This is a genomic window from Aquimarina litoralis, assembly GCF_019295435.1.
Classification (GTDB): Bacteria; Bacteroidota; Bacteroidia; order Flavobacteriales; family Flavobacteriaceae; genus Aquimarina; species Aquimarina litoralis_A.
The window spans coordinates 1-57,671 of sequence record NZ_WEKL01000021.1; the positions used below are offsets into that span (position 1 = coordinate 1).

The 57,671-nt window shown below is 29.8% G+C and carries 71 protein-coding genes (1 of these 71 running past the window's edge); 1 reads left to right on the plus strand and 70 read right to left on the minus strand.

Annotated features, from left to right (window positions below; genetic code table 11):
• The 31 genes from GBO31_RS12290 to GBO31_RS12440 all read right to left on the minus strand — a co-directional run.
• Window positions 1–216: GNAT family N-acetyltransferase (locus GBO31_RS12290; RefSeq protein WP_219008648.1), on the minus strand; the 216-nt coding region annotated here is incomplete at its 3' end.
• A gap of 1 nt (window position 217) precedes the next feature.
• Window positions 218–910: a DUF6624 domain-containing protein gene (locus GBO31_RS12295; protein ID WP_219008649.1), complete on the minus strand. Its 693-nt coding sequence runs from the start codon at window positions 908–910 to the stop codon at window positions 218–220.
• 135 nt (window positions 911–1,045) lie between these two features.
• A complete protein-coding gene (locus GBO31_RS12300) occupies window positions 1,046–1,627 on the minus strand; it encodes a GrpB family protein (protein ID WP_219008650.1) in 582 nt (193 codons plus the stop codon).
• 97 nt (window positions 1,628–1,724) lie between these two features.
• Window positions 1,725–2,123 carry a hypothetical protein gene (locus GBO31_RS12305; RefSeq protein WP_219008651.1) on the minus strand — a complete coding sequence of 133 codons (399 nt, stop codon included), beginning with the start codon at window positions 2,121–2,123 and terminating at the stop codon, window positions 1,725–1,727.
• Between the two features lie 82 nt (window positions 2,124–2,205).
• Window positions 2,206–2,682: a DUF1905 domain-containing protein gene (locus tag GBO31_RS12310; protein ID WP_219008652.1), complete on the minus strand. Its 477-nt coding sequence runs from the start codon at window positions 2,680–2,682 to the stop codon at window positions 2,206–2,208.
• A gap of 446 nt (window positions 2,683–3,128) precedes the next feature.
• On the minus strand, window positions 3,129–4,028 hold the full coding sequence (locus GBO31_RS12315; RefSeq protein WP_219008653.1) for an SDR family oxidoreductase: 900 nt from the start codon (window positions 4,026–4,028) through the stop codon (window positions 3,129–3,131).
• 59 nt (window positions 4,029–4,087) lie between these two features.
• The gene (locus GBO31_RS12320; RefSeq protein ID WP_219008654.1) at window positions 4,088–4,663 is read right to left on the minus strand and encodes a TetR/AcrR family transcriptional regulator; all 576 of its coding nucleotides are present in this window, start codon (window positions 4,661–4,663) and stop codon (window positions 4,088–4,090) included.
• A gap of 104 nt (window positions 4,664–4,767) precedes the next feature.
• The gene (locus GBO31_RS12325; RefSeq protein ID WP_219008655.1) at window positions 4,768–5,241 is read right to left on the minus strand and encodes a hypothetical protein; all 474 of its coding nucleotides are present in this window, start codon (window positions 5,239–5,241) and stop codon (window positions 4,768–4,770) included.
• Window positions 5,242–5,269: 28 nt separating this feature from the next.
• Entirely contained in the window at window positions 5,270–5,962 is a 693-nt protein-coding gene (locus GBO31_RS12330; protein ID WP_219008656.1) for a VOC family protein, read from the minus strand.
• A gap of 39 nt (window positions 5,963–6,001) precedes the next feature.
• Window positions 6,002–7,408, minus strand: a complete 1,407-nt coding sequence (locus GBO31_RS12335) for a S41 family peptidase (RefSeq protein WP_219008657.1) — start codon at window positions 7,406–7,408, stop codon at window positions 6,002–6,004.
• A gap of 60 nt (window positions 7,409–7,468) precedes the next feature.
• Entirely contained in the window at window positions 7,469–8,548 is a 1,080-nt protein-coding gene (locus GBO31_RS12340) for a helix-turn-helix domain-containing protein (protein WP_219008658.1), read from the minus strand.
• A gap of 239 nt (window positions 8,549–8,787) precedes the next feature.
• Window positions 8,788–9,471, minus strand: coding sequence for a HEAT repeat domain-containing protein (locus GBO31_RS12345; protein ID WP_219008659.1), 684 nt, complete (start codon window positions 9,469–9,471; stop codon window positions 8,788–8,790).
• A 12-nt stretch (window positions 9,472–9,483) separates the two neighbouring features.
• Window positions 9,484–9,828: a 5-carboxymethyl-2-hydroxymuconate Delta-isomerase gene (locus GBO31_RS12350; RefSeq protein ID WP_219008660.1), complete on the minus strand. Its 345-nt coding sequence runs from the start codon at window positions 9,826–9,828 to the stop codon at window positions 9,484–9,486.
• 58 nt (window positions 9,829–9,886) lie between these two features.
• On the minus strand, window positions 9,887–10,261 hold the full coding sequence (locus GBO31_RS12355) for a hypothetical protein (protein ID WP_219008661.1): 375 nt from the start codon (window positions 10,259–10,261) through the stop codon (window positions 9,887–9,889).
• 54 nt (window positions 10,262–10,315) lie between these two features.
• The gene (locus GBO31_RS12360) at window positions 10,316–11,404 is read right to left on the minus strand and encodes a DUF695 domain-containing protein (protein ID WP_219008662.1); all 1,089 of its coding nucleotides are present in this window, start codon (window positions 11,402–11,404) and stop codon (window positions 10,316–10,318) included.
• 46 nt (window positions 11,405–11,450) lie between these two features.
• Window positions 11,451–11,891, minus strand: coding sequence for an RDD family protein (locus GBO31_RS12365; RefSeq protein WP_246615858.1), 441 nt, complete (start codon window positions 11,889–11,891; stop codon window positions 11,451–11,453).
• Window positions 11,892–12,081: 190 nt separating this feature from the next.
• Window positions 12,082–12,525 carry a hypothetical protein gene (locus GBO31_RS12370; RefSeq protein WP_219008663.1) on the minus strand — a complete coding sequence of 148 codons (444 nt, stop codon included), beginning with the start codon at window positions 12,523–12,525 and terminating at the stop codon, window positions 12,082–12,084.
• A gap of 89 nt (window positions 12,526–12,614) precedes the next feature.
• Window positions 12,615–13,190 carry a DoxX family membrane protein gene (locus tag GBO31_RS12375; protein WP_219008664.1) on the minus strand — a complete coding sequence of 192 codons (576 nt, stop codon included), beginning with the start codon at window positions 13,188–13,190 and terminating at the stop codon, window positions 12,615–12,617.
• 12 nt (window positions 13,191–13,202) lie between these two features.
• Window positions 13,203–13,709 (minus strand): hypothetical protein, encoded by a 507-nt coding sequence (locus GBO31_RS12380; protein ID WP_219008665.1) that lies wholly within the window; start codon window positions 13,707–13,709, stop codon window positions 13,203–13,205.
• 159 nt (window positions 13,710–13,868) lie between these two features.
• Entirely contained in the window at window positions 13,869–14,639 is a 771-nt protein-coding gene (locus GBO31_RS12385; RefSeq protein ID WP_219008666.1) for a LytR/AlgR family response regulator transcription factor, read from the minus strand.
• A complete protein-coding gene (locus tag GBO31_RS12390; RefSeq protein WP_246615859.1) occupies window positions 14,632–15,687 on the minus strand; it encodes a sensor histidine kinase in 1,056 nt (351 codons plus the stop codon). The genes GBO31_RS12385 and GBO31_RS12390 overlap by 8 nt, the downstream gene beginning before the upstream one ends.
• 70 nt (window positions 15,688–15,757) lie before the next feature.
• Window positions 15,758–16,507, minus strand: coding sequence for a hypothetical protein (locus GBO31_RS12395; protein WP_219008667.1), 750 nt, complete (start codon window positions 16,505–16,507; stop codon window positions 15,758–15,760).
• A gap of 132 nt (window positions 16,508–16,639) precedes the next feature.
• Window positions 16,640–17,194 (minus strand): hypothetical protein, encoded by a 555-nt coding sequence (locus GBO31_RS12400; RefSeq protein WP_219008668.1) that lies wholly within the window; start codon window positions 17,192–17,194, stop codon window positions 16,640–16,642.
• Between the two features lie 43 nt (window positions 17,195–17,237).
• Window positions 17,238–18,182, minus strand: a complete 945-nt coding sequence (locus GBO31_RS12405) for a hypothetical protein (RefSeq protein WP_219008669.1) — start codon at window positions 18,180–18,182, stop codon at window positions 17,238–17,240.
• Window positions 18,183–18,416: 234 nt separating this feature from the next.
• Window positions 18,417–19,301 (minus strand): PhzF family phenazine biosynthesis protein, encoded by an 885-nt coding sequence (locus tag GBO31_RS12410; RefSeq protein ID WP_219008670.1) that lies wholly within the window; start codon window positions 19,299–19,301, stop codon window positions 18,417–18,419.
• A 59-nt stretch (window positions 19,302–19,360) separates the two neighbouring features.
• The gene (gene sigZ / locus GBO31_RS12415) at window positions 19,361–19,897 is read right to left on the minus strand and encodes an RNA polymerase sigma factor SigZ (RefSeq protein ID WP_219008671.1); all 537 of its coding nucleotides are present in this window, start codon (window positions 19,895–19,897) and stop codon (window positions 19,361–19,363) included.
• Window positions 19,898–19,979: 82 nt separating this feature from the next.
• Complete coding sequence (locus GBO31_RS12420; protein ID WP_219008672.1) at window positions 19,980–20,516, minus strand: HD domain-containing protein; 537 nt, start codon at window positions 20,514–20,516, stop codon at window positions 19,980–19,982.
• Between the two features lie 56 nt (window positions 20,517–20,572).
• The gene (locus tag GBO31_RS12425) at window positions 20,573–21,175 is read right to left on the minus strand and encodes a hypothetical protein (protein WP_219008673.1); all 603 of its coding nucleotides are present in this window, start codon (window positions 21,173–21,175) and stop codon (window positions 20,573–20,575) included.
• Between the two features lie 81 nt (window positions 21,176–21,256).
• Window positions 21,257–21,712: a hypothetical protein gene (locus tag GBO31_RS12430; RefSeq protein WP_219008674.1), complete on the minus strand. Its 456-nt coding sequence runs from the start codon at window positions 21,710–21,712 to the stop codon at window positions 21,257–21,259.
• A gap of 57 nt (window positions 21,713–21,769) precedes the next feature.
• A complete protein-coding gene (locus GBO31_RS12435) occupies window positions 21,770–22,231 on the minus strand; it encodes an HAD family hydrolase (protein ID WP_219008675.1) in 462 nt (153 codons plus the stop codon).
• Window positions 22,232–22,321: 90 nt separating this feature from the next.
• Window positions 22,322–22,603, minus strand: coding sequence for a hypothetical protein (locus tag GBO31_RS12440; protein WP_219008676.1), 282 nt, complete (start codon window positions 22,601–22,603; stop codon window positions 22,322–22,324).
• A gap of 157 nt (window positions 22,604–22,760) precedes the next feature.
• On the opposite strand from GBO31_RS12440, the gene GBO31_RS12445 reads away from it, so the two are divergent.
• Entirely contained in the window at window positions 22,761–23,672 is a 912-nt protein-coding gene (locus GBO31_RS12445) for a hypothetical protein (RefSeq protein WP_219008677.1), read from the plus strand.
• Between the two features lie 15 nt (window positions 23,673–23,687).
• On the opposite strand, the gene GBO31_RS12450 is transcribed toward GBO31_RS12445, so the two are convergent.
• The 39 genes from GBO31_RS12450 to GBO31_RS12640 all read right to left on the minus strand — a co-directional run.
• Complete coding sequence (locus GBO31_RS12450; protein ID WP_219008678.1) at window positions 23,688–24,038, minus strand: hypothetical protein; 351 nt, start codon at window positions 24,036–24,038, stop codon at window positions 23,688–23,690.
• A 165-nt stretch (window positions 24,039–24,203) separates the two neighbouring features.
• Window positions 24,204–25,250 carry an alpha/beta hydrolase gene (locus GBO31_RS12455; RefSeq protein WP_219008679.1) on the minus strand — a complete coding sequence of 349 codons (1,047 nt, stop codon included), beginning with the start codon at window positions 25,248–25,250 and terminating at the stop codon, window positions 24,204–24,206.
• 145 nt (window positions 25,251–25,395) lie between these two features.
• Complete coding sequence (locus tag GBO31_RS12460; protein WP_219008680.1) at window positions 25,396–25,947, minus strand: NIF family HAD-type phosphatase; 552 nt, start codon at window positions 25,945–25,947, stop codon at window positions 25,396–25,398.
• Window positions 25,948–26,021: 74 nt separating this feature from the next.
• Window positions 26,022–26,753 carry a YwqG family protein gene (locus tag GBO31_RS12465; protein WP_219008681.1) on the minus strand — a complete coding sequence of 244 codons (732 nt, stop codon included), beginning with the start codon at window positions 26,751–26,753 and terminating at the stop codon, window positions 26,022–26,024.
• Between the two features lie 193 nt (window positions 26,754–26,946).
• On the minus strand, window positions 26,947–28,365 hold the full coding sequence (locus GBO31_RS12470; RefSeq protein ID WP_219008682.1) for a glycoside hydrolase family 30 protein: 1,419 nt from the start codon (window positions 28,363–28,365) through the stop codon (window positions 26,947–26,949).
• A gap of 128 nt (window positions 28,366–28,493) precedes the next feature.
• Window positions 28,494–29,729: an alpha/beta hydrolase-fold protein gene (locus GBO31_RS12475; protein ID WP_219008683.1), complete on the minus strand. Its 1,236-nt coding sequence runs from the start codon at window positions 29,727–29,729 to the stop codon at window positions 28,494–28,496.
• A gap of 128 nt (window positions 29,730–29,857) precedes the next feature.
• Window positions 29,858–30,301 carry a GNAT family N-acetyltransferase gene (locus tag GBO31_RS12480; protein ID WP_219008684.1) on the minus strand — a complete coding sequence of 148 codons (444 nt, stop codon included), beginning with the start codon at window positions 30,299–30,301 and terminating at the stop codon, window positions 29,858–29,860.
• Between the two features lie 153 nt (window positions 30,302–30,454).
• Window positions 30,455–30,745 carry a hypothetical protein gene (locus GBO31_RS12485; RefSeq protein WP_219008685.1) on the minus strand — a complete coding sequence of 97 codons (291 nt, stop codon included), beginning with the start codon at window positions 30,743–30,745 and terminating at the stop codon, window positions 30,455–30,457.
• 4 nt (window positions 30,746–30,749) lie between these two features.
• Window positions 30,750–31,241 carry an RNA polymerase sigma factor gene (locus GBO31_RS12490; RefSeq protein ID WP_219008686.1) on the minus strand — a complete coding sequence of 164 codons (492 nt, stop codon included), beginning with the start codon at window positions 31,239–31,241 and terminating at the stop codon, window positions 30,750–30,752.
• Window positions 31,242–31,395: 154 nt separating this feature from the next.
• Window positions 31,396–31,872, minus strand: coding sequence for an MlaD family protein (locus GBO31_RS12495; protein WP_219008687.1), 477 nt, complete (start codon window positions 31,870–31,872; stop codon window positions 31,396–31,398).
• A 99-nt stretch (window positions 31,873–31,971) separates the two neighbouring features.
• Entirely contained in the window at window positions 31,972–32,652 is a 681-nt protein-coding gene (locus GBO31_RS12500) for an alpha/beta fold hydrolase (RefSeq protein ID WP_219008688.1), read from the minus strand.
• Window positions 32,653–33,030: 378 nt separating this feature from the next.
• A complete protein-coding gene (locus GBO31_RS12505; RefSeq protein WP_246615860.1) occupies window positions 33,031–33,618 on the minus strand; it encodes a hypothetical protein in 588 nt (195 codons plus the stop codon).
• Window positions 33,619–33,900: 282 nt separating this feature from the next.
• Window positions 33,901–34,980 (minus strand): adenylate/guanylate cyclase domain-containing protein, encoded by a 1,080-nt coding sequence (locus tag GBO31_RS12510; RefSeq protein WP_219008689.1) that lies wholly within the window; start codon window positions 34,978–34,980, stop codon window positions 33,901–33,903.
• A gap of 213 nt (window positions 34,981–35,193) precedes the next feature.
• Window positions 35,194–35,697, minus strand: a complete 504-nt coding sequence (locus GBO31_RS12515) for a GNAT family N-acetyltransferase (RefSeq protein WP_219008690.1) — start codon at window positions 35,695–35,697, stop codon at window positions 35,194–35,196.
• Window positions 35,698–35,792: 95 nt separating this feature from the next.
• Window positions 35,793–36,515: an ankyrin repeat domain-containing protein gene (locus tag GBO31_RS12520; RefSeq protein WP_219008691.1), complete on the minus strand. Its 723-nt coding sequence runs from the start codon at window positions 36,513–36,515 to the stop codon at window positions 35,793–35,795.
• Between the two features lie 47 nt (window positions 36,516–36,562).
• A complete protein-coding gene (locus GBO31_RS27315) occupies window positions 36,563–37,396 on the minus strand; it encodes a helix-turn-helix domain-containing protein (RefSeq protein WP_219008692.1) in 834 nt (277 codons plus the stop codon).
• Between the two features lie 85 nt (window positions 37,397–37,481).
• Window positions 37,482–38,204 carry a hypothetical protein gene (locus GBO31_RS12530; protein ID WP_219008693.1) on the minus strand — a complete coding sequence of 241 codons (723 nt, stop codon included), beginning with the start codon at window positions 38,202–38,204 and terminating at the stop codon, window positions 37,482–37,484.
• A 237-nt stretch (window positions 38,205–38,441) separates the two neighbouring features.
• Window positions 38,442–38,966: a DinB family protein gene (locus tag GBO31_RS12535; RefSeq protein ID WP_219008694.1), complete on the minus strand. Its 525-nt coding sequence runs from the start codon at window positions 38,964–38,966 to the stop codon at window positions 38,442–38,444.
• Between the two features lie 156 nt (window positions 38,967–39,122).
• Window positions 39,123–40,289 carry a hypothetical protein gene (locus GBO31_RS12540; RefSeq protein WP_219008695.1) on the minus strand — a complete coding sequence of 389 codons (1,167 nt, stop codon included), beginning with the start codon at window positions 40,287–40,289 and terminating at the stop codon, window positions 39,123–39,125.
• A 661-nt stretch (window positions 40,290–40,950) separates the two neighbouring features.
• Window positions 40,951–41,445, minus strand: a complete 495-nt coding sequence (locus tag GBO31_RS12545) for a MepB family protein (protein ID WP_219008696.1) — start codon at window positions 41,443–41,445, stop codon at window positions 40,951–40,953.
• A gap of 187 nt (window positions 41,446–41,632) precedes the next feature.
• On the minus strand, window positions 41,633–42,715 hold the full coding sequence (locus GBO31_RS12550; protein WP_219008697.1) for a S41 family peptidase: 1,083 nt from the start codon (window positions 42,713–42,715) through the stop codon (window positions 41,633–41,635).
• Window positions 42,716–42,812: 97 nt separating this feature from the next.
• Window positions 42,813–43,922: a helix-turn-helix domain-containing protein gene (locus GBO31_RS12555; protein WP_219008698.1), complete on the minus strand. Its 1,110-nt coding sequence runs from the start codon at window positions 43,920–43,922 to the stop codon at window positions 42,813–42,815.
• A 286-nt stretch (window positions 43,923–44,208) separates the two neighbouring features.
• Entirely contained in the window at window positions 44,209–45,483 is a 1,275-nt protein-coding gene (locus tag GBO31_RS12560) for a type 1 glutamine amidotransferase domain-containing protein (protein ID WP_246615861.1), read from the minus strand.
• A 311-nt stretch (window positions 45,484–45,794) separates the two neighbouring features.
• Entirely contained in the window at window positions 45,795–46,685 is an 891-nt protein-coding gene (locus tag GBO31_RS12565) for a tetratricopeptide repeat protein (RefSeq protein ID WP_219008699.1), read from the minus strand.
• 118 nt (window positions 46,686–46,803) lie between these two features.
• On the minus strand, window positions 46,804–47,703 hold the full coding sequence (locus GBO31_RS12570; protein WP_219008700.1) for a GNAT family N-acetyltransferase: 900 nt from the start codon (window positions 47,701–47,703) through the stop codon (window positions 46,804–46,806).
• 185 nt (window positions 47,704–47,888) lie between these two features.
• Window positions 47,889–48,302: a hypothetical protein gene (locus GBO31_RS12575; RefSeq protein WP_219008701.1), complete on the minus strand. Its 414-nt coding sequence runs from the start codon at window positions 48,300–48,302 to the stop codon at window positions 47,889–47,891.
• 4 nt (window positions 48,303–48,306) lie between these two features.
• Window positions 48,307–48,648, minus strand: a complete 342-nt coding sequence (locus GBO31_RS12580; protein ID WP_219008702.1) for a hypothetical protein — start codon at window positions 48,646–48,648, stop codon at window positions 48,307–48,309.
• Window positions 48,649–48,787: 139 nt separating this feature from the next.
• Window positions 48,788–49,000 (minus strand): hypothetical protein, encoded by a 213-nt coding sequence (locus GBO31_RS12585; RefSeq protein ID WP_219008703.1) that lies wholly within the window; start codon window positions 48,998–49,000, stop codon window positions 48,788–48,790.
• A gap of 7 nt (window positions 49,001–49,007) precedes the next feature.
• Window positions 49,008–49,829 carry a class I SAM-dependent methyltransferase gene (locus tag GBO31_RS12590; protein ID WP_219008704.1) on the minus strand — a complete coding sequence of 274 codons (822 nt, stop codon included), beginning with the start codon at window positions 49,827–49,829 and terminating at the stop codon, window positions 49,008–49,010.
• Between the two features lie 410 nt (window positions 49,830–50,239).
• Window positions 50,240–51,097: a glyoxalase III HchA gene (gene hchA, locus GBO31_RS12595; RefSeq protein WP_219008705.1), complete on the minus strand. Its 858-nt coding sequence runs from the start codon at window positions 51,095–51,097 to the stop codon at window positions 50,240–50,242.
• Between the two features lie 190 nt (window positions 51,098–51,287).
• Window positions 51,288–51,884 carry a Crp/Fnr family transcriptional regulator gene (locus GBO31_RS12600; RefSeq protein ID WP_246615862.1) on the minus strand — a complete coding sequence of 199 codons (597 nt, stop codon included), beginning with the start codon at window positions 51,882–51,884 and terminating at the stop codon, window positions 51,288–51,290.
• Between the two features lie 193 nt (window positions 51,885–52,077).
• Window positions 52,078–52,515, minus strand: coding sequence for a c-type cytochrome (locus GBO31_RS12605; RefSeq protein ID WP_219008706.1), 438 nt, complete (start codon window positions 52,513–52,515; stop codon window positions 52,078–52,080).
• A gap of 227 nt (window positions 52,516–52,742) precedes the next feature.
• A complete protein-coding gene (locus tag GBO31_RS12610; protein WP_219008707.1) occupies window positions 52,743–53,192 on the minus strand; it encodes a hypothetical protein in 450 nt (149 codons plus the stop codon).
• A 58-nt stretch (window positions 53,193–53,250) separates the two neighbouring features.
• Window positions 53,251–54,402: a tetratricopeptide repeat protein gene (locus GBO31_RS12615; RefSeq protein ID WP_219008708.1), complete on the minus strand. Its 1,152-nt coding sequence runs from the start codon at window positions 54,400–54,402 to the stop codon at window positions 53,251–53,253.
• 198 nt (window positions 54,403–54,600) lie between these two features.
• Window positions 54,601–55,260 (minus strand): hypothetical protein, encoded by a 660-nt coding sequence (locus GBO31_RS12620; protein ID WP_219008709.1) that lies wholly within the window; start codon window positions 55,258–55,260, stop codon window positions 54,601–54,603.
• Window positions 55,261–55,341: 81 nt separating this feature from the next.
• Window positions 55,342–56,055: a hypothetical protein gene (locus GBO31_RS12625; protein ID WP_219008710.1), complete on the minus strand. Its 714-nt coding sequence runs from the start codon at window positions 56,053–56,055 to the stop codon at window positions 55,342–55,344.
• A 75-nt stretch (window positions 56,056–56,130) separates the two neighbouring features.
• Complete coding sequence (locus GBO31_RS12630; protein WP_219008711.1) at window positions 56,131–56,796, minus strand: hypothetical protein; 666 nt, start codon at window positions 56,794–56,796, stop codon at window positions 56,131–56,133.
• Window positions 56,797–56,953: 157 nt separating this feature from the next.
• Window positions 56,954–57,406 (minus strand): SRPBCC family protein, encoded by a 453-nt coding sequence (locus GBO31_RS12635; RefSeq protein ID WP_219008712.1) that lies wholly within the window; start codon window positions 57,404–57,406, stop codon window positions 56,954–56,956.
• Window positions 57,407–57,518: 112 nt separating this feature from the next.
• Window positions 57,519–57,671, minus strand: the final stretch of a protein-coding gene (locus GBO31_RS12640) for an SRPBCC family protein (protein ID WP_219008713.1). Its footprint extends 351 nt past the window's final position; only the last 153 of its 504 coding nucleotides appear in the window; its start codon lies beyond the right edge, outside the window — the gene reads right to left on this strand; the stop codon is at window positions 57,519–57,521.

Below are 57,671 nucleotides of genomic sequence, written 5' to 3' on the forward strand. Positions count from 1 at the left end.
AGCACCAAAAAATGTTTGGTTATCTATAGAACATATAGCAAACCATTGTTGTTTAGGTTCAAAAAACCATTCCATTTGCTCTTTTGTTTCTTCCAAACTTTTATAATTCACTCCATAATGTTTTATAACGTCTGGATGTGAAAGTCCTCTGAAAACATCATCAATATCCGAACTTATAATTTTACGAAGTAAAATTCTATCCGTTTTCAAATTCATACTATTCTTCAAAGCCTTTATTTGATTTATTTCGATTTTGTAAGAATTCCTCGGTTCGCTTTATTTGCTCTTCTAAATTCCATTCAAAATCAAATCTATTCTTAAGAAATACTGCGATGGGTTGGAGTCCAATTTTAGCTCTTCTTTTATCTACATTTTTAGGATCAAGAACAGGCCAGACGTTAAAACTTTTAGTCTCAGGATAATATTTCATTTGGCCACCATAAACTTGTAATTCTCCCTTTTTAGTTGCGATTCTGTCCTCGGCTCTAACTAAAAAGCGAGCTTCCAGTTTTTTCTCTTTTACGGCTTGCCGCATTAATGGAAGGTATTTTATTCCAATTGCATTGTCAGAATGTTGAATGACATTGCTTATAATCAAATTGCCTCGTTCTCCAATCATTTGTTTAGTTGGCCATCCATAGGTGTCTAAAATTTTCCTGACCTTTCTTTCATTCACTATGTGATTTCGTTCATAGAGATTTTGTTGTTCTTTCACTAATTCAGATTCGACTCCATATAATTTCATTAGAGAATCTCTTCTTCTTATAGGTTGTTGCTCTGTAGTCCAAATAGTATCTAGAGTGGCAATTAGATTTTTGCTATTTTCGGTAGAAGCTTGTAGTGTACTAGGTTTAGTCTTTTTAGAACAACTTATAGTGATCAGAAAGATATATAGTATGATATATTTCATGCTTTCATTAAGTTTGGTCGTTGCTCTTTTAATGATTTAAGATCTCGTTTGCAAGCAGTTGTAGAATTTTCTTAAGAAGTCTTCTATTTCTTACTAAGGTAGCAAATTTGTGAAATATACATTTGTTTAATTTTATTACTGAGATTTAGTTTGAATGATTTGCAATGTTTCATTGACAAAATCTGTTTTACCAAGCACATATGCACCTCTGTCATTTTTATATTTGGATGCTAATTCAATTTTTAAGTTTTCATATGCTTTAGCTCTGTCTGGATTAGAAATTAAATAATCTCGAAATGCTATTTGTTTCCACATTACGTTGTTTTCAGGGCACATGTGGATATGAAATATTTGTTCTTTTACTCCATTCAGATTGTATCCTTTTCCAAATGAGGAGTATGCTTCAATATTTTCTCGAGCAGGAACTTCAAAATGTGAATACCCTAATTCTGTGAATTGTTCAATCAGGTCCTTATTGAATAAAAGACTTTTTGGAATTTCCATCATCAAATCAATATAGGGTTTGGACTTAATAGTAGGTATTGATGAACTTCCAAAATGTTCTATACGCAAAATTTTTTCACTTCCCACTTTAGTAAGAATTCTATTCTTTTCCTTATTATATATCAGTTTCCATTCGGGATTATGATCAACTAATTGTATTGGGAACAGTGTATTCCATTCTTCTTTGGTCAAGTCATATAAAGTTTTGTTCATTGTACAGTTATTTTAAGAAAAGGACGCAAAACTAATGATATAAATTAAAGGAAAATAAAAACATTATAATTTGTGATGCTTTGGTAAGAGCATTGTTTTATTGGGTGTTTTTAAATGTATCCTCAAAATATTTGATCCATTTTCCATCTACCAACCGTTCTCCATATTCTCGAAAACCACCGTCTGAAGTTTTACTAAAAATAAATCGATTTGTTTGGTTACTATTCACTATGAATTGGCCATTTGTAAATATTGCAGGATATCTGGAAACTCCTCTTTTAGAAAATGGGTAGTAATAATATGTATTATCTTTATCGTCATAATAAATAATGGTGTGCAACTGTAAAAATTCTGTATTCAACTCAATCACCAAAATGTTCTTATCTAAATCATAGGTTATTTTTTCATATGCGGAACCTTGTTTAGATAGTTTACCATTTTCATACACTTTGCTGGTACCAATCCATTCGCCAACCATAAAGTTTAGTAGTTCCATTTTTTCTTGTTTTACATTTTGACTAAAAACAATATTGATTAGTAAGAGTAGGGGTATGATATGAAAGTATTTGGTAGTCATTTTATGATTTGTTTAGTTTTAGTTTCTCTTTGGTTAAGAATTCTGTTATTATTTTAATCTGTTTGTCGATATTTTTTATTTTAATAACACTATAAATTAAACTTCTTTTTTTTCCATCTGTTATCGTATTGAATATATCTTTAGCTTCCAGATCTTGTTCGAGAAAAACGGAGAGGACTTCTGGCATGTCAACACCCAGTTGATCAGGATCTTCTTCGATAGTATAGTGTACTTCATCTCCAAGTTCTTTTTGTAATTTTTCCAAATATTTTCCTGCTACGATAACATAAAAATTTCCATCTCCTAAATGATTTAAACCACAACGATATGAAACTATATTATCTATTGAACAGATCATTCTTGTTGCTCTCTTCTTGCTAAATTTATTGATAACGTCCGCATCGAATTTTAAATAGAAATAACCTCCTTTACGTTTTTCGAGTTGCTTAATCGTTTGTTTGCCTGAGTGGGATTTCATTTAGTTTTACCTTTACTACACGTGGTTTTCGAACAAGAATGATTCTTTGATGTTTTTATTTTCTTAAACTACAATATATTTATACTTTAATGAATACGAAAGCGATTCGAAGATGAACTCGAATCGCTTTTGCTTTTTTAACAAAATTTGGCATTCATTTTTATCGATAACCAGTTGTTGATTTTAAGAAATTGCTTCACCAATTATAAAGATTAGATTTTCAATACTTTCGTCTCTTTTTGGAAACAAAGCCTGCATTCTACTATCACTATTTATTTGTTGTAAACTACTATCAGGAATATCAAAATACACTCTATGAATTTCGTCTGGTTGCTTAAAATCATTATTAGCAGTTGCAACAGGTACTAAAAATCATTCGAAATGAATTCCAAATTCTGCGAGTATTGTAGATGCCTCTTATATAAACTTTTATAAGATGTATTTAACTAATTTTTAGCTACAGTTAGAAGATGTTCCATTTGTAAAGCTTCTTTAATTAATGATTCTTGAATTGGTGCAACTTTGGTATTATAATCAATTACACCATAATCAATTCCCGAAACTATACGTTCTGGACGATTTCCCTTTGTAGTTTCAACCAGATCAGTAATATTGTCTGCTACTAATTGTGGACTAGGAGCCTCATCTGTTTGATAAAAACCTTCAAAATTTTTCAGCATAGCATGAGGAACCTCTTTATGCTCACCATAAGCATTAAATACTTGTTGATCCTCTTCTTTAGGACCTGTGAATAATAGATTTGTTCCAAAAGGTCCTGGTTCTACGATACTAACTTCTATACCAAAAGGTGCTAGTTCATATCGCATTGCCTGAGAATAAGCTTCAACAGCATGTTTACTTGCACAGTAAATCCCAAAATACGGAAAAGAAAGCCTTCCAGCTAATGAGGTTACATTTACGATCAACCCTTCACCTTGTTTTCTCATATATGGTAAAACCGCTTTTGTAGTTCTTAGGATACCAAAGAAGTTGGTTTCAAATTGATCTTTGGCTTGTTGTATGCTATAAGCTTCAGTAATTCCAACAAACATATAACCTGCATTATTAATAAGATGATCTATTTTTCCATCGGTTTTGACTATGGTATCGATTGCTTTTGTAACAGAATCATCGCTATTTACATCCATGTCAATAACAGAAATTTTTAGGTTTTCTTTTTTGGCGATATCTAATAGCTCATCTTTCTTTGAGGCATTTTTTGTATTAGTGTTTCTCATGGTAGCCCATACATGATATCCTTTTCGCGCTAATGTTAGGGTGGTTAAATAACCAAACCCACTACTACTACCCGTAATTACAACGGTTTTGTTTTTTGATTCTTTCATTTTTGTTATTTTAAAAAATTATTAAATTAGACCAGTCTACTACTAGTAGTTAAAAAAAATTATAGGATGTGCTTTTCTGTATAAGATATAAATGTTTCTAGCGACTTTGCGTTCTTTGCTGATTTCATTCTCAATAAAGCACCTTCCCACATTGTAAGAAGTAAATTACTTAAAACCTCAGCTGATTCATTTGTTTTAATACTTCCTTCAAGTTGTCCTTCGCGAATACAGTTTTCAAAAAACTTTTCCCACTCATTTAATTTATCAGAAATCAAATTACTAAATGATTCCGAAAGGTCAGATAATTCAAGGCTACAGTTTCCAAGTAAGCAACCTTCTGTATAATCTTTACTTACGTAAACATCTTTCATGTCTTTAAAGAATGTGAGTATCCTTTGTTTATGGTCTTTAGTATCGTCTTCTAAATAACCTTTAAGTAAAATTATCGATTTCTCAGAATAAGATTCAATAACTTTTAAACCAAAATCTTCTTTACTTTTGAAATAATAGTAGAATGAACCTTTCGGAATTTTGGCTTCAGTAAGAATTTTATTTAAGCCAACACTGTGATATCCATTCTTAATGATCAAATCAGTTCCAATTTCTAAGATGTTATGTACAGTATCTTCTTTCATAATTCAATGTATTAGACCAGTCGTCTACAAAAGTATTAATTAGTTTTGATTCTCAAAATTTTTCTTTTAATTTTTGTAATTATTAACATTTGGTTTAAATACTTTTAATACTCACCCAAAATTTCAAAGTCACTGAGGTCAGTATGTACCTTTTTAAGTACTTTGATAGTACCTTCTTCATACTCTTCAAGTTTAAGAGTATCATTTTTTACCGATTTTATTCGATAAAAAGGTTTGCCAAACTTATAAATAATGTCATTTACTATTTTCGATTTGAATTTTCCACCATATTCAAATCTGTATTCTAAAAAGTACTTTTCTTGAAAAACGTAATGCCATTTGGTAATTCTTGGATCTTCCTTTTTACGTTTTTCTATTAATTTTTGAATAGAATCGTAATCTGCATTTTCTTTTTCATCGTGAATTATTAATTCTCCAATGTCGATATTATTGTTGGTTGGATTAACGTCAATAGTTTCAATCAATTCCCAAGTTCCGATAACTTCTTTTTTTTCGATGTTTTGTCCAAATACAGGATGAATCAACAGAATTAGTATTAATGATATTTTCTTTTTCATTTAGAATCTAAATTACTACTGATACTGATTATAAAGTTTTGAAGGTACTAGTTTTCAATATTTCGTTTTTATATTCAATTTTAAATTGTTGATTATCATGTATAGCAATCGCTTCAAAGGGTTGCGGTTTTATTTTTAAGGTAGTTGGAAACCAAATTTCCTTACATTCGTAATTGGGTAATAGTAAAAGACCTTCTTGATCCCCATTTGTTCCAAATCGTTCGATATCACCTTTCCAAAATTTGGTTTTTAATTCGCTTTCGAGTTGTTTATTAATTTTTCTAACATTGTTGGTAGGCATTCCTATTTCATTAACGCCTAAAACTTTTGATATATCAAATTCAGTATTCTTTAAATCTTCGTTTTGTAGATCGTAACGAACAATGAACTCTGCAATGTTTCCGCTTGCATCATAGAAATAAAAGGAATCAGCATTCCAAGATTCAAACCTTTGAATTTTTCTATTGTGCTCTATAGATATTATAGTAGTTCTTTTTTCCATCCATTTTAGTGCTTCATGCAAATAATTAGATGGAATTAAAAAACAATAATGATAGATATATGCCTCTTCGCTTTTTTCAAAAGTTAATTCGCTCCAACCAATTTTAATGGTAAACGAATTATCTTCTTGTTTCAAGAGTTTAAACCCTAATGTTTCTGAGTAAAACTGTAATTCTGCTTCTAGTTTATTGGTGAAAAGTTTTAGTGTTTTAAATTTCATTTTTGTCTTATCTCAGATATTATTTTAATCAATAATACACTATTTCAAATTTATCTTCTTTACTAATTCTTGTAAAATTTCATCCGTTTCATCCAAAAGATAATCTTTGATATAAATATCAGGAATTACACCTTTGTTATTTTCAATACCATTTACACGATGAATTTTTCCTTTAGCAATATCTACTTTTATATTGGTTTTAGGTAAATTATAAGCAAAGATAGAAGCTAAAAGATTAGGATATTCCGCAGTTTCTTCACCGACGATTTGTCCAAAACCATAATCTTGTATTTGAGCAGCGGTTACGGTAGATTGTGAATAGGATTGACGATTGACTAGTACATAAACATTGCCTTGATATCTTTTTGCTAGTGGTTGTTGTTTGTAAAGATCGAAATTGTATTCATAAATTTCCCCATTTTTATGCGCTAAGGTGGATTTCCAATAGGTTTCTGTAGTGTCTTTTGTCTGTCTAACGTTTTCTTTTAATAATGCACTACTTTTTAACTCAAATTTTGATGCCCATTTAAAAGGTTTATCGGCAATATAAGATACCAAGTAATCACTAAATGTATCCTCACCACCAGGATTATTCCTTAGATCAAGAATTAAATTTTTAGAACTTTTTGTATTGATTTCTACAAAAGAAGAATCTATGAATTGTTTGTATGTATTTAAATCACCTCCAAAAGCGCCTGGTCGAAGATATGCAGTTGAATTTGATAAGAATTTTAGTTTCCAATTGTGTTTCAAAATATCATCTCTTTTCCTCTCATAATCTTCCAATGCCTGTATGGCGTCTAGTGTATACGTAACAGCTTTTCCATTTTGAATGATTTCTACTTCAAAGCTTTTTTGTTCTCCGAATACCTGCCAATAATATCTTGGGAGTGTAAATGATTCTAATTGAGCATTTTTAAAATAAGTACGTTCCGCAGCGATATATGGATATATCTCTTGTAGTATTTCTGAAATTGTCTTTCCATTAATCTTTTTTAATTCTGAGCCCGTTTGGATGGTAGTGTTATTGGACCAATTTTTTCTTATTAATACCTTTTTATTCTCAATAGCAACTTCCAAAGGAAAAAGGACACCACCGGATTGTACAAATGCTCGATAAGGCTGAATTGGAAATGCTATCCTTGTGTGTGCGTTATTGATTTTTGATATCACTTTTTGAAATAAACTGGTAACTTCTAATAGATTGAGGCTGTCTTTTTGGATCTCTTTTTTTACGGCTTGATAGTTTTGTTCAAATTCCTTTTTTGAAGTATAGGTAAAAGGATTGAAATGAGTTTCCTCCAAAGAATGTTTCAAATATGCCAGATCAGATAAGACATCTTTTTTGGAAAATTGCTGTGCAGAAACTTGTACATTCCATAATATGGAAATGATTAGTATTGAATATTTAAAATTGAATTGTTGAAATATTTTTCGTGTAAACATGAATTTGTTTTTTTGGCAAACATAGTTCATAAAACAGGTGCAATCGACCGAACGCTTCCGTTAGGACTCTTTTTTTGTTTTTTTAAAGTACTCGCTTGGTGTGAGTTGCGTATTTTTTTTAAATACATGGTTAAAAGTTGATTTCGAATAGAACCCACATTCATAAGCATGACCGAGTAAGGTAAGTTTACCCGCTTCTTCGGATTGTAGTCTCTTTTTGAATGCTTCTACTCGATATGAATTTACCAAATCATAAAAGTTTTGATGACAATTCTGATTTATTTTTGAAGATAAAGGTTTGGTGTTCATTTCCATTAAATCAGCCAACATTGATAAATTTAAATTAGGGTTTAGATATGGCTTTTGGGTATCCATAAGTTCTTTTAGTTTTGTTATAAAAGCTTCATCTTTTTCTGAAATTTCCTTTTTAGAAGGTTTAGAAATCGGTTTTATATGGATCACTTCTCGTTCTTTTTGAATATATCCTTTAAATCCAATCCAACACGTAATAATGGCTAGGATCGTAAAATTCGGTAAAAAGTAATATTCGCGGAGACTTTTGTCAAAAGCAAAACGATCTATTTCTGTTATAACTCTCCATAGAAAATGATAACTTACATATATAATAATAGGTGTTTGCACCCAACGTAACGAAAGATTTTCAATTTTAGAATAGTAGTTTTTTAGTTGGTCTTGGTATTTTGCTAAAATTAACAAAGCGTATATACTATATATCCAGATAGAAAGTACTCCCAACCACTGTTGTGTTAGATACACATAAGAAAAGGTAGGTAATTCATCCAAATACAATCCATCAGAACCTATTCTATAAATCGCAGTTCTATAAAAAATAAATTCAAAAAGTAAGGGCACAAAATGAAGGTAATGTACTTTTCGGAATTTAAATTTGGGTTCAGTAATGCACTTTGTGTAGAAATAAATAGCGGGTCCTATACCATAGAGCAGTTCCATTTGGATATACCGAAATACATAAAGTAGTCCGTAGTCTTTCAAAACATTAACAAGCACAATATTTACTACCATTAATGCATAGAAAAACACCAATAAGGCCAAGAAAAAATTAGCTAATTTTCTTGGACGCTTAAAAGCGATTAATCCACTAAAAATTATGGCTTGCAATGCAAAAACACAAATAATTGTGAATAAAATAGGGTTTGATGAGACCAATTAATATTCTTAATTTTATTGCTATTGACTAGCGTTAAATGTTAGGACTAATTTAGAACAAAACTGCTATAAAATTTAAAATCAACTTAGGTAATTTATATAATATCTATATTTCCCTTAAAAGGTTTTGCGAACTATATTTTTCTGAATTTTAAAAAGTCTCTATTAAGTTTTCTTTTTGATAATAAAGTCTAATTAGATCCTTTATTTATTGCTTTCAAAGCCTTTCTAGCGGCTGACTTTCCATTAGGCATTGCAGTTTTGGTAAGTTTAATCAATTTTTCTCTTGCAGCTTTATATTTATGGTATCCGATCATTTGGATTGCTCTTTCTTGAATATACATATCCTCATCATCTAAAAATGGGTAAATAGTTGTTTCTATTTCATCATAAGAAGTCAGAGCCATTATCGAATATGCTAATTGTTGTCTAATATCTTCTTGTTCTGTATTTGCTAATTTGACTTTTAGTTCATTGATAATGGATGCTCTATTATTGAGTTTGGTAGTAGTAGCATTCAATGGAAAATCAAAAACCTTAGTATCCAATTCGTCAAAGTCATAAGCATCGGGGTTATTATTGATCATCATAATCAATGCTGATATACTTGCAAATTTGGGTTCCAGATTTAATTCAGCATGTGATACATAACATACCAATCCTTTTAAAATTCCATTAGTATAAAAACACCAATAGTTAGAATTGTTATCAGTCAGTATAGGGATTAGTTGATCATAAACCTCATACTGCTCAAAATATTCGATCATGCCATTAAAGTCAGATTCTTCAACGAGTGCAAAACCATCTCTTGATTGGTACTCTTCGAGTTTTTTTAAATCTTCTTTGTTGATGTTAAATTTTGAAAAATAATTCATAAGGTATTTTCCTTAAACCATAGATTTATTACAATAGGTTGCTTTTTCAAAATCTCTGATATTTATTGAAATAATAGGTACATCTGGAAACATTGATTTCAACTCACTGATAATTTTTTCTGATAAATTTCTTTTTTGAGTAGCGGTTCGACCTTCCATGATATTCGCAAAAATGTGTATAAAATCATCTTTTGTATTTCCTATAGTATAATATTCAAAAGGGTTGATTCTTACTTTAATATCTCCTTTGTCAAAAAGTTCAGTTGATTCTGCGGTATCATAAACTTTTTGGATGATTTCTTCTGGAGATTTAATTTTGATAATGTTTTTAGAACAATCAATTACAAAGTGTGGCATAAATTATTTATTAGTTCAATATTAAGTGATCTTCTATATGTCAATTAGGAATGTTATTTTATTCAGAGCGAACTAGTAATATCAATAAAATTACTCCGGCAAAATATAAGGCAAGTCCAATATATAATCGGGACATATGTTTTTCTGCTTCTTTTTTTCTTCCCAGTGCTTTTAATAATGCTATATGGCGAAAATGTCTGTTTAAAGCAAAAGCTGTATACAATGGATCCCACTGATTCATATTTAATTCAGTGTCTCGTTTGGAGAAATTCAAGTCATATTTTTGCTGAAGTCGTAATTTTTCATTTTCATTAATATTACGAGAATTGTACTCTTTTTTTAGTTTGTCTACAGTAGTTTTATCAATGGAATTACTCTGAATCAACTGAAATAATTGATAATTGTCTAGGAGTCTGATTTTATTAGGTTCCATTAGATTTTATTTTACTTACTTTATAAGTCATACTATATGTTCTAGACTTATTTGTTATGTAAATCTATTAAATGATTGCCAATATTTGTCTTTATAAATGTCAAATTCTATCTCAATATTATTTTGATACTCTTTTTTGATATTGTGAAGTACTTTAGATGGTTTTCTAAATTCAATACATGCGAAATATATTTCTCTTAGGGAATCAGCTGTTTGTCTTCCAATGTTCAGATAACCGTCAGAATCCTTTAATTCTAACATTATTTTTTCTTCTATCTCATTTAGCAGTTGATATGTGGATTCATTAGGCATTCCGTTGTTATCTTTTCCATCATATTTAATTTCTACCACAGTTATCCAAGGATGGGATGCTTTACAATCCCAGTGCAATATATCTGTATTTATTACTGCAAGTAGGGGAAGACCATTTTTTAATTGTGCCTCAAATCCAGCATAACTGTCATTTTCAGTATGATGTCTAAAACCTTTATATTTCTCGATGAATTCTTTTTCTCTCCAAGTCAAAAAATCTTGTAGCTTTTCCAATGGAATTAGTTCTTTGGTAGCATCTTTTGGATTGATGATATTGATATTATCAATTGTAGTAACTGAATTTAATTCACCCAAAGAGTTATCTAAGGCAAGGTAAACGCCATTTGTCATTACAGATTTGTTTTCTTCATTGAAATCTTTGTGGGTAATCGTGATATCAATTTCATCTGGCATTTGCTCATGTTCTGTTGCATAAAAACTCATGGCACTTTCATCAAATTTATAGCCATCCATTTGAATCCCAAATTTCTTTAAATCAGATGGTTGCTTAAGTGCTGTGATTTTCCAATTGTCCATACTTGGCGCTGCACTTACTAATTCTTCTACGAATACGATATTTTTGATAACCCCATCTGCTGTTAAAATTAGTTCAGCAGTATCTTCATCGGACATTCCTACTAAAAACCAAAAACCATCTTTTAATTCATTTAGCTTAGGCGTTAACCTATCAAAAAATACAGCATTGATATTGCCTTGATTTTTGATAACTTGATGGAATTTTTTTTCGTTTTGTTCAAACCATTTCCAGAAATCAGCATAGGAATTTATGGGTTGTTCTTTTGGACTAAATATTGATTTTATAAAATTCATGTATTCGTTGTTCTATTTTTTTTAAATCTTGATATGATACTTTTTATTAAGATTTTTCAAGGTGCTTCATTTTGACAACAATGGTTTTTCCCCACATATCTCCAACTCTTTGGTTCTTATCAGAGCTATTTATAGTGACGATTCCAATTAATCCAAAGAAAAACATATCAATCGGATCCAATAAATGCCTTTTTAGAGATTCTCCAAATGTTAACTTTCGATTTCGTCCATTGATTGGTATCGCTTTTAATCCAACTATAGAATTGCCAATAGTACCTCCTAATCCACTTTCCAAGATTACAGTCATAATAAGCCAAAAAAGTACAGGTATTAGTGCAGGAGCTCCTTCTAGATAATAACCTCCTTCATCATTAGGTTTACCAAGAATAAAGATAATTGCAAATGTAAATCCATAAATAATTCCATAATCAATTAACCCGGCTATTATACGAAGCCCTATATTAGGTTCAGTTTTAATTTCAGTCAAAATGTTTGTTTTTGTTAATAAATAATAGTGTTTATAGTATGTATCATATAAGAGTGAAATGTTACCCTAACTCCATCATTTTTAAACAAACTATTTGCTAAGTTTTTATTGCTATTTGTAATTATTATGATTTATCAAGAAGATCTATTGTGCTATTTCTATGCTGCGGACAGCTGAATATTTTACCCGACTATTTTTTCTTTTTCCATTGATTTAAAGCTTTCTTAAAAAAATGATTGGTATTTTTTTCATTATCATCAACATACACTTTAAATTCAGATTTGTCCTTTTTTATCACTTTTATAAATGAAGCATAAGTCATTGATTTGGTCAAATCTTTTGTAAGTAATGTGTCTATTTCATTATAAAATGCAGAGTGTATTTCTCGAGTATTCTTTTTTTTATCAATCCAATAACTTGCAAGTCTCTTATCTGTAATTAAATTTCCACTTGTTTGAATGTTCATTTGAGAAGTAAAAAGAATAATTTTTTCCTTTTCCTCGATTAGCCCTATATCCTCGAGATATTTTATATTAGTTTGGCTTAATTTTTTACCATTTTTGATGCTATTGTTACACGAAATCATGAGTACTGTAATCAATATTAAATAAGCCGTTGATTTAAGTGTTTTCATAGCTTAATGTAGTTTTTGAAAGAAAGCAATCGATTCTAAGTTTTCTATAAATCAGTTTTTTGTTCGCAAATATTTACTGATGAAGGCTATTATTTTCCAAGCCAATCAAATAGCATTTTGATAGGCATTGTTAAAATAGCGATTAAGAAATCCATCAAAAATCCAATTATTGGTAATATTAGGTATATAAACCATTTGTATTTGAATTTGGTTGTAATTCCGTTCGTTAGGCTTTTCCATGCGACTAGTATCTTTTCTTTATAATAATACAGAATTAAAACATCTGTTAATATCATACCTGATATCCTAATCGGAAGTCTAACACCATGAATTCCTGTAGTAAAAGCAATATCAATTACTAAAATTTGTGCTAATATGGATAAGACTAATAAAGCTCCAATCAGGATAGTTCTATTGAATATCAGTAATATTCCACCAACAATTTCTAAAATTCCTGTCGAAATATTAAAAAATGTACTTCGTCCATATAAATGCCAAGCCACATAAAAACTGTCAATATCTTTAATAGGTTGCTCTAAAATTGAAGGATCGTGAACTCCAAATTGACTTAATGTCAATTTACTCCATCCATAACTAATCATATAAAAAATCAAATACCATCGTAATGTTAAAACCCCAAAATCAATTAGTTTCTCTTTTTTCAACTTGCTATGTTTTTAATTTGAATTTTGTTGTGGACAACCGTTTGTTCTTTCTTCTTTTGTTAAAGTCCAGACATTTATTGCTTTACGTTTTAATTTGTTTTCAGAAGAAGGTCCAATTAATTCAATTTCTAAGATACTCTTGGTAGCAATTTTGTAATCCGAACTTTCGATAAGATATCCATTAACATATATACCATTATTCTTCGCAATACCGAACAAATCATTGAGTTGAGATTGTTTCTTGTAAGGAATTCTTTTCTTTAGGCTAATAAACAGAATTCCATGTTCAGTCAGATTATAGAATTTATGTTCTTTGGGATTTGGTTTATCTTTTAGAATACTTATTTCTTCTATTGATTCTTTTGATGCTCCTACCGTACTTTCATTAGCTATAATATCTTTATTCACAATAATCATAGGACAATTACTTTTTACAAAAGGTAATTTTTTATAATTGTCTTGCGAATGACAATTAGCATAAATTATGAGGAATACTAATGTGATTAATGTTCTGTCCATATGAGTGGAGTTAATCTAGTACAATTTTGTGAGTAAAAGTTGTTAATTTAAATTTTTAACATGTACTAAGTTTTCAAAAATTAATACTGTATATGATTTATTAATCAGTAGTTTAGGTGATAGCTTGTTATTTTTTATTTGAGTTATTTTATGGTTGAACTATAATCCTACCCAAGAATTAAATGAAGCCGTATTGTTTTGACTGGTTTTAAGATGATGAGATTTTATCTGTATTGCAACGGTATTTTTAGTATACCTGCTAATTTTTTCAATATAATTCCTGTTCACTATTTCACTACGGTTGATTTTAAAAAACACCTCTGGATTTAGTATTTCTTGTATTTCTTTTAACGAGGTTTGATTGAGTAGATGTTTTTTATTAACGGTATCATAGGCGAAAATGACACCATAATCAGATTGAAAAAAGGTAATATCATTTACTTTTAGAAAGTAAATTTCATTGCTAGACTTGATGGGGATATAATCTTTGTAAACTGTTTCTGACGCTAACTTACGTTGATAATAGTTGTCGAGTACACCCAAAAGTTCATTAGTATTGGTACTCATTTTATTCTTGAGGGTTTTGTATTTATTCCAAGCTTTTTCAAAACGAGCATATGAAAACGGTTTTAGTAAATATTCAATGCCGTTGGTTTCAAAAGCATTCATCCAAAAATCATTGTATGCAGTAGCAAAAATGATTGGGTAATTCATGGTGATTTTATCGTAAGCTTCAAAAACGTTACCATCTCGTAATTCTATATCCGAAAAAATGATATCAACCTCAGGTAATGTTTTAAAAAAAGACAAGGTTTCGGTTACGGTTTCAATCTCTTTTATTACCACATAAGGTTCACCAAGTTTGTCTAAATAGTTTTTCAACTTTTTTCTTGCAGGTGATTCATCTTCTATGAGTACTATTTTAATCATTCTTGTTCATTTTAATAAAGGGCAAAATCACTGTAAAATTATCTTGTGTATCCTGAATACTAATAGAAGAATTGGTTAACAATTGAAACTGCTCAGATAAATTTTTTAGGGCTACACCATTTCCTTTTTTATGCTGATTTTTCTCTATTTTATTATTAGATACTTTTAAACCGTTTTCTGTGGAAATAGATATGTTTACTGGATTTGAACTAGTACCTAGATTGTGTACAATTGCGTTTTCTATCAATACTTGTATGCAAAATGGAGGTACTATGATAGTAGATTCTTTAAGATCTTCTTGAACTGTTAAGTGATAATACCCTTGATATCTTTTTTCCATTAACTCAAAATAATTTTGCGTAAAAGCTAGTTCTTCCTGAAGTGTAGTAAGCTCTTTATCCGCTTTTTTTATCACATAACGATATAGCTCTGAAAACTGACTTAAAAAGTTCGAAGCTTGTTCTTGGTCTTCTTCGATTAGCTGATCTAACACATTTAAATTATTAAACAGAAAATGTGGATTTAATTGTGCTTTTAATTGTTGGATTTTACTTTTTGAATTACTGATTTCGAATTCACTGATCCTTCTTTTGTAACTTGTATTGTCTTTAGAATATAAGTAAGCCAGAGAGAGTCCTCCAAAAATTAAAAAATCTACTATTTGACTAAATACTTTATAAGTAATTTGATGGGAAGTACCATAATTTCTTGAAATAGTATCAAAACTTAGCGAAATTATGATACCAAATACATTTTCTACGATTAAGTAGGCGATAAAGCTTATTCCAAAAAACTTTACGTATGTCCATAAGGAAGGTGAGGTCTCGCTTATTCTTTTTTCAGTTTTTCTTTTTATAAAATCTATAAAAACGAAAATTAGAGTTGCTTTTATAAATATCCAAAATGGAGTATCAGGGTGAAAAACATAATCATCCCAAGAGTTTGCTATTCCAATTTTATTTTTGAGGGTTAATACCCAACTGAATATAAATAGAAAAAGAATATAGGACTGATTGCTTTCAAGATATCGAACTGCTTTTTTCATCATAAATAGCTGTAAATATATATAAATTGTTAAGACGATTTTTTTTGAAAACCGCCTTAACACTATTTAGATCTTATTTTTTTACTGGCCAAGAACTTACCTTATTTCCATTTTGATCAAATGTTTCTAAACGCACATTGTTTTTAGAATCTATACAAAACATTGCTCTCATATTTCCTTGATCATCATACAGAAATAAACCATTTGGACCTCCTTTACCTCGATTAGCCAATTCTAGTCTTTTGGTAATACCTATTAAACCTTTGGTTTTGTATTCGTTATATTTCTCTCTTCGTATTTTCCTATCTTTGATTGTATCCAGTTCTGCCCAAATTTTTGAGGTAGTAGATTGGGTAGAATTTTCACCGAGATCATTAAAAACTAAAGAGCTTCGAACACTTCTTTGTCCATCTCTTTTCAGATCAGTATTTAAAAGTTGCATAGCTTGATCTCCATCATATTTATCATAGGTTAATGATAAACCAGCACTATGTCCATTCTTTGTTTTAGCTCCATCATAAATAAAACCACCACATTCAATACCTTCTTCGTTAAAGAACAGCATTCCGGAGCGTTTTTTTCGCTGTACATTTACAGGTCTATTGTTGATAGTATCTTTTCCGTTCGGAAATTCTTCTACATTGGTGATAATCATTTTTACAGTACCGTCTTTTTCTACAATATTGATACGCTCTACATCTATAGTACCGAATTTTTTGTTTCCAGATTGTTTAAAAGCAACGGATGCAAATGTGAAAATTCCTAAAACCGTTGTAATTGCGAATGTTCTTAAAAATACTAACTCCTTTTTTGTGTTCTTCATGGTGAATAGATTGAATAATTAATTTGTTGCCACAAAACTATTCTGATCGTTGTGTTCTATAAATCTATTTCTGATGAACTAAGGAAAAATTAAATAGAACTAAGGAAAAATAAAGAAGAACGATTAGGTGTTTTATTGATTGATCAATCGAAATGAATCTATAAAGGAATCAACATTTTTGTCATTCACTCCTATATATGTAACCGTATAGATTCGATTACCATTTCGGAAAAAACGCCCAACTACATAACCATCTAGTCCTTTGCTCTTTGCTTTTTTATTGATTTCTAGTTGAAAAGCATAACCATTCAGTCCATTTTGCTCAATAGGTTTTTGAAATTCCAGATTGAAGGATTCAGCCATTTTATTTGCATAGTTTGTTATACTTTGGGTGTAAAATTGCTCATTGGATAGTGATTTAATCATATATTCAGGATAATCATAGTATTCTACATTAAAAATCTTCTGAGCTCCTAAAGTTGATCGATACAAATGAATTTGAAATTTGTCCACTCCAATTTGATTGTCAACTGAAGTATATTTTGGTTCAGTAGGGAAGTTTACAATAAAATTTCCAGTCTTTGTGGCGTATTCACCCTTTTTAGTTTTGTAAATATCATCATTCGTATTATTTCCACAGGAAACAAAGATTAGAAAAGTTAAAATCAATACTATCTTGTTAGTCATAGGTGAGTTTTTAGAATTGTTGTTTAGATGAATTTTTAACGTTTTATATCTTTTCTGTCACTGCTTCTCTAGGACTTGGAAACCGTGTTCCTATTCTGGGGTCCATTAAATTTCCTCCAAAACCTGTATCTTCATCAGATAATTTGTGCATAATTTTCATAAGCTTAGCTCTGTATACTGTTTTACCAATTTTTTTTAGAGAACGAATGGCAATTACTTTATCAAAATTTTCATTTGCATCGCTTAGAATGTAATCAAAAAGGAATTCTTTTGTTTCTTTATCATCGAGTAATGACATCAATTGAACAGCAGAAACTCTAGAGTGAAAATTATTTGACTTTGCAAACTTTTTAATTCGATCTAATTTTATAGGAATATCTAAGAGATAAGCTGTTTCTAATGAAGCGTGTTGTAAGAAGAAAGTGGAAATTTCATTTTCATCAAATCCAGCAGGTTTTTTATCAATTTGTTCGTTTATAAATTTCAATATTCTATTTTTATTATAGTCGAGTTCCTTGTAGTAATTCCAAATAGCTCGATATGTTAGCTCATAAATATCTTTTGGAATTAATGCTTGATGATAACTATGTCTATAGGTCGCGTAAACATTATTCTCTTTATCTAATAATGCAAAGCCAGAGGTTGGGGTAGGAATTGCATAGTTTCCATCTTGCCTTTTTGTAAGGAGAAAATAAAGGTTTTGTGATTCCTTAAAAGTGAAGCGAATACCTTGACCAGAACTGCTCCCTAAATTAAGAATTGAAAAACCATTAATTAATATTTTATTGGAAAGGCCTTTTTCTCCAAAATTCTGTAAAACCTGTACATGAACACCAAGACTATCTACTTGAACAACTTGTCCAAGAATAAAATATTCTGCTTTCTGGATAATTTCTTTTTGCCAAGGTTCATCCCATGTTTCTGCTGTTAACGTATTTTGAAAAGTGATTGAAACAATTATAACGATTAGAATTTTAATTTTCCCCATATTTTTCAAATGCTTTGTAGCTTTTATTATAAGTGTCATAAACGCGTAAAATGTTACCTTATTTCATGTAATGAGGTTGTCTAAAAATTGAAATATCATTGTCAAACTGAGCTTGTGGAAGTTTTTAATCTGCATATTTCCAATATAACTTCGACAGGTTCAGACTGACAAATACAAGTTTTTAATATTTTCTCAGCAACTTCATGTTTTACAGTGTTTTAGAAGCCGGTTTTATTAAGATATTTCAATTTCTAATTGGTTTTTCAATATTCCTTTTCCACCAGCCATCAGACTTTTTATTTGATGATGTTCGATATTTAGATCAACTATGATGAGACTTTGAGATGGTTTCTCCATGAATTTTCCTTGTTGAATTTGAAACCTCTTTTTGTTGACCTTTAAAATATCATACAAATAACAAGCTAAAGGACCAGCAGCCATTCCCGTACCAGATTCCTCTAAAATACCATAGCGTGGAGCGAACATTCTAGATGTTGCATCCAGCTTTTCAGAAGTCATATCATTTGTAAAAACATAATAACCAATTAAATCAAGCTCCTCACTTACTTTATTAATTTGATCATAATTAGGCTTAATGGAAGCCAAATCTTCACTGGATTTGACAGGAACAATTAAAAATGAGTTGCCTGTATTGACTACCTGGATAGGTGCTTTGTCAATAATTTGATTTTTTGTAAGCCCTAATGATTCCAAAATATGTATTTCTTTATCCTTTACATTGCTATACTTTGGAGCCATTTGTTCCATAAAAGCTAGTTCATCAATTATTTTAATTTTTCGATTGCCATCGATAGTTTCTTTGGATAAATCATTTGTTGTCAATCTACCGAGTTGTTTTAAATAAGAAAACGTTGCAATAGTTGCATGTCCACAATGTGCGATCTGTTTTGTTGGTGTGTAAAAATCCAATTTAAAATCAGCAGTTTGAGATTGAGAGACGAATGCAGTTTCGGATAAACCAACTTTTTTTGCTATCTCTAGCTTATATTCATGAGATAGGTTATCAGCGCCTAGTACAACTCCTGCAGGATTACCACCCTTATTATTTTCTGCAAATGCATTAAGAATTTGTACTATTATTAATTTACTTTTGTCCATTATAGATAATTTTTAGATTATGTATAGGATGGACGTTCAAGTTAAAAAAAAGACGAAGCTCAATCAGTTTTTTTTTGAAAGTCTATGATGTTTCCTAAGCTATCCGATTCTACATTCGGGCAATCCAGAATTTCTTTTTTTAGAATATTTCTGGCTTTTTGAACTCTTGATTTTGCTCCTGAGTAGGATAGTTGCACTTGTTTTGCGAATTGTTTTTGAGAAAAATCCTTTAAATATGTTAATACGATTGCCTCCTGATATTGGTTAGAAAGATTTTCTATTTTCCCATTAATACAGTCGGTAAGCTTAGCATATTCAAAATCTAGATGATCATCTTCTTTTAAATTTAAATCTTCTGAAAGAATATCAGCATTTTTCTCTTTTCTATAGTAATCTATTATCGTATTTCTGGTTATTTGATAAGCCCAAGAAGTAAGCTTTGATGCCTGTTTGAGTTGAGGTAAACCTTTGTGTATTTTTAGAAAAACATCTTGTAAAATATCCTTGGCTAAGTCTTCATTTCTTACTTTAGAAAGAATGAAATGATATAGCTCTTCATTGAGATCAATCCATAATGTTTCAATTTTATCTTGCATTTTTTTGCTGCATTTTTGTTATGAATTGTATTGACTTTTAGTTATAGTTACATAAAGTTTTATTAAAGATAGCTAATTGTTCTTATTCAGCATATTTCTGGTATTCAGTAATTTTTGTTTGTAATCTACTAGTAAGATATTGATTTTTATTATCTAGTATTTTACCTATTAATTTTGCTTCCTCCAGATAATATTGAATTTTATCTTTTTTCCAATGTTTTGGAGGTTCTTGAAGATTCGTAATTCTATCTGCTAGTTTTACAATTCCCACTTCTTTTTCAAGTTGATTGATTCTGTGTAAACTATCTATCATTTTTTCTTTCTTAGAAGCCAAATTTTCTTTTTTTGTGAGTGCTTGAACGCCAAGTGCTACGTTCTCTCCAAACTTTTCTGCTAATTCTGAGAATTTCGTATCAGTATCTTCCAAGGTATCATGAAGCAGCGCTAATTGTATGGCATAGTTTATATCAAAATCATTGGTTGTTTTATGTGCTATCATAACTTCCATTGCCACATTAGAAATGTGGAGGAGATAATTTGCTTCGGTTCCAGGCACTTTTTGATTCTTGTGTTTTTCTCCTGCAAACTTTATTGCCTTTTGATAAATTTCCTGGGTCATTGTATTTGTAATGCTATTTTATTTCTTTTAGAAACCAGTGTAATCTATATTCCTTATTAGGTATTATTTTCATTTTCTATAGGGTTTTGGGTTACTTCCTTTATGGATCGTTCTTGATATTCGGTCATTCCGATATCTTGTCCTTCTGTTGCAATAAAAAGTAAATCAATAAAAATTCCTGAATATTTACCCCACAAAGTTTTGGGTTTCCATTCTGTTCTAGAAACTCCTTTTTCATCTAATACCTTTTCAATTTCAAATATTTGTTCCCAATTTTTAATATGAATTCTTCTATAAGTTTTAAATAGTAATCTTTTTTTGATTTTTAATTCTATTTCAGTTTTGTGTTTGTCAAATTTCCTTTTTCTAATAGAGTATTTGAGATTGGAGTAGGGCACAGCTTTTGTGCTTTTATTTTTATCTATAATGTGTAATGCACTATCCCTGAAATTTAATTCTGATACTAGTTGATTTTCTTTTTTTAAGTATACTATATCAAATAATAGATTGATTAGTATCGGGATTGAGATTAAAAACTTTGAGATAAAATGCCATTCAGAATACTTTATAATAAATATGAGGAGAGCTATTCCTAAGATACAATAAGTTAACCACTTTAGTCTGTTTGTTTTATATCTATTTGCCTTAAATGCTGTCATTTTATAAATAATGTCAATGATAAATATAGTAAATGTTGTTGTTTAAATGGATGATGATATAGGATACCACATCACTCTTATTTAATCATATGAATTAAAGATGACATTTCCAATCTTATCTGTATTCCAATATTCAATTTGTTCACGTTCTACTTGATCTAATTCAGTTAGATGAACTTCTTTCAGTTTTGTATTTAGAAAATCACTTCTCAATTCTGTGAAATTCAGATCTAATATTACTGTTAATGAATTAGGTAAATTATAAAATTCAATTGTAGTCCAATCCGGCATACTTTTTATTCCACAGTATAATGGAAATGAGGAGTTGATTCCAATCAAATGTTTTTCATTTCTTGAAAAGAGGGAAATAACATAAAAGTTGTTATCTGCTTTAGGTGCATTTAATACAAGTGTTCTGAATAAAGATTTTTGTTTAATTTTTTCGACTGTGTTTTTTATAAGGGATTCATCAGTAGTCGAAGGTCTTCTTTTTCCTTTTTTCCAAAATCCAGTAATTCCTCTAGGTAGCTTTTCCATATTGTTGGTAATCGTATGTTTTTCAGAGTTTACAAAAAGAAATAATATACTGTGACATTAAAAATCTTGTTGTACGTAGTTTATTACTTCATTTTTTATTCTTTCAGCCCAGTTTTTGTCAGACGGTTCAATAATAATTACGTTAAAATTGAAACGTTTGGCTTCGATGCCAACACCTCTTAGATCATCAATATGTACATCAAAGTTAAAAGCTGGAGGATACTTCGTAGCATGTATGTTCAAAGTCTTTAAGACTTGTTGGTTTTTTGTTTGATTTACAATTTGATCAACTTTAATTCCATAATATTTTAAGGTTCTTCGTATTCTTCTCTTACTTGGAAATGATGTTGTATAAATATGAATCTTATGTCCTTCGTTTTGTAAATCTATAATTAATTCACTCGCTCCTTTACGAATTTCTTCAATTCCAAATAGTTTCGCAATGCTATTTTGCTTCTCTGTTTCGAATTCTTTGCCATTAGGAATTAATGTGCTATCAAGATCAAAACTTATATTCATTTAATTGAGATTACAATATATAGAAATGGAACTTTCTTCTAAAATAATAACTTTTGCTATCTCAAACTGTTACATTGGTAATGTATCAGTTTACTTTTTTGTTTTAATTCCAAGAATAATTGCTTGTACAAGTCCAATCGCCCAGTAAAATGGAAATCGGAAATATGTATATAGTAATTCAAAATTATCAACCAGATCCTTGTCTACAGTGTATCTATTAACTTCAATTCCAATTGAAATTAAGGGGATTAGTATATAAAATATGATACCAATTAAACAACCAAGTTTCCAGGATGTACGTTTTTTCCAAAATACTATATTCAGAATAATAAGTATTACAATAAAAGTATAGTCAAAATACCCTAAATTCATTTTTATTTACTTGTTGATAAAGTTTTATATATGTATCATAATAAGGTAGAATGTTACCCTGTTTTTGGATGATTTTTTAATACAGATCTATATAAATGTCAAATTTATCTGTTACATTTTTTGCGCTGATTCGTTGTTGAGGTAAACAGAACAGCACATGCAAAAATCAATTCTTAAAAAGATCGTAAACGTACTTAAGTATATTGCTATCTACAATCTTTCTGCTAAAATGATCACTTTTGCGATTCCCAAATTATTGCATATGCAATTTCGTCAGTTACATTCGGAATCCTTTGTGTATTTAGCTGAAGTTTCTAAGTTTCAGCATATGTGGTCTTTTTTTGGACGTTCTTATCATTATAATTTGTTTATAGGTATCGCGGAATTTTTGATAGGTGCATTGGTACTATTTCCGAGAACTCGATTGATAGCATTGTTATTATCTCTTGGCGTATGTCTCAATATTTTTGTTTTAAACATTGAGTTTGAAGTGTTTTTCGCCATCAGCCACATTACTTTCGATTTAGTGATAACTTTAGTATTGCTATTAGAATATTATAAAGACATTTATCAATTCTTTATAAAACTAGGAGGGAAGTTCAATAAGGTAATTTCGAAACCAAAGCATAAATTTCTGCGATTGTTTCCGTATATATTTTTGGTGGTACTATCAGTAGGGTACTTTGTGTTTTCAATCTTTGTGAAATCAATGTACAGTGTAAATCATGAAATTGTTGGTTCTTATGAATTGAATACTTTAAAAGTTAATGATTCTATTGTAACCTTAAGAAAAGGAAGTATTGGAAAAAAACCGATGCTATTCTTCGAACACAATAGCCAGTTGGTGTTATCTGCGCAGGATACTATGTATGTTGGTTTTTATATGATTAAAGATGAAAAAATTAGTTTAGGTTTTGATACGCCTACTACATTTGGGTTACAACGACTTATAGACGTAGATTTTAATGAGAACCAAATAAAAGGTTCATCTGAAAACAACAAGGTTTTTGAAATAGGATATCAGCGATTGACTGAAAAAGAAGATTATTTGAATGGTTTATATCAATAAAGATGTTTTTTAAAATTATTGATTTTTTAATTCAATTTTTCGTCCATCTAAATCTTGAATTATGGCAGTTAATCCCCATTCAGTTTCTTTAACATCGGATAGTATTTTCCAACTAGAATTCTTTAATTCATTCATCTTGTTTTTTAGATTGAATATTTCAAATCCTAGTCTTAAAGAATTATCTACTTTTTCAATGGATTTAGGCAAAGGATAAATCTCAAAAACAAATCCATTTTGTTCTGAAGCATAATGAAAAGGTCCATTTCCATGTTGATGATATTCAAATTCGAAATCCAAACATTCGTACTGCGATTTAAGTAGTTTTGGTTCGGATGTTCTAATCACAAGTAAATTAATTTTGGCCATTTCCCTTTGGTTTTTAATCAGCCAAAGTTACATTCTTTCCTTCTAAATTAAAGATCACATCAAGATAAAAAAGGTGTTGAATACCCAAAATCAACTAAGTAATGTAAAACAGTTTTAGAATTACCTTTTGATTTTACCAATATTTCAATAATTTCAAAATTGTCTTTACTCGTTTACTTTTCTAATTAAAAATTGAACCAGGTCTTCGTTATTAGGATCGCTAAATAAAATAGGGCTTCCGTATGTTGTTACATTGGCGACACCTGCTGCATCTGCAAACTTTTTAATCTCTCTAGCGTGAAATGGGTGATGATAAAAGCTACTAGTTGTCAAAGGTTCGTTATTATGACCACCCGTATTTTTTACCCAAATTTCAGGGTCATCTGAAGATAACATGGAAAGCATATCAACCTGCTCGCGATAGGTCTCAATTTCGGGAGTTTCGTATGCTTCTTTGGTAGTAACGCCATAGAAGCTGTACAAATTTTCCTCTCCAACTTCTTGAATGATATCCTCTAGAGAAGTCCCAAACTCAGAGAAGACATTTCCAAGCCATCTTGTTTCGATATCCAAACTCGATTGAGTAGCATTTAATGCAATTCCTTTTACTTTGGTACTTTCTTGTTCTATCAAGTCTAAACTGTTTATTTCTCTTAAATCATCGTTAGCCGCTAACCACAAGGCTGTAGAAGCACCTGCAGAAGTACCAAACAATACAACGTTTTCTTTTTCTATATTTAATTCCTTATGTATATATCTTATGTACTGTAATGCTTTTTTGGAATCATTTAAGCTTTTTAGTACACCTTCACTGTCTTCTGGTAATAGGAGTCTATAATTAATCGTTGCTACTGCAATACCGTTTTGTAATAACTCAATGATGGTATCTGTATAATTATCAGTGTAAATAAATGCTTTATCACCGCCTGTAAAACCACCTCCATGAATGAAAATAACTATACCTGTTGCTGAAGAACTAGTGGGTAAAAAAACATCAAATTTAGTGCTGTCATACTGATCATATGGTATATCTGAAGCGTATAATGCATTGATTCCTTGAAGATCGATTGGCGAATTGGAGAATTGTAATTCAATCAGTGGTTCCTCAGATATTGGTTCCTCAGAATCTATATCCATGGTTATAGATTCATCATTACTACAGGATATTAAAGTGATTATGACTAAATAGAAAAGTATAAGTTGTGTCTTCATTTCTCAATATTTTCCTTATTAGACTATTTATATTGTAAATGGTTTAATGAGAGCTCTATTTATTAAAAGATTGTAGATGAAACCAAGAGTAAATCTGGAATGGATTTCAGTAAGGGTTTTTAGTTATAACATACTATGGATATTGTTATAAGTCTATTTTATTTCTCCATCCTCTTTTTTCAATTGTTCTAACATTTTCAGAATTTTTAATTGATTTTAGAAAGTTGGATAATATGATTAATTCTTTGTCTTCTGGGTTCCCTTCAAATGGATTTACATATATGGCATTACCAAAATTATCTCTGGTTTTCTCTGGCGAATCATCTACGATTAATGCTTTTTCCAAAGGAAAACCTTGTTTCTTGATTTTCTTTAATCTTTTTTCTCTTACGTATCTGTCTAGTTCATAATCTCTTCTTAATGTACATCTACTTCTAGCCCAGATAAACTGAAAAGTTATTCCATTTGGTCGAATTATATCTACTATTTCACTCACATATTTATCATCAGCTGATGACCATATTGCTAATGCAAAATGATTAGTCATTTCATTCAAGAACTCTTCTAAATTTGGTCTTTTGTAAACAAAATATTCTGCATACTTAAAATCTGGATCAATCTCTAGTTTTGTTTCTGTAGCATGAATTAGGGTTTCATCTAGATCCAGAATGAGTAATATTTTCTGTTTGTTATTCAACTTAATGGCTTATAATGTTCCTTGTATGTGACTTTTGCTTTCAGTTAGTAGTGTATGTTACAAATTGGTATGATTTATCCTGCATCTGACTTTATATGGGAGAAATCTTTTTCTTTTAGTTTATCTTCTTCGATAAATAGCATTAGAAAATCTCCATCATGCCAACACCAGTTAAGTTCATCAACCGAAGAGAGGGTAAGTAAAGATATCCAGTTTTCGCCTGGTCTGGGATCATATGCTAAGGATGAATAAAATGGATATCCAAGTAGGTAATTTAATTTTTTATCTACTTTTTCTAGTACCTCATAAATCAATTCTTCCGTTTGTTCATCATTTAAAGGACTATCTTCAAGCAATTCATCTCTGAATGGAATGTCTAAAGAAGGTTCCAATTTCACGGGAATACTAGGTTGATTATTAAAGTTTGAATTTAAGAGCGGTTTTAATTCGTTTTCTGCATCAAAGAAATAAACTTTTGCGTATCCATCATCTCCCCAGAAAAAATTACCGTCCTCATCATCGGCTATAAATACACTTAAAAGACCTTTTTGAGGGAAATAGGGAAAGGGGTTAGAAATTTCACTAAGATTGAATTGAGCTACAAACCTATAATCTCCATATTCATGCTTTGGCCATTTAAAATCAATAGGTACATCAGGAATACCTCCTAATTTACTAGAAGCTATCTTAATTTTTGATGCTATTTTACTTATTTCAACGGAGGGTTTTATTAAAGATTTGATATAATCTTCATGCATAGAAAAGGAAGATTCTTTAATTACTTTCTCCAATTCTTTGATATCCATATGATTTGATTTTTTTTCGTTGTGACTTAATTACTCATAACAGCTACTATAAGTGTCTTAGAACCCCAAAATGTTATCTTACTTACAAATTTTTAACCTTTTGCGGTTGATAAGACAAGTAAATGATTTTAAGCTATTTTCAGTTGAGGTACTAACTAAAGGAAATGTTGTTTTTATACAATCATGGAGTCCGTTACATTGTAACTATAAAGGTGTTAAATGATTTAGGTGCTATTTCACTCTTAAATTTTATGTCATTAACTATAAATTCTTTTACTGTTTTTGCATCTTCTGAATTGTAATAAATGATCACCAATTCTTTGGGATTTTTAAAAGCTAAACAATTTTCATTATCTGTTTGAACATTATTTGCTCCTGCTTTAATGTAGGAACTGAAATGTTTCATCAGATAAAACTCCGGATTGTAGGTTACTTTTTTAGTTTGTCTATCAATACTAATCATTGAATTTTGTTTCCAACCCCACTTACTTTTTCCTGTTTCATCTAGTACCATATTCCAATACAAATACGAGTTTGCTCCATTTTTAAAATAATGTTTCATCAGATTGAATGTATATTCTGCTGCTTCCCAATCATTAGAACCGTTTCCACATTCTGTTTCAGTTTGCATTAATTTGAGATTTGGATAATTTCTATGTACTTCGGGAATTGCTCCTTTCCCTGCCCATTGAAATCCAACTCCAGTAATGTATTTACTAGAATTTTCATCTTGGAGTATCGTATCAACTCTATCAAATTGTGACCTCTCAATAGTACCTAACCATATCTCAGTATTTAAGTGATCATTTTGAAATTTAGGACCTAGATAATTTCCAATAAAACTTGCCAGGTCTTGAGGGTTCCATACGCAAGAAGGGAAGTTTTGACATGAGTTTGGCTCATTTTGTACATGAACTGCATAAATATCAATCCCTTGTTTTTTATATGCTTGGATATATTTTGAAAAGTATAGTGCGTAGGCATTTAGGTAGTCATCTTCCATTATAAATTGTGAAACCATTTCTTGACCTCTTCCTTCTTCGGATAGATCATTAACCTTATCAGGTCTACAAGCATAATGTTTATTAGATTTCATCCATGTTGGAGGACACCAAGGCGATCCCCATATTTTTATATTGGGATTGATAGACTTTGCGGATTTGATGTAAGGTATCAATCTTTGTAAATCTCTTTCTATCGAGAAATTTTTCATTTCAAAATCTCCATCTGTTTCATTATGACTATACCAATCAACAGCATAGTCATTAGCACCAATAGGCATTCTACATATATTAAATTTGCATCCCTTTTCTGGATTAAATAAGTCGTTAAGGATTACTTGTTGTTCTTCTTTGGGAAGAACGTTAAGAGCTTCCCATCCTAATTCATTAAAACATCCTCCAAATCCGTCTACAGTTTGGAGTAAGCTATCAGAGAAAATTTTTATGGTAGATTTAGTACTTACATTTTCCTTAAGAGATTTTAGAGTGTCAATTTGCCATAGTGCTTTATCATTGCTAGAAACCCAGAGGATATCAGTTTCTTTTTTTGAAGTACAACTAATAACAATAATTATAAATAGTATTAAAGTAATGAGATTTAGCTTTTTCATTGTTGACAAATAGGTATCTATAGTTTTATTTTAATGATGACTTCTATGTTAGTAATAATTAGTTATATTTACTCATCTTTCATTTTATCAAACATACCATAACTACTCATACATCTTGTGAATACTTATTAAATTTGCTCTAATTTTGATTTATAAACTTCCATATTTTTATGGTCGTTGTTTGAAACGAATTCAAGAGCTTTTTTATAATATTCTTTTGCTTTCATTTTATCACCTTTTTTTACAAAGGCATCACCTAAACTGCCTAAAATAATCGAAGAGTTTTGAAATTTATCTAAACCGACCTTAAGTATTTCTATTGCCTGATTAGGATTTTCATGTTTTAGGTAAAATTGGGCATATCTATTAAACCATAAATCTCTTGTTTTGGATTTATAATATCCTTCAAACTCTTTCATGAAAAAATCAAATGATTTGTAATCATCCTCTTTCATTGATTGCAATAGAAGAAAGTGTTTTGTGCTTTTATGAATGTCTTGGGATATATTGTATTTCTCGCCTCTTTTTTGGTAATGATCTTTTAGTCTACTAATTCCTCCATAGGCGGCAAAATCTTTTAAGGTTTTGAATCTTAGATATGGATAATCATTAAAATAAGTATTTAGACCCTTATGTATTGTTAATGTTGGGGTTGAATGATGATTTTCATCTTTAAGTAATTGATATTCCCAACGAACTTTATCGGATAGATTCTCTGTTAAGACTTTTTTGAACTTTTCTATAGATTCAAAAGCCCAATCTTCGGAAGGGCTTACTGTAAAATATATAAATTCTGCAGGATTACTATCGGTGATTAATTTTTCTTTTAAAGCATTTAGTCGAGTTTCAGTAATATGTGTAGGGCTCGAAATAAAGTAAGCTGAAAATATGTTTTCTGGTTTGGCTAGTATTTCAACTGCCAGTCCTCCTGCCATTTCCCAACCAAAAAAATAACGCTTTGGAGAAGTTCTGTAATTTTTATCTATATATGGTATTAGTTCGCTTTCTAAAAACCCAATAAACTTTGTTGACTCATCAAAAAACAGTTTTCTTCTTTTTCGATTATTTGAGTTTATGCCAACAACGATAAAATCAGGTGTCTTTTCTTGCCATTTTAAAGTGTTTTGATATAAGATACCGTTTAAAAAATATCTTTGTCCATCTATGATATAGAGAACAGGATAATGTATTTCGGTATCTTGATAGTTTTCTGGGAGATAAATTGAAATTTCTCTTTTCTCATTTAAAATTTCAGAATTAAAGATATGCTTTTCTCCGAGTAAATTAGATCGTATTTCTTGAGCGTGAATATTGGTAAAAACAGTCTGAAATATTATAATTGAAAGCAAATATATTCTCTTCATATTTATAATGTGCGCTAGTCTATTTTATAGTATGTATGCCTTAAAATTAAGTATTTACAATATACAATTATCGTAGATAGTTTTAATTTTCAAAATCTTTAATCTCTTTTAAATAGCAATTGCTCTATTCAATTCTCATTTAATTTCATGTGTAGAATTGGATAAGGTTTTCCAGAAGAATCCAATTCAGAACGTTCTATAACTTCAAATCCACAATGTTTGTAAAATCCTACTGCTTGCTCATTCTGTTCATTCACGTCAACTTTTGTAACCTTTAAATTGTCAATAGAATAATCTAATAATGTTTTTCCTATTCTTTTTCCTCTAAAATCAGGATGTATGAATAACATTTCTAAGTTTTGATCAGCAACTCCTATAAAACCAACTATTTTTTTATTATTATCTCTAATACATCTTAATTCAACTGCATCCAGATAAGTATTTAAGATTAGTGGTTTAAAATATTCGATATCTTCTTCTTTTAGAAAATGATGGGTTGCTCTAACGGAAGCTTCCCAAAGTCTCACAACTTCTTCATACTCCTTTTTATCAATAGTATCTATTTGGTTCATTTTTTTTATTTGCAAAATAACGGTTTGTATATGAAAAGTAACGTATTATGATTAGCTAGATTTTCATTGTTAAAACTAAGGTACTTAAAAAGTGCAAAACTTTGATGTCTTGCACTAAATGGGCTATGCTCATATAGCATGTAATCTGTTGTTTTATCCTTTTAATTTATCAAGAATCTTTTTAATAAATTCTGATATGATATTGATGTCCTTTTTGATGGACTCTTTTTCAAATCGAGTGATTTTATCATTTTTGGTTTTTGCCCAGTTTACTTTCAAAACAGCTATATCCGAATTAATTGATTCTTTCTCGAATTCACTTATGTTTTCTTTAAACTCATTTAATAGCCGTGATATTTGAATATTAATTTTTTTGGATTGTGGTTGATTATTCCAAGTATCTTTAATGTCTTGCCAAATATCTTTTTGTTCATGATTCCACATATTATTATATTTTTTTAGTTAAACAATTCAATAGATTTTTTTTAATTCGTTTCATTTTTACTGCAATATGATTTTCGGTTAATCCAGTTATTTCAGCAATTTCTTTATATTTCAATCCTTCTAAGTAAAGAATGACAATTGATTTATTCTCTTCGTTTAGTTTGGAGATACAAGTGATTAATTCATTGTACTTTTCTTCCTGATTATTATCAATAGGAGGTTCTGAAGGAATGAATTGAATAGATTCTAACCGAAGCGTTTTTAGATAGGTTTTCTCTGATTTTTGTTTGGAACGAAGACAGACATTTAAAGTAATTCTATATACCCATGTATCAATACTCGAATTGCCTTTGAAATTTGAAATAGATTTCCAAATGGCGAAAATTACTTCTTGGAAAAGATCTTGAGGTTCTAAAGGCGAAACTGCATAAATTTTACAAATCCTGTAAATTTTCTCTTTATTATCCTCAAGTAGTTTTTCGAATGTCTCTGTCATCAGTGTTAAGGTCTTTTATTATTGCTCTCTACTTATTTAGTTACAAGAGTTTTTAAAATATGACAGAATTTAAATTTATTTTTCGAACTCTAAGAATTATAGGCTATGTTCTAAGTGAAATTCGTTGTGTTTTTAAAATGAGGTATAAACGGTTTTATTTTTTCAGCTTTTCAAGATTTTCATTAAGTCTACGTAACTCAATCAAAATAGAATCTTGTTTTTGTCTACTTGTAAAATTCTTAATAAAATTATGAATCTTAATACTTAATGAATCACCTAAAGGAGTAGATTTTGTTTTTGTCAGTTTCATAAAGTCTCCATTTTTTAATCGATCCTGACTTTTTCCTGGTTCAATTATAATTTCCTTCCCACTAAGAAAACCGAGATTTTCTATCCTAAATTCAGAATCATTTGGGATATTAGTGTCAGCATTAAGTATGCACCAAATATCAATAGTTCCATTTAATGTAAGTTTCATGTCTTTAATTTTACCAATTTCGAATCCGTTTAGCGTTATATTTGTTTCGGTTGTTATTCCTTCTACATTATCAGCATTCAAGATAATTTGAGTTCCATTACTTGAACAGGAGATTAAAAAAAGTAGTATTATAAAACTTGCATAGTATTTCATTCGTATAGTTTTAATTGCTTATCACAATGTTGTATATGAAATGTAGTATGTAAAAGGATGTTTACTGTTTCATAAACAAAGGGTTTTGTTTGTGTTTATTTAATTAAACCTTATATAATTTATTAATTGATTTGTTTCGATTTTGTCGATAGGATGTTTTACTCCATCAAGTTTAACCAATTTTGAGTTTGGTAATAGATCCGAAACGTATTTCGATTCTTCATAGCTAACCATATTGTCTAAACTTCCAATTCCAATGGTAACTTCCTGATTTATTTTCTTAAAATCACTATCCATTAGTTTAGCTCCTTTTGCCATATTCATCATCATGATAGCTGTCTTAGTCATAATTTTTTTCCAATCTTGAGGATTATGTTCTTGCCTTAATTTCTCCGCATAATGAGGTATTTTTTCTTCGATTTTAATGGGATTCAACATTTTAACTTCTTTTTCTGCTGATTCCATATTCCATTCAAATTTGGTACCTAACGTAAGCACTTTTTTAATCTTTTCTGGTGTTTTTAACGCAGCATTTAACGCTACATATCCACCCATACTATAACCAAAAATATTGGTTTTTTCAATTGTTTGAGCCCGTAAATAATCAATAAGGTTTTCTGTAAATAATTGAATTGAAAATTCCTTGTCGGATTCGTTACCTCCATGTCCTTCAAAACTAAAGGAATGTACATCAAAATATTCTTCTAATCCGGTTATTAAAGAATGAAATTGATTTTTACTTCCTAGTGCTCCATGTAATAATATGAGTGTTTCTTTCATATGTTGATTTGATTTTGTGTGTATCTTGTTACACGACGCGGAGATAGCAGTAGGCGAGCTGCTACACTTACGACATGAACACTCTGATGAGTTACTAAGGTAATAAAATTGCTATGAATTTTGATATTTGTAATGAGCTATAGATGTTCTTTTCCAATTCCTGTTATTGAAACTTTATTTTTATTTCATTTGATTGAAATGGTTTACTTTTAGTTCCATGAATTGTTCTACAATTTCCTTTAATTAGAATGTTCGGATTATTTAATAAATAGGTTTGATTTATTTTATAGTCTATGACTTTTGTTAATTCACTGGACATTATGATATGATTTAGCTTACTTATGAATGATTAATTGTGATGTAAAGTACACAAGTGTATTATTTGCTATTTTTTTTAATCTTTTCAAGTGCTATTGGAAGTTTGGCTGACATAAATTCTACATGTTCATCAAGAACATCAATTTCAATTAAGAGTGTAAAGTATCCAGAACCTTCTATAAGTGAATACGATTCCATTGCACCTGACCACTTTTTTACCTCGTCATCAATAGGTTGTTCCTTTCCGTTTATTACCGTTCCAATATGCTTAAACTGGATGATTTCATTTGGAACGTATTTTTCAATAATACTATAAATTCCACTTTTGTCCGACCCAAGAAACATTATTTTATTACCCACTTTCCAATTCTCTACAACATAATGCGAACCTTCATCAAAGACTCCGCTCCAATCACGGTAATATGTATCTTCCCAGATCGCTTTCCAAATATTTTCTTTGTCAGCTTTGATCTCAATAGAAAATTGTAATCGATTCATCATGATATTGTTATTTGCAGTTATATCCTTTGTTTCTTCATGTTCAATTGAGGCTTTTTTAATAGTAGAATTTTCAGAATTAGATTGTTTTGAATTATGACAACCTAACATCATAAAAATTGAAAATAGAAATAGTATTAATTTTTTCATCTTCTTGTTTTGTTACTGATCATATTACGAATAAGAAACAAAGAGTAGGAGGTAAGCTATAGGTTTTGATTTGATACTAACTATTCTAGCGATACTATCATTTCTAAATTCTTTAAATCCCAATTGTTTTGAGTAAAATTCCCATGTGACATTTTTGTCACTAATGGGTAGTTTCGGATTCATATTGGTTAGCATAAATTTTAAAAGTTATATTATGAATTCAATATTTTTATTATTCAATTTATCACAATAGTTATCGTTAAAATCTATTTTCTACTTAGTTTATTTAATAGCGTATAAAGTCATTTTTTCATTTTTCCCTCTTAATTCAGTTTGCCCCAATTCTACTATATTATAAATGTTTTTAGGTTTTAATGAATCCGAAATTGTCTTAGAAATCAATAATTCTACCTCAAATTTATTGCAAAGTCCTTGAATTCTGGCAGTAGTATTTAAAACATCTCCAGTGAAAAGAAATTCCTTTTTAATTTTACCTATTTCCCCTGTTGTTACTTTTCCAGAATGAATTCCAGCTTTAAAGGAAGGCATAACACTATATTTTTTTAAATATTTTTCTTTTTTATTTAAAAGAGACTCTTGCATGAATAAGAAACATTCGATACAATTAACATAATTGCTGTTGTTTACTTTCCAGGTAATCACTATTTCATCTCCAACATATTGATAAATTTCACCACCATATTTTATAATTGAATCAGAAAGATCTCTATAATAATCATTTAGGAGATCAAAATATTTGATATGACCTAACTTTTCTGCAATTGTTGTAGAGGACTTCATGTCTAAAAACATAAAAATTCTTTCTTCTTCAACTGGTTTATGATATTTACCAGTGAAAAAATTTAGGATTACATATTGACCTATATTGTCACTTATTTCTGTATAAAAAAGACAGAAAGATAGTCCGATGGTGAAATATAATAATATACTCCAAAGTGCAAAACTAGAGAAGAATTTAGATATACTTTCGAGAACCTTAGGGTCTAATGGATTTGCCTTAAATTCATATGCAGTACTTAATAATGAAATAATAAAAATGGATAAAATTACAATACCAAAATAAATAATAGTTTTAAATATGATTTTTTGAGCGAATGACTTTTTGATAAAAAAATTACTTAAATAAAAAATTTCAAGTATACCAATGAATATTCCAAGAACTAATGCAATTAGTGCTGGAATAATGGGATTAAATAGGTATGGATTACCGGTTGATGGATAAAAGTCATAATTTCCTAAAATTCCTTTTTCTAATAGAGAATATGTTATGCTAAAAACCATTGGTAGTATACCAAAAGGTAGAATTTTTACAAGATTTCTTTTTTTTCTATGCGAAAACATATTTTTAAAACTTCTACGAATTAAGTACGATGGCTTTTATATGCACCGTAGTAGAACAAATTGTTACTTAGTCACAGACACATCTTAATATTAATTGCTTTGAAAGCAGCGGGATTTCTTTTGATAAGTTTAGTGCCCTTATAAATATACAATAACCATTTGATTAATCTCTTGATCACTGTGCTTGCATATAGTAAATGTTGCACAATGCTTTTAATTCAGGTCTAGTAAATAAATCCAATATCTTTTGCCTAAATATTGAATCTCTTTAGTTTTCTTAAAACCTCTTTTTTCATATATAGCTCTTGCAGCATTCATAAATTCAGATGTGTGCAAAGCAACATAGGTTTCATTATTTTCCTTTGCATGCTCAATGCATAATTCTGTCAATTTTTTTCCAATACCATTTCCTCTGAATTTTTTTTGTACTCCTAAAAATCGGATATAACTCCAGTTTTCTTGAAACAATTCGGTTGGATTACCGCTTGGAACCAAATAAATCATTCCAACTAGATCAGATTTCATCTCGCAAACATAAACAGTGCTTTGCTGTATCAGATGGATTAAACCTTTATCGCTCTGTAAAGCAGCGTTCATTTTACTCCAATTTTCTTTCGTTAAGACTTTGGAAAATTCAGAATACGATTCTTTTCCAAGAGATTTTAGGTTATCAAAATCAGATAGGTCGGCTTTTCTATATGCTAACTCAGTTTTCAATGTTCTGTAAAATGGTAGGCAATAGTTTACGAAAAACCTATTACGGGAAATTGGTGATGATTTTTCGATTTAATTGAAAGATAATGCATTACAATTTAATTGGTTTTATTCAAAAGATATTGAGTTATATTATTATGTCCTTCTCGTTTGGCAATTGTCAACGCTGTATCTCCATTGTCCATTTTTAACCCTATTGAAGCTCCATTTTCAATAAGGAGTTTTGTTAATTCTAAATTACCTCTATGTACGGCAGAATGTAAAGCAGTAACATTTTGCATCTGGACAGCATTTATATCCACTCCATTTTCTATAAATAATTTGCAAAGTTCAAAATTTTCTTTTGCAATTGCGGAATGTAATGCATTGACTTTAGATGGGTTTTTAGCCAATAAATTTGGGTTAGCTCCTAATGTGATCAAAAGTTTTGCTATTTCTGTTTGATTGAAGAATGCAGCTAAAGATAGAGGAGGGAAACCATCGTCAGAGTAGGTGTTTAGTAAGTATAAATTAGAATTATTTAAAGAATCTCTAACGATATTAATCTTTCCACATACTATTGCTTCATGAAATACAAAAGATTGCTTTAATTCAATAGCTTGTTCAAAAACTTTGTCAAAACCGCTATAAGCAATTATCATCATGCCTGAACTTCCATTCTCATCTTTAAGATTTAGAACCTCTGGATTTTCTTTGATAAGCGTTATTATTTTTTCAGTTTCTTGATTTTTTATATATGTTTTGAGCAATTCAATCATATTGTTTGTTTCTGAGGTTGTACTTAAAAGTGAGAAAAATAAAAATGCAAATAGAGTTTTCATAATAATGTCTTTTTGCAAAATAAAAGAGCAAAATATTAATTGAGTTACTATATATCACTTTTTCGTAAATCACTTGGAGATTGACCAACAATACTTTTAAAGTAATTGCTAAAATTACCAAAGCTTGAGTAACCTATATTAAAAGCGATTTCTCGAATAGTTTTGTTGGTTTCCAATATTTGACGTTTCCCTTCTTGAATTCTTTTCTTTGATATGTATTGAAACGGTGTACAACCAAAAATTCGATTAAAATTTCGCAATAAGTGATTTTCGGATAATTGACCAATATTCGCTAATTCTTTCAATCGCAGATTCCTATGATAATTACAGTCTATAAAATCTTTAACGTAAAGAATTCTTTGATAAAGCTCTTCACGAGTGGACTTTTTTATTGAATTCAAAAGATTTGTATTGTTTAGCACATTATTCTGATGGAGTATAGTAGATAATAGTTGAAGATAAAATTCATCTTTTTCGAGTTCATCCATTCCTAAATTTGACTTCTCTTTTCCAGTTTTTAATAATTCAGATACAATACCATTATGATGGTAGTTTCTTTCAAATAGTTTAATTCCTTTATGCTGTTTTACATTAAAATCAAGTAACTGTTCGTCAGAAGAATTTAGATCAGAAACTACTTTTGAAACAAATTCTGGTGAAAAAAACACACAAAACGATTCGGTTTCTTTTTGAGTATCAATAGTCAAACGATATTTTGTGCACTCGTTGAGAATAAGAAAATTAGTTTGGTCAACTTGGTACTCACGTTGTCTTACTTGATAATCTGCTTTTCCTCCATAAAAGGATTTAATTGACAAAAAGCAATCTCCAGTCCATTGATAAGTTTTGGCTTTTTGGTGAATTATAAAATTATCTTGCACGAGTTTTAGTTATTAGCTCTAATAGTTAAATATAACAAACGTTATTGTTTCAAAGGGGTAATTATCTTTATTCTATGATGTTAACCTATTTTATTTCTTCTTTTAATAATTCTTTTACTAGTATTTCAAGATCCCCTTTATATTGTACGTTACATTCTAGACTTTGATTTGTGCCCTTCAAATTGGAATATACTTTCATTTTATTATTTCCTAGGAAATAAACACCTATATGTGGAGTATTATCATTTATAATATGCCTTCGTGCACGAGATAAAATAAACCAAGACAGTCGAGTACCTATTCTTAATGATTCACTAAGTCCTTCCTCTTTCATTTCTTTTATTAATCTAATGGCATCTCTTTCAAAATGATATTGATCAGGGTCAATAGAGAATAAGTTATTACTAGTTTCTTCAGTTAAATTCCAACTTTCTATGAATTCACCTTTGATTCCATCTCCCTTTTCATAATACTTTGCAAGTTCACTAAGTTCTATTTCGGGAAATTGAGCCTGCATTTTTGAAGGCATTATTTTTTCTAATACCCATTTAATTATTATTTCTCCCATTTTTTTTATATCCGTACTTGAAATTTCAAAAATTGGACAATCATCCCATTCGAACGCATATATTGGGATTTCGCTAAAATAATAGGGATATATCCTACAACCTCTTTCTTTGTCTTTTAATTCAATATGAGATTCGTTGCCAAAATCAGGTATAATATTGATTTTATAACTTTCTATTTTATGTAATTCATCACAACTATTGTTGAGTTCGGATTGTAATAGCTCTAATCTTTTTTTCATTTAAACATCAGAATTCTTTTTTATGGGGCATAAGGTTTAATATATGTGTTGTATCAGGTAAAAAAACTTACTTTGCTTTCAGAAGCATCGAGATTTCTTTCTACAAAAATCTTTTGTTTATGAATATACAACAGCTAATTGATTAATAAGTCAATTGCCAATGATATTTTATGTAGTGTGGTGATTTCGTTTTGGAATTTTAAGTTAGAGATAATCTCTTTATGAAATTAGTTAAATTTATTCATTTAATATTCTGGTGTATTTTTTCCAAGGTCCTACATCTTCAGAATAATGTTTTACAATAACACGGGATAATTGATTCAGATGAGCTATATCATGAATTGTCCATGTAGAAATCAACTGTCTTAAAGTCACTTCTCCTAAATCAGGGTGTGTTCCTTTTTTATCTAAATCGTACTCACTTAAATTCCAAGATTTTAATTTTTCTATATTTTTGGTTCTAAGCATTCTAAACTCATCTAATAGTTCTTGAGTGGTCTGTGTGGCATATAATTTTTCTTGAGCAAATCTATCATAAGGTGTGAATGTTTTATCATTTGCATTCCCTAAAATTATTTCAGCTCTTGGAATCCAGTCTGTCTTTTCTCCATGAATTAAATGTCCAATAATATTATAGCCATTCCATGTTCCTGCTCCTTCGTCAATCTTATCCCAATTGTAAGCTAAATTATTTAAGAGTGCTGAATATACATCAGGAGTTCTATCGAGTAATTCTATTGATTTGTTTAAATTAAAATTCATGTTTGTATATGACAAGTATTGGTTTTTATATCTCTTGTTTGCCCATCAAGGACGGCATATGCAATATACATATTGTTATCACATATTTTATTCTTTTTTATACTGCTGGTTTACTGTACAAACAAATTAGTGGATTTTATCAATATGACTATACTTTTACCCTTTTTGTATTTTATGGATACGCTTTAAAAAGTCTTTTGCACTATCATTTTCTTGGTCTAATTGTAAGGATTTTTCGAAACTTGTTTTAGCATCAATGTAATTTCCCATTTCGAAATAAGTTTCACCTAGACTAGTATGTAGCATACTATTGTTAGGCATCAAATCAAGTCCGTATTTCAAAACTTTTACTGCTGCTACAGGATTTTTGATATGTTGCGACCATTCTATCGCAGTCATTTTTATAAAAGAACCAATACCTGCTTGTGTTAACTGTTCCTCTGTGTATTCACCGTTACCTAGTGCTTCCTCGAGTATTTGGGTTGGTTTCTCAGCATTATTGAATTTCAGATAAAACTGTTTTCCCAAAGAACTATCAGAAAACAGGTCTGCCATCTTCACTTTGTATTCATTTTTTTTAAATTCTTCATGCAAATCAAACTCAATGAACTCATTAAAGTCATAATGGAAATATACACGAACTTTCATTTCTTCTAAATCGTAGATCGTAGAATACTGAGTGGCAGCAATATCTCTTTGAGCCATGTTTTTCATTACATTACTACAATAATCCAGAGTAACTTCGGATGGTGTAGACTCAATAAAATCAATCCCATTTTGGTAATAAGGTAGTTGAACTTCCTTTATAGATGAAGTTTGAGAATAATAGAAATTCGAAAAGGTTTTTTCACTTTCATCACCGATAATCATCTCATCTCCTTCTATGATAAGATAGGTACCCGATTTATCAATAAAAACTAGTTGATATGCAGCCATCTCACTTACATCTAAATTTTCATAATAGGCTTTCACCTCTTCAACTGTACTTTTTGTTCGCATTACCGTTAGTAGTGCTGTATCTAGTGATATTTTAGTTTTACCGTTTGAATTCTCCACAGGAAGCCAATTGGTGGCAAAACCATCAACAATTAAACCTGCTTCATTAATAGCTCCTTGTGCCATATCCATGAAACCAAAATATAGTACTGCGTGGCGATGTTTATCATTATTCTCAAGCCAAATTTGAGTATTAGGGGTAATCCAGTCCTCATTATTTCCTACGATTGTTTTTCCATCTTTTGTAATTTTGTACATAGTACAGGCAAAGCTGTATTGGTTTATTGTTAATAGCATTACTATTGCTAATAGGAATGATCTAATCATGGCATTTACTTTAAATTTACTTTTAGCAAGATTACTTAGGATGTAGAGATTTTTTATATAAAAAACATTTAAGAATGTCCAGAAAAAAAATACTGGACAAATTATTTTTTGAGTGTTTTTAAATTGGGTAGGAGTAGAGGTTGTATTTTTTTTAATATAGTATAGAATTTATATCTAAAACCTTTACACTTTTATTGATGTATAGTTCATGGTTTTTTATGAAAAGTTCTAGCCGTTTTCGAGGTGTATTTGTATTCTTATTTGAGTCTTTTAAATAATATACATTAAATAAAAGATTCGATTTTGAGATACTACAAAGCCAATTGAATCTATGTAAATGGTATTCAGTATGGGAGAATTATATCATAAAATTGTGAATAGTTTGCTTCCTTTTTCGTTTTGCAAATATTGAGCCTATTGAACCTTCCTACCATACGCAGGTAGTTAAGAATACAAAAACCATTCGATTGATCACTTTGCCGCTATGATATCACATATTTTGTTGTTCGTTTGTTTTTTCTTCAATAGGCAATTCCATGGTTTGTCCCGAAAGTTGATAGGGTATGAAGAATAAACAAACAATAATACGATAGTACATCTGGGTTAGTTTTAATTATTGAAAATGCTCTGTCTATAGAGAGTAGGATAGGTGCTAAGGACTTTACTTTTTATTATACAATTCATTCACTTTTTGTAAATCGGTAGAACTGTTTATTTGATAAAAATAATTCAATTGCCATTTTTGAGTCCGTTCTGCTTGTTTGTTTTTCACAATATCCCATATTGGATAAACTCTAAATCCTCGTTTACCTTCTTTATTTCGGGTTGAGATGATTCCTTTTTTTATTAATTCGGATTTGGGGAATACAAACTGTCCGAATTCATTTTCAGTCCGAACATTAACAGTATAAAAATCTATTTGATCATTTTCGTTAAACGGCTCAATCGGTCCATTTTCATTTCGTTTCCAAAACGTAACAAATTGGCCAATTTTCTTTGGTGTTACCTTGGCATCTCTACACAAAATATTCATTCCGTTGAGTTGAAATCGACAAGCTTTATAATCTATACTTTCTTTTTCGGTTTTAAAATCCGAAATCTTAAGAGAGCATCTGTCATAAATTTCTGTTTTAATTTGAGTCAGATTTTTATCCATTTGCTCTATTCAATTTGTTTTTTAATTTTCATTATCGCTTTTCAGGCATTGCACATAACATGTTCCCTTATGAAAATTAACAGTTTTTATATGCTATAATTATGATACTTAAGAAAGATAATAAAAAAGTGCAAACCTAATGACTTGCACTAATTAAACTATTTTTAATATGCGTTATTGGCAACTTTTAATTTTTAGAATTAATATACTTAATTGCCTCAATAATATTTTGATCTTTTAGAAGGTTTTCAAAATTGTTTTCTTCTTCTTTTATATAAATATCTGGATTTAAGTTTTCAGAATAATTCCCATACATATCTGCTAAATATCCAGTTGTTAAAGGAGCCTTGACTTTAAAGGGTAATTTAAATAAACTATTGGCTGTAGTGTATCCATAGGTTGGTTCTCCTATTTTGATGACATTTTCTCTGCCTACAAATGCTAAAACAACAGTCTCTCCAGCACTGGCAGTCCAATTCCCTATGATTAGAGCTACTGGAATTTTAATATCAGTTTTTTTGTTAATTGTCTTTATTTCGGTTTCCACTTTTACTCCAGAGTAAAACTTTCCATTTTCTAGTTTATTTACCTTTTCAATCTCTTTATTAACATTTAATTCATTATATACTACTTTGTCTCCCAGTAAATGATGTAGTGCATTAATCATGGGGTAAGAATTTCCACCGACGTTAAATCTTAAATCTATAATCCAGCCTTTTAAATTGTTGTTTTTGTCCAGCATTACAATTTTGTCATACATCTCTTGTGTTTTCATATTAAGTTCTTCCTGAGTTATATCTAATAATAGCATTCCTGGTATTACAATATAGCCATATACATCTTCTAATAGAGAAACAGAGAATTCAACTCCTTCTGAGTGTTTTTTGCTGAATTCATAACTATAATCTTTATATAAAAGTTGTTTTTTGGGAGTTGCAGGATAGTACCCGTTTTCAGAAAAAAGCATGCAATGGTCACATCCAATAGAATCAAAGACAGCTTTACTTTCTTTAAGAGAATTTTCAAATGTAGTATGTGTTAATGCATTTTTTTCGAAACGCTTTTTTATCTTATTCCAGGACACACTGTCTTTAAAGAGATAATGTTTTTCCAAATTAGAAAATAGGCTATCAGAAAAAATATGTATACTGTCTTGAACGGTTAGTTTTTGTGCAATTTCCCGATTTGGAGAATTGATAGGTTGTTTGCATTGCGCAAATGATAAGAGTATAGCAATAACTGCTAAAGAGGAATAAATTATTTTTTTCATAGAGTAAAGTTTTAATGGCTCAAAAGTAATTTGCCCAAGCAGAATTATCCCATGAAAAAAACGCCTAGAAGTCCAAAAAGAAGAATCTTGCACTTTTTTATAAGCTTTTTTTATATTGAGACGGTGTTATACCTGTATGTTTTTTGAAAATTGAGTTGAATGACGATTTTGAGTTGAATCCAGCCTCATATGAAATTGCCTCAAGGGTGTAATGATCAAAATTTGAATCGTTAATAAGTATTTTTACCTTGTTTACACGATATCTATTGATGAATTCTGATACGTTACATTTATAATGTGTGTTTATATAATCAGAGAGTTCCTTATGTGATATTTTCGTGGCCAATGCTAATTTAGGAAGTGAAAAATCTTTATTGGTAAACAATTCTTCAATTTCCATTACTTGATTTAACTTTTCTTCAATGAATTTCTTTTTCTTTCGATCATAGCTTTGAGTGGTAGAACCAATTTTAGGAAGTATAATATTATATTTTGTAAATCCTATATAGCCTATCCAGTATATGAAAATTGTATTTATGAAAAATGTTAGATAGAATAGATTAAGGGCAAGAATACTTGTTTGATCAAGTAGAAAAGTAAAAATCGTTAAGAGCAAGCTTAGTAGATTATAGACGATGAAAACCTTTGAAAAAAGGAATAACCAATCAAATTTCCTCTTATCTTTAGTACTAAGGTTATTATTTTCTCTTTTTTTATTTAAAAAACGAACAGATAAAACTCCAAGAATAATGTTGAATATAAATCGGATATATTCTATCATTAAGAAAAACCCTGAACTCTCGAGTTTAAGATAAATTCTATTGCTGTCTTCTTGAATACTTATTAAGTAGAAACAAACCTCTAATACAGCATATATAAAAGCAGGAACAAACCAAAAAAACTCTTTCTGGTAAATCGAAGATTCAGATTTTTCATAACTCTTTATGTAAAAATAAAACCCAATACCAATTAAAAATTCATAGGGATAAGGAATACTCATTGTTGATAATCCATAAATCTCATGTATCCCCATAAAATATAGGGCGTACCATAGATTTAGATATACCAATGAAAAGAGAAATAATGAAAAAAACCTATATGTTAACGAGTTTCCGTTTTTTTTAAGAAGGAATAAAATTAGTAACATTCCTTGCAGTGCACCAAAAAGTATTATTGCATTTGCTATCGAATGATCACTATAGGTCAATTTTATTAATTTTTAAAATGAGATTAAAGTTCTATTAGGTAATTTATTCCATTTTTTCTTACTCTAATTACTGCTAAGGTGTTTGTGTGTGTTTAGTTGCGTTTGGCAACCAATATAGCAAAAGAGGGTGAATCCCGAATGGAATTCAAAGAATTTTTCGATTAGTACTTACCAAACTTTTGCTATTAATTAAACTCAAAGTTAGAAAATTGTTTTTATTCCTTTTTTTGATTTTCGGTTATAACTTGTAGATTTTATTAGTAAATAAATCGATAAGAATTGGATCTTAGTTGTTTTTTGAATTTATCAGTTCTATAATTTTTAATGAAACTGGTTTTGAAGATTGATAATTCTGCCCAGTTACTAAACGTCCATCAACTTCTAAAGTAAACTTCCCTCGTTCTGAAAATCTAAAATCTCCTCCTCGTTCTTCAATTGTTTTTTTTATTAAAAAAGGAAAAGTTTTAAAATATTCTTTTTCTTTATTTTCATAATCATCAGGATAACCACTAACTCTTTTTCCATCAACTAAATACTTACCATCATTTGTTTTTAGATGTACAATTCCTGCCGTACCATGACAAACTGAAGAAATAATTCCGTTATATTTTTCATAAATATCCATTGTTATTTTTTGAATATTTTTGTTTTCTGGCACTCCAAACATAGCACTCCCTCCACCAATATATTGCACTGCTTTATATTTTGAAGCATCAATTTCTGAGGGTTTTTTAGTGCTTTTTAAAGCATTCATAAAAGCTGAATCATATAAGTATTTTTTACTCATTTCATCAGAAGTATTAATGTATGCTAAAGGAACTGCTCCGCCTTCAGGACTTACAAAGTCAACAGTAAAACCAGCATTTTTAAAAACATCATAAGCATTTACAATTTCCGAAAAACTATTACCGGTTGTTAGTTTTGTATTTCCATAAAAATGAGCGTTTGAGACTATAAATAAAACGGAATTTTGAATAGGATTATCCAATCTAGCTGATATGCTATAAGCAGAAGGGGCACTTATAGGATAAAAATCTTCTGTTTGCTCAGAAATCATTTTTTCGTTTTTTCTTTTAATTAAAAAAGATCCACCCCAAACTACTTGAGGATAATCCAAAATTTGCGCTATCATTTCGCCTTGAGATGGAATGGTATTTTTTAATTTTTCTACAGCCTCATCTTTTGGAGCCCAGCGGAATTCTATATTTTTATTTGTTGGTAAATCATTGGTAGTAGATTTAGCCACATAAATCTGCCTTACAATCAAAGAATTATTGAAGCTAAATTTATACGTGAAAATACCTTTAAGATTTGGTTTTGTAATGGATACTCCATATCTATTTGAGATACTATCTATGACTTCATTTATAGTTTGTCTTTTCTCATAAAATGCACCTATTGTAATCCAACCAATGGTTGCTTTTTTTAATAAAATATCTCCATTATCATTAAGAACAATTATGTTAATAGTTGATGTATTAGGTTTGTCAACATTTTGGGATTGACTTAAAATAGAATTGTATGTAAGGATAAGTGATACTAAGAAAATTACTTTTTTCATTTGTATAATTTTAAGTTTTACATAAACCTCGTAAAATTATATAATAATGAAATGGTCGATTATAATTTAGGTATCCAGAATTATAATATTAGACTTTTTACAGATAAAGATTTCTATTGATACTCTAAGGATATCTCTTCTGTTTTTCAATTCGTCAATTACTTTATCATTCTTTGTTTGTGTTATTACATAAAAAGAACTTAAAGGTATAATGTATGTAATTTTTTTTTCAAATTGTGCCTAACGTTTTTTGTGTGGTGCGTTTCCTTTTTGAAGAGAACAAATGAACTAAACAATCTGTTAGCATTAGTTTATTTTTTTAATTCTGTTATTTGCTGTTTTGCATATTTTTTAGCTCTGTCGTCTCCAAATTCAATTGTCTTTTTATAATATTCAATAGCCTTTTGTTTCTCTCCTTTTAGTTTATAAGCTTGTGCAATGTTTGATAATAATATATAATCTTTTGGATTCAATTTTTCTGCTTTATATAAGGGAACTAATGCTTTGTCGTACTCCTTGGTTAACAAATAAGTTATTGAAAGATTTGATAGGCTCTCTATATGATTTGGATAAAACTTGAGTACTTCGTTTGCAATTTCTTTCATATTATCGAGGAGCTTGTTATCCCCTGTATTATAAAGTTGTAGCTGGTAATCTTGTAGAGCTGAAAGGAAAAAGTTTTCTCCATCTTTTCTTGTCTCATTATTAGTCCAAGTCCAATTGTTCTTGTTTTTTGAAGAATACTGTATTGTTTTTATTATTTCAGAAGTGAATTTTTGCCAATCTTTAGTCTGTCCAAGAACATATATTTTACCAAATCTCATATCAAGTCGATTAGGATAGTTTTTAATTCCTTCATCTATTTTGCTGATCCCTTTTTGTAATTCCGATTTATCATAATGAATCTCACTTCCTAAAAAACCAGCAGTTTTATTTAAACTATCTTTTATAACTAAACTTTGTCCATTCGGTTGATCTGTGGTTAGTGCAATGACCTCCTTTCTAGATTTTGAAAAATGATAATTAAAATAACTTGTATACAACTCTGGATCATTTGGATTTATTTTTTTCCACTCTTCAAGAGTTCTTAATTGATTTAAGGTGTCCTTAGTTTGACAATATTTTAAAAACTCTGATTGAAAGTTTTGGCAGAACCCAAATTGAGATAATAAAATTGCAATTAGAAGTGATATATTTTTCATTTAATGTTTTTAATTTGTGCTAACGTCTCGACTAGGCCCTGTACTGGAGCTTTGCAGAAGTATGGATACATAGCGATTGTTAGACATGGTTGTTTTTTTGTTTTATTGAGTCAATTTTTCAGGCGTGAGATAAAAGCGGAAACATATATTTCTTGTTTTTGAAATAATGTGCCTTGTCTTTGATTACGAATAAAGTATCTCCTGTTTTAAACAAACTTCTTTGGTAATCATTCTCATCTAATGGAGTAAATCCCAATATTACTCTTTTTATAGTTTTGTTGGTTATTAATTGAATTACTTCGTTCAGTTCAATTCGTTTTTCAGAAAATACATCATTTAGGTATAGCGTGTTATCCTCAATGTCCATAATAATTGCAGCTTTGAGCTTTTCTAGGTAATAAATACTATTTTTCTTAAATGAGGAGCAATAAAACATAATTAAAGATGTATTGTTTTGCATTGATAATTTGGATATTGGACTTGAATCATTTATTGTACTTAGAAATAATTCCTTATCATATTTATCATCTATATTAAGTTTTTTTAATGATGATTTTAAAGTGTTAGCAGTGTTTAGCTGTTTTGAATATTGGTATTCATTTATAATCTCGAAATCAAACTTCGGGTAGAAATCAAGAACACTGTCGTTTGCAAAGAGATATATAAAATCAGATTTTTCCTTCCATTCGTTTATTACTTGTTTCATAATGAACTTGCTAAGACCTCTATGGCGGTATTCTTTKTCAGTCATAACCGTACCAATTTGAATGCCTACTTTTTTWTTATTTTCGATAATAAACTCGATTTTKCTTACAGAAACATTTGATATTACCTTATTTTCATGCAATAATGAATAGGGAATATAATTGTCATTCCAATAACCATTTAAGTACCAATTTTCGAAATTGAATTCAAATGTGGCCTCTGTCAATTCATTGAAACTCGCTCTAATTTCTTGGTCGTGTTTAAAATCTTTTGCAAACCCATAGTTTTGATTGTTGATTTGTATAAGCTCCATCAATGTTTTTTTTCTTCTAATTATACCTAAAGCTTTGCATATGAATAGTAGGTCAGATTCGAAGGAATTCTTTCTCGGTTTACCACTAAGCCCAAAAACCTTTTTTGGTTTTAATTTTTCTTGAATAGGATTTTCAATTTATTGTTAAATGTCGTATTGGCTATATACTTTGTTACCTGCTGTCTTTATTCTATCTTTATTAATTCACATTGGGAATCCAAAATTTCAGGGTTTACACATTTAAGAATTAATTTTTCTTTATTCTTAAATTCAATAACTATTCTACTATTTTTTAAATCTTTGGTACAGTAAATTTTAGATATTCGTTTTCCTTTTAATTTAAGTTTATCAGTATAATCAAGATGTTTAAACTCTTCATCATCTTCTACATCTATTAATTCATCCCAATTTTCCCAAAATCCAATTCCGGCATCAAGAAAATACTGATGCCAGTTTCTGTTTTTAACCTTTATATATACCAGTATAGGTTCTAATTTTGAGTTTTCACATACAATTAATTGCTCAAGTTTTAGTCCGTTAAACTCATCAAAGATAAACGCTGATTCTTGATATAATCTACCTCTAGGTTTTTTTGTCATAAAACTATTCAAACCATTTATTTCCACAATGTCTGCATTGCCTTGCTCTAGGTGTTCTTGCCAATTGTCCACATTTGGAACAATTATTAATAATACTCGGATTGTCTTTTAAAATTCGCTTGGCAATATTTTCTTCGGCTTGAGTTTTACCTAGAGAAACCATTTCATTTATATTATCATCCTGAAAACGATAAAACAATTCTATGTTGTGTTCAATTAATGCACTTTTTCTTGTTGTAATTTCTCCGTATTCGGTTAAGCTTAATCTTCTCAAAATAACCTTTTCTTCCTCAAGCATCCAATCTCCACATTGTTCAAGTAAATATTTTTTTAATTCAGATTCCATTTAAGTTTTTCGCTTGCTAATAACAATGTATAAGGGCAGTTTGGGGTCAAATTACATTACTTTCCCGTTTTACAATTTAATAAATTAAAAGTAATATTGATTCGAGTAAACACCAAAACTGCCGTTGCTTTATACATTGTTACCTGCTTTTATTTTTCCTTTTCGTGGTTTTGTTAAGTCTATAATTACATGAATTATTTTCTGCGTATTCTATTTTATATTCAGATAAAAGCCTGGTAATTATTTCTTGAGTTTCATCTCTATTAAGTCCAACTTGTTCTCCAAGGTCTATTTCATTCAACTGGCCATTATTTTGGATCAAAGCTTTAAAGTATCTATCTTTATTTTCCATAAGTAGTTTATTTTTTTACGGCTATCATCATATGCGGGCTAAAAGGTAAAAGATAGCTGTCATTTTCTGTGATTTTTGTGAGTTCGATTAATATTTTCTTTTTTGCTGCATTTTGCATATTAGCAAAATAGTCTTTGTCTAGCCAAGCCATTCCCTCAACTGCATAAGTATTTAGGTATCTTAATTCTTGATTTATAAATTCTTCTTTTAATTGTTCGGGTTTATGATAGTATGCTTCGGCCAGTAACCAAGGAAAATTGCTTGGTGGATTGTGTATTCCAGTTGTTAATTCGTCCTTACACATTTCAAAAAAGTGTTTTTTATGAATTAAACCATTTAATAACCCCACTAAGGTTGATGCCGTGTAATTAATGGCAAAACCCAAAATAATCCCATCATTTTTCAAAACACGTTTGGCTTCTTTAATAGTTAAATCTCGATCTTCTTTTTTTTGAAGATGATAAAGAGGTCCGTTTAGAATGATTAGGTCGGCAAAATTATTTTGAAATTTTAATTTTTTAGATTCCCCTAATTGGACACAAAACTTGTTCTTTAATTTATTGGCTCTGTTTTTAGCTATTTGTATATGCTTTAGAACTGGCTCTACCATATAAACTTGATGTCCTTTTTTTGCAAGCCATTCTGAATATTTTCCTGTACCACCTCCAACATCAATTATTTTTAAATTTTGGGAGGATATATATTTTTCTATAAGTGATTTAATTCTTTCAAATTCAAATACTCCCATTCCTTTATCAAGCCTAGTTTCTTCCGATGCTTTATTATAGAATAGTTCTATATTTCTACTAATTAATTTTTTATGATTCATTTTTAATTATTGTATTATCACATGTTGAAATGTTTAACACATTGCACAGTGATACAATCGACTTGTAATCAATTGATTTATTTAAAATTGGATAAAATAATTTGATGTGATTATCTGTGCATTAAAAAATCAGAAAGATTTCTACGCATTAATTACTCCTTCTTTTGAGTTTGTCTTTTGATAAAGACCCAGATAATATGTTTAATTAGTATAACAGACTTCAAAGATAGAAATTCTGAATTAATTTTTTTGAACTCATTGGTATTAATTGTAGTTAACGGTCTTGTGTATTGGTAGTAGCGATTTTTTTGCGACTACTTTTCGGAAAGTAATTTATAAAATATAAAGAATAGCAACTTAGGGTTTTAATCCAAGTCGCTATTACTTATACACGTTGTCGTGAGTAGTTTTTACTTCAGTTCTTTTAACAAAGTAGTAGTAGCCAATTTCCCCAAACTATTACCAGCTAATGGACTAGCTCCAGTAATTAATTCTCTATCTTTGACACAAGAATCATCCATTTCTGCATTGGTTATTACCACACCTAATTCCGTTAATTTTTCTCCTAATCTCCAAGGCATTTCTCCTGGTAAATAACCAAACTTAGGTGTTTCTTTATCCATTGCATCAGGAAATACAGTCATTTTATAGCCTTCATAAAGAAAATCCCCTCCGTCTAGTGTCGTTGATAAAAGAGCACCAGGTCCGTGACATATCGTTATGGTAAAAATGCTGTTTTGATGTGTGCTCTTCAGGATTTTTGCTACATTTTCATTTTGAGGAATGCCTAACATTGCTCCGTGTCCACCAGGAATAAATACTGCTCCATAAGAAGTTGTTAATTTATCTATCGAATTATCTACAAAATTTTGAAGACTACCTGGGTTTTCAAATTGTACTTTATAATGGTTGTATATTCCCATTACATTTTCATCTTTTTGTGGCATTGCCCACATCTCGAATATTACTGGTCTACCTGTAGGCGTAACTATTTCAAACTCAAAACCAGCATTTTTTAAATGTAACATTGGAAGCAAAGCTTCAACGGGATGATTTCCGGTAGAAAACATCTTTCCATTTTGCATTGTCATATTTTTTTGCTCTGTGAATATGATTAAAATTTTTGATTTACTTCCTTGATACTTGGTATAGTCAACTTTTTCATAATTTGTTACATCAGAAGTTGCATATGCCAATGCTTGTTCAGATGGTTTATATGAACCATCTACCTCTAATTGAGGACTAATACTTAATTGTTTTTGTTCCATATCATTTTTAATTTTTAAATCCGATTTTAGTTCAGTTACTTGTTTTTCTTTAGTACCTGTTCAAGAATAAAATAGGGTAATTGTCAGTATTTAGATTATTAATTTTTTCATTACAGTTGAACTATAGTTTTACTTGTTTGAGCAAAATTATATTGAGCTGTTTTTAAAAAAATTGATGTATGGTAAGAAACTATTTATTAGCTATTTCTTTTCGAACTCTACTTAAACTTTCTGTTGTAATCCCTAAATATGAAGCAATGTGGTAGTTTTTTACGTTCTGCTCAATATTCGGATAGGCTCGAATAAAATTTAGATAGCGTTCTTTAGCAGATAGTGTCAGGTTTTCAAGAATTCTTTTATGGAAACTAGCAAAAGCCCCTTCCAGGTTTCTGATATGAAAATGACTTATTTCAGGAATGTCTTTACATAAATTATCAAAATCTGTTTTTGAGATTTTGTACAGGGTAGTATCTTTAATGCATTCGATATATGATACTGAATTAGTTCTAGTTTTTCCAAATAAGGCAATATAGTCGCTAATCCACCATCCTTTAATTGCAAACTGTAGCGTATGTTCTTTTCCCGCTAGGTCTATAGCATATGTTCTTAGACATCCTTGTTGTATAAAATGTAAATCAGTCACTTTTTTACCAGGTTTCAAAAGAAACTCTCCTTTTGTGATGAGTACTTTCTTGAATTTCCGAAAAACATGAATTGCTTCATCTTCTGAGAGTGAGGTATCTTTAAAAATTTCAGGTATAATTGGATTCACTGAGGTTGGTTTCAATTACTCATAACGTTTTATACATGTGTCGTAGCAGGGCAAAATGTTACCTTGCTTTTGGGTTTTTCCTGCACTTTGATTGCTTCCCGAAACTTCGGGATTCTTTCTGTAAGCATTTTGCCTTCATAAATATACTACAACTATTCGATTGATCACCTAGTTGCTATAACACATATATCGTGTTGTACACCGTTTTTTATTCCGCAATATATTCAAGTAACTGTTGAATTTCTAAATCACTTAATTTAAAATAATGTTTGTAATCAAAGCTATATTCCTTATTAATTGCTAAAGCATATTCGTCTTTTCGCTCAACTAATTTTTGTTCATTCCGCACATACACAAAAAAATATTCTTTTGAAGGATAGCGTTCATTTTGCACGAGCCCTTTTAGACTTGGCCCCGTCATTCTTTTATATAACTTATGACAAGCAGCGCAATTGGCATTAAATAGGTCTCTTCCTTTAAGTCCGTTTTCGGTTAACATATTTTCCGTTCCACATATCGGTTGCGGCATTTCGGTTCCGCAAACTGCTTTTTGTTCCGATTTAATATAAACAAAAGCCATCATTCCGATTGTCGAGATTAAAAAGATACTCAGAAGAAATATTATTTTAACAGCTACTTTTTGCATTTAGTAAGATCTCTATTTCAATGGTGTACAACGTTTAATATATCTGTCATAGCTAGACAAAATGTTACCTTGCTTTTCGATTTTTTCCTGTCCGTCCTCAGGCGGATGCGCATTGGTTGCTTCCCGAAGTATCGGGATTCCTTTCTGTAAGCATCGTGCCTAACCAAATATACAACAACCAATCGATTGATCACTTTGTTGCTATGATTACAAATATTGTGTTGTAACTATTTTTTTAAATTCAGAAGACGTATCATTATGTGCCAGAAACCATAGTAGTCAACCTTTTTATTTAACCAAACATCTATTGAATTCCTATTATGATTATTTATAGTTAATACTTCGTACTCAAACTTTCGAATCATTCTATTTGGTTGATTTTGTTTTGCTTTCTCAGATTCGGATTTTGGGACTTCGAATCCCTTAATTTGTTCAATTCCAATTAGGCATAACTTCTCGCTTTTAATGGCGAGCTTTTTCGTTCCTACGATTAACCAGTTACCATTTCGATGTCCAAACTTAATTATCGGAATTCCAAATTCAGATTGATCAATATTGCTTTCGAATTCCTTTTTAAAGTTGTTGGATAAGTCATCATATAAGAATGAATATTCTGTAGGTATTCCATATTCCAAAGCTTTTTCGCTTATATTCTTTTTGATTTCTAAATCCGTCATAGCTTAATTAATGATAACGGTTTGTGTAAAATGGGTTTTAATGCATTTTTACACGGTGTTACCCGCGGTTATTTTTTTTTGTTGGTCTCGAACTTGCTCCAGCTTTAATTTTTTCTTCGAGAATAAGAAGTACAGTCTTTTTTAGGTCATCGTAGTTAAAGCCTTCATCAAATCCATATCGAAAAGTTGAATGAGTTCCATTTCTATCCATACCAAGAACATATTTAGGCCCACCTAACTCAACAGAAACAGGAGAGTTTTCCGTTTGGATTGTAAATTCAGTTTTTCCACTTTTTTCATTAGTTACATAAAAAATATGCTTGTAATAAAGCTTACCTTCATTCACAGCAAACCTTTCATATGCAAAAATATATTTGTCTTTCCATTCGAATTGGTCATAGCAAAACTCTTCTTTTAGATTATCTTTTAAGATACCTTGTTTATATGCATTATATAATTTTTCCTTTAAAAGTTTTGTCTTTTTATATTCTTTTTTACCATAGTAAACCTGAATTAATTTTGAAATAGAATGAAAATCATCAGGTGCTAATTCAACTAATTCCTTAAATGCCATTTCCGATTTATCATATTCTTTATTTAAAAATTCATACAGACCAATATTGTATAGTGCATTGATGTAGGAGTCAGATTCTTTTGAAATAGTTTGCTTTGATTTATAAAAAGCTTCTAAAGCCTTATCAGGTTGGTTCAGTTCCGCATATATCTGTGGAATCATTGTAAATGGTCGGTCAATCGGTTCGTTTTTTTCTGTTGCATTWGTATATGCCGTTAGAGCCTCTTTATATTTTTTTTGACTAAGAAAAGAATCTCCCAAACCGCTGAAATAATTCGAATTTGTAGAATCCAATTCGATTGCTTTATTGAAAGACTCAATTGCTTTGTCAAATTGTCCCATATAATTAAAAGTCATTCCTTTAATGAAATATGCATCTGGGTCAGTTTTATCTTTTTGAATTGACAAATCCATTAATTCCAATACTTTTTTGTCGTTCGCTTTCATATAATAAGCCATAGCAACATAGTAAACCGCTTTTGCAGGATATTCATTTAATTTATCAGAATGTTTGGAAATAATCAAGTCGTATTTTTCTTCTCCGTATGCCTTTTCTAATTCAGATGTAATATTTTCTTGAGCATAATTCATTACACCCAAAAAAACAATTATTAATGTTAGCCGTATTTTTTTCATAATTGTACACAACGTTTAATATATGTGTCGTAGCGGCGTAAAATGTTACCCTGTTTTCGACAAAAATTGCGCATTGGTTGCTTACCGAAGCGTCGGGATTCTTTCTGCAAGCATTGCGCCTTAYCAAAAATACAACAACCAATCGATTCATCACTTAGCTGCTATGATTACATATATATTGTTGTGTAGTGTATTTTTTTAATTTTTATCACGGAATGAATTTTCCAAAAACTGATTAAATTCTTCCATTCCGTTTGGTTCCAGAAAAACCACTTTCTTTTGTAATTCCATTGGTGTTTTCTTGCCTAGATTACTAATGATTTCTAGAGGCCAAGTAAAGCTAAAATCATTTGGTATAATAAACTTATTCAGATTTATATTTCCCTCAATTGCATTTGAATAATATACTTTATTATTCTCACTTAACTTAAATCGAATTTTGGTTTTAAAATCGCCATTATACTTTGTCGATTTGGTCTCAATTACTCCATTCGGCTCAATTTTTATTTTCCCAAAACTGACCCCACAATCAGAGCTTTCCCAATATTCTATTGGTTTCCAAATTCCTTCTTTATCCATTGCTTCTTGTAGAATGTGAATTTTGTAATCCTGATGTGAAATTGAAATTGTGTCAGAAGTATTGTTTTGAATATAAACTGAAATTTTTCCGTCAGCGTTTGGTGCTGCAATCAGATTAAATTCCTTTTCGCGTTTTAATTTAGATTCGAATTGTTTGGTTAATTCAGCGTTAGCAGTAAAATCAGAATTGTAGTTATTTTGATTCACGCTCATTTCAGATCGCTGTGCATTTAAAAGATGGCACAGAAGTGTTAATAATATTCCAATTTTAATTTTCAAGTATTCAGTTCTTATATGTTATACAACTTTTGTGTATGAAGCGTAGTGGCGTTTAACCGCTATGATTTTATACCCTTTTAGCTAACGTTTTTTAATTAGTTTTATATCTTCAGAATATTTATCCATAAATTCAAACTTTTGTCCGCTTCTTACCATTCTATTAATGACCATTGTGTTATCTGTCAATTCCTTTATTCTCCATTTTCTTTCTTGTCCGTCTATAGGATTGAGTAATTCCATCAAGATAAATTCACCCGAATTATTAATTTTTATATCGGATTCGGAAATTTTAAATGAATTAAGTTTTATTTTTTCTTCAGTGATTTCATAATACGGAGGCCATTCAAAATCTGTATTTGTTATAAGAGGAGGTGGAGGAGGAGCAGTTTCTTTTGTTTGATTTATATATTCATCTTGAATCCATTTTCCATATAACATTTCTTTTGTCCAATTTGCTTTTCTTCGAATCATTTTAACTTTATGATCTTCTTCACCAATAAATAATCCTTCATAACTATCAGTTCCATTTTTTTTAATTCCCATTACTCCTTTATCTAGAATCAAGAAATTAGAATTTTCAAAAGTGGAAACCCTATATGGGCGTAATTTATCATTATGTTGAACCATTAGATATGTTGAATCTTTAAAATCAATAATTAGAGTGTCTTTTTCAAATTTCGCAATCATGTTAAAAGTTTTTCCTCTTAATTCACTTGAGATGTTAACAGACTTGAACTCCTGACTACAACTAATTAGGGTAAGAATTATAAGTAAAAAGATATTTAGTTTATTCATTCGTATATGTTAGCTAACGTTGTGTGTATGGTACGTTTTAATACATTTTTACATAATGTTAGCCTTAGTTTTTTGTTACAAACGCTTTTTATGTTTTGGTTTTTTATAAATGTTTTCTCCTTTTTCATCAATAATTCGGATTAATTTTCCAGAAGAGTTACATTCAGTTTTGTATATTATTTTGTTTAATGGTGATTTAGTTATTCCATCATCATTTTCCATAACTTCAAATTCATCTCTTCTTTGAATGATTATTTTGGAAACAAGATTATTTACATATTGATATTCTTCTAAAGTAGCACCAGATCTATGGGCTTCAATCTTTTTAATTATAAATCCTTCATCATCTTTATAAAAATAGTTGATGCTTACAAGTTCTTGTTCATCATCATCTATTATAACCCTTTTACCTTGAATAATATTCTTGTCAACATTTAAATAATTAACAAAACCTACTAGTTCACTTTCATTCCAAAATTTCACACAAACGATTTTATTGTTTTTATAAGTTCCTTCTGAAATATGGTTTAAGTTATTTGGTCGTTCATTTAATATTTTCTCTTTTCTTAAATTACCTCTGGCTCTTTCTATATGTAAAGGTGTTAAATCGAACATAGCACTAACTGACCAAAATGAGTCAGTTCCATCAGTCAATGGTTTTAACTCAATTTCTCCACTTTCAATTTCTCTATATAGGTGAATAAATTCTTTTTGGATTTTATCTAATTGCTCTAAAATCATTCGTTTCGTTGAATTAAGGCTAACGGATTTGTATATGAAAAGTAGCGTGTTAGTATGCTAGGTTTTCATTGTTAAAACTAAAGTAATAAAAAAGTGCAAAACTTTTGGCCTTGCACTTAGTGAGCTATTTTTTATATACGTTGTTAGGCACTGCCGTTTATGAATTTTTAGCCATTTTTTCTGTCATTTCTTCTAGAGAACTGGTCATGAACGCATGGAATTGCTCCTGTGTCATTTGTGGATTTTCAATAAACTGTTCATAATCAGACCAAAATACAAATACACATTTGCCGTAACCTAGATCAACTACTTTTATAGTGTTGACCATTCCTTTTACAGGTGCTCCTTCTAATAAAGAATATGAAAAACTTTTGGCTGATTCGTTATAAGCTACAATCTTTTCCTTAAAGTAACCTTTGCCATCTGGCGTATAACATACTCTTTGACCTCCTTTTCCCATATTTCCAGTCCATTCAACTCTTGCAATATTTGAAGAGTATTTATCAATTTTGTCCATTTGCTTAACTGTCCTCCAAAACTTATCTGCAGACTTGTTTATTATTTTACTAAATTGAACTTTAGGCTCACCCATACTTTGGGCAGATGCCAAATTTGCGCTTAATAGAAGAACTAATGTGCTTAATAATAGATTTTTGATTTTCATTGTTAATGATTTTTATAATTTACCTTTTTGATACAGTATTAATTGATGTGTTACAGAATTAGGCTACTTTCTTTTTGTTTTTTGCCAATTCCTTTTGTTTATAATTGCTTGGATGACCTGTTTCAACGAATATTTTTAGGTCATCAATAACACCAGTTACTGTTTTGTTGAGTTGCATTTTCATCATTGGTCCCATAATGGCACCTTTAAA

Coding starts and splice junctions, on each gene's coding strand:
- GBO31_RS12295 (WP_219008649.1), bottom strand. CDS start 910: ATGAAATATATCATACTATATATCTTTCTGATCACTATAAGTTGTTCT.
- GBO31_RS12300 (WP_219008650.1), bottom strand. CDS start 1,627: ATGAACAAAACTTTATATGACTTGACCAAAGAAGAATGGAATACACTG.
- GBO31_RS12305 (WP_219008651.1), bottom strand. CDS start 2,123: ATGGAACTACTAAACTTTATGGTTGGCGAATGGATTGGTACCAGCAAA.
- GBO31_RS12310 (WP_219008652.1), bottom strand. CDS start 2,682: ATGAAATCCCACTCAGGCAAACAAACGATTAAGCAACTCGAAAAACGT.
- GBO31_RS12315 (WP_219008653.1), bottom strand. CDS start 4,028: ATGAAAGAATCAAAAAACAAAACCGTTGTAATTACGGGTAGTAGTAGT.
- GBO31_RS12320 (WP_219008654.1), bottom strand. CDS start 4,663: ATGAAAGAAGATACTGTACATAACATCTTAGAAATTGGAACTGATTTG.
- GBO31_RS12325 (WP_219008655.1), bottom strand. CDS start 5,241: ATGAAAAAGAAAATATCATTAATACTAATTCTGTTGATTCATCCTGTA.
- GBO31_RS12330 (WP_219008656.1), bottom strand. CDS start 5,962: ATGAAATTTAAAACACTAAAACTTTTCACCAATAAACTAGAAGCAGAA.
- GBO31_RS12335 (WP_219008657.1), bottom strand. CDS start 7,408: ATGTTTACACGAAAAATATTTCAACAATTCAATTTTAAATATTCAATA.
- GBO31_RS12345 (WP_219008659.1), bottom strand. CDS start 9,471: ATGAATTATTTTTCAAAATTTAACATCAACAAAGAAGATTTAAAAAAA.
- GBO31_RS12350 (WP_219008660.1), bottom strand. CDS start 9,828: ATGCCACACTTTGTAATTGATTGTTCTAAAAACATTATCAAAATTAAA.
- GBO31_RS12355 (WP_219008661.1), bottom strand. CDS start 10,261: ATGGAACCTAATAAAATCAGACTCCTAGACAATTATCAATTATTTCAG.
- GBO31_RS12360 (WP_219008662.1), bottom strand. CDS start 11,404: ATGAATTTTATAAAATCAATATTTAGTCCAAAAGAACAACCCATAAAT.
- GBO31_RS12370 (WP_219008663.1), bottom strand. CDS start 12,525: ATGAAAACACTTAAATCAACGGCTTATTTAATATTGATTACAGTACTC.
- GBO31_RS12380 (WP_219008665.1), bottom strand. CDS start 13,709: ATGGACAGAACATTAATCACATTAGTATTCCTCATAATTTATGCTAAT.
- GBO31_RS12385 (WP_219008666.1), bottom strand. CDS start 14,639: ATGATTAAAATAGTACTCATAGAAGATGAATCACCTGCAAGAAAAAAG.
- GBO31_RS12390 (WP_246615859.1), bottom strand. CDS start 15,687: ATGATGAAAAAAGCAGTTCGATATCTTGAAAGCAATCAGTCCTATATT.
- GBO31_RS12395 (WP_219008667.1), bottom strand. CDS start 16,507: ATGAAGAACACAAAAAAGGAGTTAGTATTTTTAAGAACATTCGCAATT.
- GBO31_RS12400 (WP_219008668.1), bottom strand. CDS start 17,194: ATGACTAACAAGATAGTATTGATTTTAACTTTTCTAATCTTTGTTTCC.
- GBO31_RS12405 (WP_219008669.1), bottom strand. CDS start 18,182: ATGGGGAAAATTAAAATTCTAATCGTTATAATTGTTTCAATCACTTTT.
- GBO31_RS12410 (WP_219008670.1), bottom strand. CDS start 19,301: ATGGACAAAAGTAAATTAATAATAGTACAAATTCTTAATGCATTTGCA.
- sigZ (WP_219008671.1), bottom strand. CDS start 19,897: ATGCAAGATAAAATTGAAACATTATGGATTGATCTCAATGAAGAGCTA.
- GBO31_RS12420 (WP_219008672.1), bottom strand. CDS start 20,516: ATGACCCAGGAAATTTATCAAAAGGCAATAAAGTTTGCAGGAGAAAAA.
- GBO31_RS12425 (WP_219008673.1), bottom strand. CDS start 21,175: ATGACAGCATTTAAGGCAAATAGATATAAAACAAACAGACTAAAGTGG.
- GBO31_RS12430 (WP_219008674.1), bottom strand. CDS start 21,712: ATGGAAAAGCTACCTAGAGGAATTACTGGATTTTGGAAAAAAGGAAAA.
- GBO31_RS12435 (WP_219008675.1), bottom strand. CDS start 22,231: ATGAATATAAGTTTTGATCTTGATAGCACATTAATTCCTAATGGCAAA.
- GBO31_RS12440 (WP_219008676.1), bottom strand. CDS start 22,603: ATGAATTTAGGGTATTTTGACTATACTTTTATTGTAATACTTATTATT.
- GBO31_RS12445 (WP_219008677.1), top strand. CDS start 22,761: ATGCAAAAATCAATTCTTAAAAAGATCGTAAACGTACTTAAGTATATT.
- GBO31_RS12450 (WP_219008678.1), bottom strand. CDS start 24,038: ATGGCCAAAATTAATTTACTTGTGATTAGAACATCCGAACCAAAACTA.
- GBO31_RS12455 (WP_219008679.1), bottom strand. CDS start 25,250: ATGAAGACACAACTTATACTTTTCTATTTAGTCATAATCACTTTAATA.
- GBO31_RS12465 (WP_219008681.1), bottom strand. CDS start 26,753: ATGGATATCAAAGAATTGGAGAAAGTAATTAAAGAATCTTCCTTTTCT.
- GBO31_RS12470 (WP_219008682.1), bottom strand. CDS start 28,365: ATGAAAAAGCTAAATCTCATTACTTTAATACTATTTATAATTATTGTT.
- GBO31_RS12475 (WP_219008683.1), bottom strand. CDS start 29,729: ATGAAGAGAATATATTTGCTTTCAATTATAATATTTCAGACTGTTTTT.
- GBO31_RS12480 (WP_219008684.1), bottom strand. CDS start 30,301: ATGAACCAAATAGATACTATTGATAAAAAGGAGTATGAAGAAGTTGTG.
- GBO31_RS12485 (WP_219008685.1), bottom strand. CDS start 30,745: ATGTGGAATCATGAACAAAAAGATATTTGGCAAGACATTAAAGATACT.
- GBO31_RS12490 (WP_219008686.1), bottom strand. CDS start 31,241: ATGACAGAGACATTCGAAAAACTACTTGAGGATAATAAAGAGAAAATT.
- GBO31_RS12495 (WP_219008687.1), bottom strand. CDS start 31,872: ATGAAATACTATGCAAGTTTTATAATACTACTTTTTTTAATCTCCTGT.
- GBO31_RS12500 (WP_219008688.1), bottom strand. CDS start 32,652: ATGAAAGAAACACTCATATTATTACATGGAGCACTAGGAAGTAAAAAT.
- GBO31_RS12505 (WP_246615860.1), bottom strand. CDS start 33,618: ATGAAAAAATTAATACTATTTCTATTTTCAATTTTTATGATGTTAGGT.
- GBO31_RS12510 (WP_219008689.1), bottom strand. CDS start 34,980: ATGTTTTCGCATAGAAAAAAAAGAAATCTTGTAAAAATTCTACCTTTT.
- GBO31_RS12520 (WP_219008691.1), bottom strand. CDS start 36,515: ATGAAAACTCTATTTGCATTTTTATTTTTCTCACTTTTAAGTACAACC.
- GBO31_RS12530 (WP_219008693.1), bottom strand. CDS start 38,204: ATGAAAAAAAGATTAGAGCTATTACAATCCGAACTCAACAATAGTTGT.
- GBO31_RS12535 (WP_219008694.1), bottom strand. CDS start 38,966: ATGAATTTTAATTTAAACAAATCAATAGAATTACTCGATAGAACTCCT.
- GBO31_RS12540 (WP_219008695.1), bottom strand. CDS start 40,289: ATGATTAGATCATTCCTATTAGCAATAGTAATGCTATTAACAATAAAC.
- GBO31_RS12545 (WP_219008696.1), bottom strand. CDS start 41,445: ATGGATAAAAATCTGACTCAAATTAAAACAGAAATTTATGACAGATGC.
- GBO31_RS12550 (WP_219008697.1), bottom strand. CDS start 42,715: ATGAAAAAAATAATTTATTCCTCTTTAGCAGTTATTGCTATACTCTTA.
- GBO31_RS12560 (WP_246615861.1), bottom strand. CDS start 45,483: ATGAAAAAAGTAATTTTCTTAGTATCACTTATCCTTACATACAATTCT.
- GBO31_RS12565 (WP_219008699.1), bottom strand. CDS start 46,685: ATGAAAAATATATCACTTCTAATTGCAATTTTATTATCTCAATTTGGG.
- GBO31_RS12575 (WP_219008701.1), bottom strand. CDS start 48,302: ATGACAAAAAAACCTAGAGGTAGATTATATCAAGAATCAGCGTTTATC.
- GBO31_RS12580 (WP_219008702.1), bottom strand. CDS start 48,648: ATGGAATCTGAATTAAAAAAATATTTACTTGAACAATGTGGAGATTGG.
- GBO31_RS12585 (WP_219008703.1), bottom strand. CDS start 49,000: ATGGAAAATAAAGATAGATACTTTAAAGCTTTGATCCAAAATAATGGC.
- GBO31_RS12590 (WP_219008704.1), bottom strand. CDS start 49,829: ATGAATCATAAAAAATTAATTAGTAGAAATATAGAACTATTCTATAAT.
- hchA (WP_219008705.1), bottom strand. CDS start 51,097: ATGGAACAAAAACAATTAAGTATTAGTCCTCAATTAGAGGTAGATGGT.
- GBO31_RS12605 (WP_219008706.1), bottom strand. CDS start 52,515: ATGCAAAAAGTAGCTGTTAAAATAATATTTCTTCTGAGTATCTTTTTA.
- GBO31_RS12610 (WP_219008707.1), bottom strand. CDS start 53,192: ATGACGGATTTAGAAATCAAAAAGAATATAAGCGAAAAAGCTTTGGAA.
- GBO31_RS12625 (WP_219008710.1), bottom strand. CDS start 56,055: ATGAATAAACTAAATATCTTTTTACTTATAATTCTTACCCTAATTAGT.
- GBO31_RS12630 (WP_219008711.1), bottom strand. CDS start 56,796: ATGATTTTAGAGCAATTAGATAAAATCCAAAAAGAATTTATTCACCTA.